Source organism: Methylobacterium sp. 001424705 (assembly GCF_059816145.1).
Map to the genome: position 1 here is coordinate 108921 of NZ_JCBANU010000004.1, position 56312 is coordinate 165232.

At 69.7% G+C, this 56312-nt stretch carries 51 protein-coding genes (2 of these 51 cut by a window edge); 26 read left to right on the forward strand and 25 right to left on the reverse strand.

The annotated features are described in order from the left end of the window. Positions 1-804 carry the 3' portion of a DUF6880 family protein gene (locus AC6EUL_RS05125; protein ID WP_499869208.1) on the forward strand. Its footprint begins 747 nt before the window's first position, so only the last 804 of its 1551 coding nucleotides appear in the window; the start codon falls outside the window, past its left edge; it ends in the stop codon at positions 802-804. Between the two features lie 13 nt (positions 805-817). On the opposite strand, the gene AC6EUL_RS05130 is transcribed toward AC6EUL_RS05125, so the two are convergent. Further along, positions 818-1177, reverse strand: coding sequence for a DUF427 domain-containing protein (locus tag AC6EUL_RS05130; protein WP_499869210.1), 360 nt, complete (start codon positions 1175-1177; stop codon positions 818-820). Then, positions 1174-2052, reverse strand: coding sequence for a methyltransferase domain-containing protein (locus tag AC6EUL_RS05135; RefSeq protein WP_499869212.1), 879 nt, complete (start codon positions 2050-2052; stop codon positions 1174-1176). The genes AC6EUL_RS05130 and AC6EUL_RS05135 overlap by 4 nt, the downstream gene beginning before the upstream one ends. A gap of 118 nt (positions 2053-2170) precedes the next feature. Here AC6EUL_RS05135 and AC6EUL_RS05140 point away from each other — a divergent pair, with 118 nt between their 5' ends. Both AC6EUL_RS05140 and AC6EUL_RS05145 read left to right on the forward strand, forming a co-directional pair. After that, positions 2171-2401: a hypothetical protein gene (locus AC6EUL_RS05140; RefSeq protein ID WP_499869214.1), complete on the forward strand. Its 231-nt coding sequence runs from the start codon at positions 2171-2173 to the stop codon at positions 2399-2401. A 49-nt stretch (positions 2402-2450) separates the two neighbouring features. Then, entirely contained in the window at positions 2451-3215 is a 765-nt protein-coding gene (locus tag AC6EUL_RS05145) for a ComF family protein (RefSeq protein ID WP_499869216.1), read from the forward strand. Between the two features lie 10 nt (positions 3216-3225). Here the strand turns inward: AC6EUL_RS05145 and AC6EUL_RS05150 are convergent, their stop codons facing one another. The 3 genes from AC6EUL_RS05150 to AC6EUL_RS05160 form a co-directional block, all read right to left on the reverse strand. Beyond that, positions 3226-4482, reverse strand: a complete 1257-nt coding sequence (locus AC6EUL_RS05150; protein ID WP_056275699.1) for an MFS transporter — start codon at positions 4480-4482, stop codon at positions 3226-3228. 381 nt (positions 4483-4863) lie between these two features. Beyond that, positions 4864-7614: a PAS domain S-box protein gene (locus tag AC6EUL_RS05155; protein WP_499869218.1), complete on the reverse strand. Its 2751-nt coding sequence runs from the start codon at positions 7612-7614 to the stop codon at positions 4864-4866. 212 nt (positions 7615-7826) lie between these two features. Then, positions 7827-8075: a hypothetical protein gene (locus tag AC6EUL_RS05160; RefSeq protein WP_056381334.1), complete on the reverse strand. Its 249-nt coding sequence runs from the start codon at positions 8073-8075 to the stop codon at positions 7827-7829. 334 nt (positions 8076-8409) lie between these two features. Between AC6EUL_RS05160 and AC6EUL_RS05165 the strand changes: the two genes are divergently transcribed. Continuing rightward, positions 8410-9330 (forward strand): L,D-transpeptidase, encoded by a 921-nt coding sequence (locus tag AC6EUL_RS05165; RefSeq protein ID WP_056214916.1) that lies wholly within the window; start codon positions 8410-8412, stop codon positions 9328-9330. Positions 9331-9428: 98 nt separating this feature from the next. Here AC6EUL_RS05165 and AC6EUL_RS05170 read toward each other — a convergent pair whose 3' ends face one another. From AC6EUL_RS05170 to AC6EUL_RS05180, 3 genes are all read right to left on the reverse strand, one after another. Further along, complete coding sequence (locus tag AC6EUL_RS05170; RefSeq protein WP_055947626.1) at positions 9429-9623, reverse strand: hypothetical protein; 195 nt, start codon at positions 9621-9623, stop codon at positions 9429-9431. A 174-nt stretch (positions 9624-9797) separates the two neighbouring features. Beyond that, positions 9798-10160, reverse strand: a complete 363-nt coding sequence (locus tag AC6EUL_RS05175; protein WP_274534727.1) for a DUF6481 family protein — start codon at positions 10158-10160, stop codon at positions 9798-9800. 134 nt (positions 10161-10294) lie between these two features. Continuing rightward, positions 10295-10504, reverse strand: a complete 210-nt coding sequence (locus tag AC6EUL_RS05180; RefSeq protein WP_055947623.1) for a cold-shock protein — start codon at positions 10502-10504, stop codon at positions 10295-10297. Positions 10505-11086: 582 nt separating this feature from the next. Here AC6EUL_RS05180 and AC6EUL_RS05185 point away from each other — a divergent pair. Next, a complete protein-coding gene (locus AC6EUL_RS05185; protein WP_499869222.1) occupies positions 11087-11983 on the forward strand; it encodes a helix-turn-helix domain-containing protein in 897 nt (298 codons plus the stop codon). A gap of 18 nt (positions 11984-12001) precedes the next feature. Here the strand turns inward: AC6EUL_RS05185 and AC6EUL_RS05190 are convergent, their stop codons facing one another. Then, positions 12002-14632 (reverse strand): bifunctional acetate--CoA ligase family protein/GNAT family N-acetyltransferase, encoded by a 2631-nt coding sequence (locus AC6EUL_RS05190; protein ID WP_499869224.1) that lies wholly within the window; start codon positions 14630-14632, stop codon positions 12002-12004. Positions 14633-14798: 166 nt separating this feature from the next. Here AC6EUL_RS05190 and AC6EUL_RS05195 point away from each other — a divergent pair, with 166 nt between their 5' ends. From AC6EUL_RS05195 to AC6EUL_RS05205, 3 genes are all read left to right on the forward strand, one after another. Further along, positions 14799-15482: a class II aldolase/adducin family protein gene (locus AC6EUL_RS05195; protein WP_056352583.1), complete on the forward strand. Its 684-nt coding sequence runs from the start codon at positions 14799-14801 to the stop codon at positions 15480-15482. A 583-nt stretch (positions 15483-16065) separates the two neighbouring features. Then, positions 16066-16560 carry a Ros/MucR family transcriptional regulator gene (locus AC6EUL_RS05200; RefSeq protein ID WP_056214905.1) on the forward strand — a complete coding sequence of 165 codons (495 nt, stop codon included), beginning with the start codon at positions 16066-16068 and terminating at the stop codon, positions 16558-16560. A 363-nt stretch (positions 16561-16923) separates the two neighbouring features. Next, on the forward strand, positions 16924-17742 hold the full coding sequence (locus tag AC6EUL_RS05205) for a restriction endonuclease (protein WP_499869227.1): 819 nt from the start codon (positions 16924-16926) through the stop codon (positions 17740-17742). On the opposite strand, the gene zwf is transcribed toward AC6EUL_RS05205, so the two are convergent. From zwf to AC6EUL_RS05230, 5 genes are all read right to left on the reverse strand, one after another. Continuing rightward, entirely contained in the window at positions 17722-19248 is a 1527-nt protein-coding gene (gene zwf / locus AC6EUL_RS05210; protein WP_499869229.1) for a glucose-6-phosphate dehydrogenase, read from the reverse strand. The genes AC6EUL_RS05205 and zwf overlap by 21 nt on opposite strands. A 137-nt stretch (positions 19249-19385) precedes the next feature. Next, on the reverse strand, positions 19386-20882 hold the full coding sequence (locus tag AC6EUL_RS05215; RefSeq protein WP_499869231.1) for an efflux transporter outer membrane subunit: 1497 nt from the start codon (positions 20880-20882) through the stop codon (positions 19386-19388). Next, the gene (locus AC6EUL_RS05220) at positions 20879-24184 is read right to left on the reverse strand and encodes an efflux RND transporter permease subunit (protein WP_056214902.1); all 3306 of its coding nucleotides are present in this window, start codon (positions 24182-24184) and stop codon (positions 20879-20881) included. The genes AC6EUL_RS05215 and AC6EUL_RS05220 overlap by 4 nt, the downstream gene beginning before the upstream one ends. After that, positions 24181-27306: an MdtB/MuxB family multidrug efflux RND transporter permease subunit gene (locus tag AC6EUL_RS05225; protein ID WP_056490767.1), complete on the reverse strand. Its 3126-nt coding sequence runs from the start codon at positions 27304-27306 to the stop codon at positions 24181-24183. The genes AC6EUL_RS05220 and AC6EUL_RS05225 overlap by 4 nt, the downstream gene beginning before the upstream one ends. Before the next feature lie 4 nt (positions 27307-27310). Next, complete coding sequence (locus AC6EUL_RS05230; protein WP_056352577.1) at positions 27311-28807, reverse strand: MdtA/MuxA family multidrug efflux RND transporter periplasmic adaptor subunit; 1497 nt, start codon at positions 28805-28807, stop codon at positions 27311-27313. A gap of 753 nt (positions 28808-29560) precedes the next feature. Here AC6EUL_RS05230 and AC6EUL_RS05235 point away from each other — a divergent pair. From AC6EUL_RS05235 to AC6EUL_RS05245, 3 genes are all read left to right on the forward strand, one after another. Then, a complete protein-coding gene (locus tag AC6EUL_RS05235; protein WP_056275414.1) occupies positions 29561-30715 on the forward strand; it encodes an aminotransferase in 1155 nt (384 codons plus the stop codon). A 111-nt stretch (positions 30716-30826) separates the two neighbouring features. Next, on the forward strand, positions 30827-31267 hold the full coding sequence (locus AC6EUL_RS05240) for a DUF4112 domain-containing protein (RefSeq protein WP_056214886.1): 441 nt from the start codon (positions 30827-30829) through the stop codon (positions 31265-31267). Between the two features lie 25 nt (positions 31268-31292). After that, positions 31293-32426, forward strand: a complete 1134-nt coding sequence (locus AC6EUL_RS05245; RefSeq protein ID WP_499869235.1) for an ABC transporter permease — start codon at positions 31293-31295, stop codon at positions 32424-32426. 40 nt (positions 32427-32466) lie between these two features. On the opposite strand, the gene AC6EUL_RS05250 is transcribed toward AC6EUL_RS05245, so the two are convergent. The 3 genes from AC6EUL_RS05250 to AC6EUL_RS05260 form a co-directional block, all read right to left on the reverse strand. Then, positions 32467-32805, reverse strand: a complete 339-nt coding sequence (locus tag AC6EUL_RS05250) for a hypothetical protein (RefSeq protein WP_056275408.1) — start codon at positions 32803-32805, stop codon at positions 32467-32469. Positions 32806-32899: 94 nt separating this feature from the next. Next, entirely contained in the window at positions 32900-33559 is a 660-nt protein-coding gene (locus tag AC6EUL_RS05255) for a transglutaminase-like cysteine peptidase (protein WP_056214877.1), read from the reverse strand. 82 nt (positions 33560-33641) lie between these two features. Beyond that, entirely contained in the window at positions 33642-33848 is a 207-nt protein-coding gene (locus AC6EUL_RS05260) for a hypothetical protein (RefSeq protein WP_499869237.1), read from the reverse strand. A gap of 130 nt (positions 33849-33978) precedes the next feature. On the opposite strand from AC6EUL_RS05260, the gene AC6EUL_RS05265 reads away from it, so the two are divergent. Then, on the forward strand, positions 33979-34365 hold the full coding sequence (locus AC6EUL_RS05265) for a phospholipase A2 family protein (protein WP_056214874.1): 387 nt from the start codon (positions 33979-33981) through the stop codon (positions 34363-34365). Positions 34366-34410: 45 nt separating this feature from the next. Here the strand turns inward: AC6EUL_RS05265 and AC6EUL_RS05270 are convergent, their stop codons facing one another. After that, positions 34411-34809, reverse strand: a complete 399-nt coding sequence (locus AC6EUL_RS05270) for a DUF3775 domain-containing protein (RefSeq protein WP_056214871.1) — start codon at positions 34807-34809, stop codon at positions 34411-34413. 102 nt (positions 34810-34911) lie between these two features. On the opposite strand from AC6EUL_RS05270, the gene AC6EUL_RS05275 reads away from it, so the two are divergent. Genes AC6EUL_RS05275 through AC6EUL_RS05285 form a run of 3 tightly spaced genes read left to right on the forward strand, consistent with a single transcriptional unit; the run spans position 34912 to position 36963 of the window. Beyond that, a complete protein-coding gene (locus AC6EUL_RS05275) occupies positions 34912-35694 on the forward strand; it encodes a DUF429 domain-containing protein (RefSeq protein ID WP_499869240.1) in 783 nt (260 codons plus the stop codon). 15 nt (positions 35695-35709) lie between these two features. Then, the gene (locus AC6EUL_RS05280; protein ID WP_499869242.1) at positions 35710-36231 is read left to right on the forward strand and encodes an NUDIX hydrolase; all 522 of its coding nucleotides are present in this window, start codon (positions 35710-35712) and stop codon (positions 36229-36231) included. Between the two features lie 60 nt (positions 36232-36291). Continuing rightward, positions 36292-36963 carry a carbonic anhydrase gene (locus tag AC6EUL_RS05285; RefSeq protein WP_056214861.1) on the forward strand — a complete coding sequence of 224 codons (672 nt, stop codon included), beginning with the start codon at positions 36292-36294 and terminating at the stop codon, positions 36961-36963. Between the two features lie 103 nt (positions 36964-37066). Here AC6EUL_RS05285 and AC6EUL_RS05290 read toward each other — a convergent pair whose 3' ends face one another. Then, entirely contained in the window at positions 37067-37774 is a 708-nt protein-coding gene (locus AC6EUL_RS05290; RefSeq protein ID WP_499869244.1) for a DUF4142 domain-containing protein, read from the reverse strand. Positions 37775-38100: 326 nt separating this feature from the next. Between AC6EUL_RS05290 and AC6EUL_RS05295 the strand changes: the two genes are divergently transcribed. From AC6EUL_RS05295 to nudC, 7 genes are all read left to right on the forward strand, one after another. Continuing rightward, entirely contained in the window at positions 38101-38958 is an 858-nt protein-coding gene (locus AC6EUL_RS05295; RefSeq protein WP_056214854.1) for a universal stress protein, read from the forward strand. Positions 38959-39052: 94 nt separating this feature from the next. Beyond that, positions 39053-39652: a hypothetical protein gene (locus tag AC6EUL_RS05300; RefSeq protein ID WP_056214851.1), complete on the forward strand. Its 600-nt coding sequence runs from the start codon at positions 39053-39055 to the stop codon at positions 39650-39652. A gap of 96 nt (positions 39653-39748) precedes the next feature. Next, positions 39749-40348, forward strand: a complete 600-nt coding sequence (locus tag AC6EUL_RS05305) for a hypothetical protein (RefSeq protein ID WP_056275389.1) — start codon at positions 39749-39751, stop codon at positions 40346-40348. Between the two features lie 74 nt (positions 40349-40422). After that, positions 40423-41055 carry a cytochrome b/b6 domain-containing protein gene (locus AC6EUL_RS05310; RefSeq protein ID WP_499869310.1) on the forward strand — a complete coding sequence of 211 codons (633 nt, stop codon included), beginning with the start codon at positions 40423-40425 and terminating at the stop codon, positions 41053-41055. After that, the gene (locus AC6EUL_RS05315; RefSeq protein WP_499869249.1) at positions 41055-41834 is read left to right on the forward strand and encodes a molybdopterin-dependent oxidoreductase; all 780 of its coding nucleotides are present in this window, start codon (positions 41055-41057) and stop codon (positions 41832-41834) included. The genes AC6EUL_RS05310 and AC6EUL_RS05315 overlap by 1 nt, the downstream gene beginning before the upstream one ends. Before the next feature lie 46 nt (positions 41835-41880). Next, positions 41881-42297 (forward strand): HIT domain-containing protein, encoded by a 417-nt coding sequence (locus AC6EUL_RS05320; protein ID WP_056214836.1) that lies wholly within the window; start codon positions 41881-41883, stop codon positions 42295-42297. A 4-nt stretch (positions 42298-42301) separates the two neighbouring features. Continuing rightward, positions 42302-43207 (forward strand): NAD(+) diphosphatase, encoded by a 906-nt coding sequence (gene nudC, locus AC6EUL_RS05325; RefSeq protein ID WP_499869251.1) that lies wholly within the window; start codon positions 42302-42304, stop codon positions 43205-43207. Positions 43208-43225: 18 nt separating this feature from the next. Here nudC and AC6EUL_RS05330 read toward each other — a convergent pair whose 3' ends face one another. Then, complete coding sequence (locus tag AC6EUL_RS05330; protein WP_056490807.1) at positions 43226-44182, reverse strand: D-2-hydroxyacid dehydrogenase family protein; 957 nt, start codon at positions 44180-44182, stop codon at positions 43226-43228. Positions 44183-44342: 160 nt separating this feature from the next. On the opposite strand from AC6EUL_RS05330, the gene AC6EUL_RS05335 reads away from it, so the two are divergent. The 3 genes from AC6EUL_RS05335 to AC6EUL_RS05345 all read left to right on the forward strand — a co-directional run bounded on the left by AC6EUL_RS05335 (position 44343) and on the right by AC6EUL_RS05345 (position 49274). Beyond that, positions 44343-47666, forward strand: coding sequence for an error-prone DNA polymerase (locus tag AC6EUL_RS05335; RefSeq protein WP_499869253.1), 3324 nt, complete (start codon positions 44343-44345; stop codon positions 47664-47666). Positions 47667-47802: 136 nt separating this feature from the next. Next, positions 47803-48789 carry a sensor histidine kinase gene (locus tag AC6EUL_RS05340; protein ID WP_056214823.1) on the forward strand — a complete coding sequence of 329 codons (987 nt, stop codon included), beginning with the start codon at positions 47803-47805 and terminating at the stop codon, positions 48787-48789. 29 nt (positions 48790-48818) lie between these two features. Further along, positions 48819-49274, forward strand: coding sequence for a hypothetical protein (locus tag AC6EUL_RS05345; RefSeq protein ID WP_056275370.1), 456 nt, complete (start codon positions 48819-48821; stop codon positions 49272-49274). Positions 49275-49337: 63 nt separating this feature from the next. Here the strand turns inward: AC6EUL_RS05345 and fae are convergent, their stop codons facing one another. Next, positions 49338-49877 carry a formaldehyde-activating enzyme gene (gene fae / locus AC6EUL_RS05350; protein WP_056214816.1) on the reverse strand — a complete coding sequence of 180 codons (540 nt, stop codon included), beginning with the start codon at positions 49875-49877 and terminating at the stop codon, positions 49338-49340. A gap of 231 nt (positions 49878-50108) precedes the next feature. Here fae and AC6EUL_RS05355 point away from each other — a divergent pair, with 231 nt between their 5' ends. Next, a complete protein-coding gene (locus tag AC6EUL_RS05355; protein WP_056215381.1) occupies positions 50109-50324 on the forward strand; it encodes a hypothetical protein in 216 nt (71 codons plus the stop codon). On the opposite strand, the gene AC6EUL_RS05360 is transcribed toward AC6EUL_RS05355, so the two are convergent. From AC6EUL_RS05360 to AC6EUL_RS05375, 4 genes are all read right to left on the reverse strand, one after another. Further along, positions 50321-50767: a hypothetical protein gene (locus AC6EUL_RS05360; RefSeq protein ID WP_056275367.1), complete on the reverse strand. Its 447-nt coding sequence runs from the start codon at positions 50765-50767 to the stop codon at positions 50321-50323. The two genes, AC6EUL_RS05355 and AC6EUL_RS05360, sit on opposite strands and share 4 nt — an antisense overlap. A gap of 143 nt (positions 50768-50910) precedes the next feature. After that, on the reverse strand, positions 50911-54663 hold the full coding sequence (gene metH, locus AC6EUL_RS05365) for a methionine synthase (protein ID WP_499869257.1): 3753 nt from the start codon (positions 54661-54663) through the stop codon (positions 50911-50913). A 137-nt stretch (positions 54664-54800) separates the two neighbouring features. After that, positions 54801-55718, reverse strand: a complete 918-nt coding sequence (gene metF, locus AC6EUL_RS05370; protein ID WP_056214808.1) for a methylenetetrahydrofolate reductase [NAD(P)H] — start codon at positions 55716-55718, stop codon at positions 54801-54803. 76 nt (positions 55719-55794) lie between these two features. After that, positions 55795-56312 carry the 3' portion of an ArsR/SmtB family transcription factor gene (locus AC6EUL_RS05375; RefSeq protein WP_056275360.1) on the reverse strand. It continues 508 nt past the right edge of the window, so only the last 518 of its 1026 coding nucleotides appear in the window; its start codon lies beyond the right edge, outside the window; it ends in the stop codon at positions 55795-55797.

Here is a 56312-nt window from a genome sequence, read left to right on the forward strand (position 1 = left end):
GAGAAGGCGTGGGCGTCTCAGCTCGCCCGCAGCCGCCTCGTGCGCATGCGCCAAGCCCTCGCCGACCGGGCCGGCGACGTCGATGCCTTCATCGCCTTCGAGCAGGCGGTGTCGCCCGAACAGCCGGACCGGGTGCGGATCGCCGAGCGTCTGCTGGCGGCGGGCCGGGCCCCGGAGGCCCTGGACTGGATTCGCCGTCCGCAGAAGCGGGGACCGGTGGTGGTCACCCGGGAGGCACTGCTCACCGGGCATTTCGACCCCGATGCCCCGGAACGCGCGCGACAGGCCGTGGAGATCCGCATTCTGGACAGCCTCGGCCAGACGCAGGCCGCGCAGGCCCTGCGTTGGGATGCCTTCGGGCGCAACCTCGACCCCGCGATGCTGCGGGCCTACCTCGCCAAGCTGCCCGACTTCGAGGACGACGCGGCGCTAGATCGGGCCTTCGATCAGGCGCAGGCTCATCCCGATCGCTACCGGGCGCTCGCCTTCCTAACCCACTGGCCGAATTCGACCCGCGCCGCTCGCCTGGTCATGGCCCATCGCGGCAGCTGGGACGGGAGCCGCTACGAGATCCTGGCGCCCGCCGCCGAGGCCCTGGAGCGGACGCAGCCGGAGGCGGCGGCCGAGCTCTACCGCCTGCTCATCGATTCCATCCTCGAGCACGGGCGCAGCGCCGCCTACGGCCACGCCGCCCGCTACCTCCAGGCCCTCGACGGCCTGACGGAGGATCCGGAGGCCTACCGCGGCACGCTGCGCCGGCTGCACGGGCGCAAGGCCGCGTTCTGGTCCCAGGTCCGGGACTGAGGGCCGGGCCTGCTCAGTCCTGCTCGATCGGGTCGATCTTGTCCGGATAGAACGCGAGATGCCCGGCGATGGCGGCCACCGCCGGATAGGGTGCCTCGTAGCTCCAGACCGCGTCCGGCCGGGTGGCGTCCGGCGTCGTCAGCGTGAAGTAGCGGGCGTCACCCTTGCAGGGGCAATGGCTGTGGCGGGCGCTCGGGGTGAAGTGCGCCCATCGGGCATCGGCCCGCGGAATGTAGAAGACCGGCGGATAGTTCGCCTCGGTGAGCACGAGAGCGGACTCGGTCTCCGCGATGAGCGTCCCCGCGAGCCGGAGACGCAACTTCCCCGGATGCGGCGCGACGGTGATCGGATGGTCGGGTCCGGGCTCTCTCATGATTCCTGTCCCTCGGTCTTGCGTTCGGTGGTGCCCAGGGCCTCGGCGAGGCGCGTCTGGGCGGTGCCCGGCTTCAGGGGTTTCTGCTGGCTCTCGTGCGGAGCCCAGCCGGAAAGCCACAGGATCTCGAAGCTGGCACGCAGGCGCCCGTCCGGATCGGCGAAGCGCTCGGCGTAGAGCGCGGCGGCCCGCAGAAGCGTTTCGCGGCGCAGGGGGGTCCGGCGGCGGTCGACCAGGACGTTGGTCAGCCCCATGGCACGCAGGTCGTGCATGAGCGCGATCGGATCGCGGTAGCGCACCGTGACGGTCTCGACGTCGGTGACCGGCAGGGCGAAACCGGCCCGCTGAAGCAGGCTGCCCATCTCGCGGACCTCGGCGAAGGGGGCCACGCGCGGGCTGACGCCGCCCTCCACCTCGCTCTCCGCCTGCCCGAACACCTGGCGCAGCTCGGTCAGGGTCCGGCCGCCGAGGAGGCAGCCGATGAACAGCCCGTCGGGGCGCAGAGCCCGGCGCAACTGCGCCAGGGCACCCGGCAGGTCGTTGACGTGCTGCAGGGCGAGGAGCGAGACGGCGAGGTCGAACCGGGCGGGGGCCAGCGGCAGGGCTTCGGGGTCGGCCAGCACCGCGCCGGCCTCCGCCCGGGGTGCCAGACGGGTGACGTGCCCGACCCGGCCGGAGGCGCGCAGGCGCTCGGCGGCGAGGGACGCGGGGGTGCCGAGGTCGACGGCCTCCGTGAAGGTCCGCAGCACCGCGCCGAGGCGGTCGTCGAGATCGTCGACGACCCGGCGCAGCAGGAAGTCGGCATAGCCGGCCCGGTGGGCACGGGCGAGGCGGCGGCGGGCGAGGCCCGTATCGAACAGCGGAGGCGCGGTCATCACGATCTAGATGGAGCGCCGACGGCGCGGGCGCCAGCCGCTACCGGGACGGAACGTGTCTCCGTCCCTCGCTGTTGAGGCCCAGCGATTCGACGACGAATCGAGGAGATCAGACGCCATGAAGTCCATCCTGTTCGGCGCGGCCCTCACCCTCGCGGGCATCAGCCTTGCCACCACCGGAGCCGAGGCCAAGGGTTGCATCAAGGGCGCCCTCGTGGGCGGCGTCGCCGGCCACGTGGCGGGTCATGGCGTCCTCGGCGCCGCGGCCGGCTGCGCCGTCGGCCGCCACCAGGCCAACAAGCGCGACCGCGAGCAGAACGCGGCCCAGCCGCAGCCGCAGGCCCGCTGAGAACAACCAGGGGTCGCATCCGCTTGGCGCGGGTGGTAGGATGGCCGTCATGGCTCCTGCCGCCCGCGCCGTCACCACGGGATTGCGGGCCGCCCTCCGCGGCGGCCTCGCCCTCGTCTATCCGCCGACCTGCCCCGGCTGCGGCGGCGCCATTGCCGACCCGCACGCCCTCTGCGCCCGCTGCTGGTCGGGGCTGCGCCTGATCGCGCCGCCTTGCTGCGATCGCTTCGGGACCCCCTTCGCCGTCGATCACGGAACCGGCGCCCTGCTGTCCCCCCGCGCGATCGCCGATCCCCCGGTCTTCGCACAGGCGCGGGCGGTGGCGCTCTACGAGGGCGTCGCCCGCGACCTCGTGCACCGGCTGAAATATGAGGACCGCCTGGATCTCGGCCCCGTCCTCGCCGGAATGATGGCGGGGGCCGGCGCGGCGCTCCTCGCCCGCGCGGATTGCCTCGTGCCGGTGCCGCTCCACCGCTGGCGCCTGTGGCGCCGCCGCTTCAATCAGGCCGCGCTCCTGGCGCGCCGGATCGGCCGGATCGCCGGGCGGCCTTTCGAGCCGGGCGCCCTCGCGCGCGTGAAGGCGACGCGCCCGCAGGTCGGCTTGAGCCGGGTGGCCCGGGCGACGAACCTCCAGGGCGCCTTCCGGGTGCCGGAGTCGATGCGCCCCCGGCTGCAGGGGCGGCGCATTCTCCTGATCGACGACGTGATGACCACCGGCGCGACGGCCAACGCCGCCGCGCGGGTGCTCCTGCGCGGCGGCGCGGCGGCGGTGGATGTCCTGACCTTCGCGCTGGTGGCGGAGGAGATCGGCTGAGGGGCGCGGTTCAGGCCGTCAGCGGGCCGAGACGGCCGGCCTCGGCGGGCTCCGGCGTGCCCGGCGTCAGCACCTTGCCGCGCGGGCCGACCCAGGTGCCGACCCATTTGCGCTGCCACACCAACAGGCAGACCAGCACGAGCGCGGCGAAGACGGCGTAGCCGACGAAGCCGAGGGCGAAGGAGCCGGTATACTGCTTCGACAGGCCCATCACGTTGGGCAGGATGGCGCCGCCGAGGGCTCCGACCTCGCCGATCATCGAGCCGGCCACCGCCGTGTTGGCGGGCCAGCGCAGGGGCACGAGCTGGAACAGGGCGCCGTTGCCGGCCCCGAGGGCGGCGAAGCACAGCATGAACAGGGCCGTGGTCAGCGCCAGGGAGGGCGACGCGGTCAGGAGCAGGAACGAGCCCACCGCGGCGATCAGCACGACGGACAGCACCAGGATGCCCCCGAGGCGGTCGGCGAAGTAGCCGCCGGCGACGCGGATGCCGGATCCCATCAGCGCCGCCAGCATGGTCAACCGGCCGGCCTCGACCTTGGTCACGGCGAACTGCTCGTAGAAGAAGGTCGGCAGGAAGTTCGACAGGCCGATGAAGCCGCCGAAGGTGATGATGTAGATCAGGTTGAAGGCCCAGCCGTCCTTCTGGAACAGGCAGGAGACGTGCTCCCGGAAGGACTGGTGCTCGGCGTCCGGCGGCTCCTTGGCGAAGACGATCATGACGATGAGCGGGATCGCCATGACGCAGCCGGCGAAGCCGTAGACGGTCTGCCAGCCATAGGCCTGGGCCAGGGGCGGCGCGAACAGCACGGCCAGCACGGTGCCGGAATTGCCCGCCCCGGCGATGCCCATGGCGAGGCCCTTGTGCTCCTTGGGGAACCAGCCCGAGCCGAGGGACAGGGCGACGCCGAAGGAGGCCCCGGCGATGCCGAGGAGCACGCCCATGGCGAGCACCTCGTCGTAGGTGTTCACGTAGAAGAAGCCGAAGGCCATCGCGAACATGATCACCGTCATTTCGGTGATGGCGGCGTTCTTGCGGCCGATATACTGGGCCAGCACCCCGAGCGGGAAGCGCATGATCGCACCGGCCAGGATCGGCAGCGAGATCATGAATCCGGTCTGGGCCGGGGTCAGCTTGTAGGTCTCGGTGATGAACGGACCCATGGCGCCGTTGAGCACCCAGATCGCGAAGCAGAAATCGAAGTAGAGGAAGGCGGCGAACAGGGTCGGAGGATGACCGGATTTCATCACGGTCTTGAAGCTGGCCATGGAGTGCGTCTCGAGGTTCGCGGCCGCAGGGCGGCCGCTCATGCCAAGGGATCCGGACTCACGCCGTCCGCATGCGGAGCGCCTTTGCTCCGCGCGTCGCCGACCGGCGACGGATCGAGCCAAGCACCGAACGTGCCAGTTTTTCGGAATGCCGTTCCTCGCCACGCCGACCCGATGCGCAGGCCTTCGCCTGCGGCGGTCCACGGCGCCGGATTGCCGCGCGAGACGGCACTGCCCAGGAAATGTCCAGGGTCGAGGCGCAGGCATGCGGCGACTCATACGAAAGTCGTTCGATCCCTTCCGGAGGGCGGATCCGGGCTTGGCTCGAGCGCCGCGCAGGCGTGCCGATCCGGGGACCGCTTCGATCGAGCGCAGCCCGTCTCAGCCGTCGGCCTGGAAGGCCGCCAGGGGCGCGGCGATGGCGCAGGTGACGCCGTCGGCGGGGAAATCGAGGGCGATGGTGCCGCCGACCTGGCCGGCGAGCCCACGCTCGATGAAGCGCGAGCCGAACCCCTTGCGGGTCGGCCGCGTCACCGGGGGGCCGCCGATCTCGGCCCAGGAGAAGGCGAGGGTCGGCTCGCCGGCCTCGTCGCGGACCTCCCAGCGGATCGCCACGTGGCCATCCTCATCCGAGAGCGCCCCGTACTTGGCCGCGTTGGTGGCGAGCTCGTGCAGCATCAGCGCCAGGGACAGGGCCGGCTTGGCACCGATCTCCAGGTCCGGCCCGTCGAGGCGGAAACGGCCCGCGCGATCCTCGTGCAGCTTCAAAGCGCCACGCACCACCGGGCCGATCAGGGTGCTGCCGAGGGCGCCGCCCATCAACAGGTCATGGGCTTGGCCCAGGGCGATGAGGCGGCCGGCGAGCACCTCCTTGGCCGTGTCCACATCGATGGCGCTGCGCATGGTCTGGGTCGCGATCGACTGCACCATCGCCAGCAGGTTCTTCATCCGATGGCTGAGTTCGCGGTTGACCAGCTCCTGCTGCTCCTCGGCCCGCAGGCGGGCCACGGCGGCGCGGGTGCGGTCGACGACGTTGCGCACGAAATCGAGGATGTCCGGCGTCCAGTCCCGCCGCTTCGAATCGTGCAGGCAGAACACCGCCACGAGCTGCCCGCGCTCCATCAGCGGCAGGTTGATGACGGTGCGCACGTCGAGGGCGCGGAAAGCCTCGAATCGGTCGGCGGTGCGGGGGTCGGTCTCCACGTCCGCGATGACGACGTCGCGCCCCTGGCGCAGCTCCGACAGGTAGGAGCCGTAATCGGCGTAGCGGTGGCGTCCGACGAGGGTGCTCGCCCCCGGCACGGTCCAGTCCCGGATGATGTCGAGATAGACGCCCGAATCGTCCAGGACACCGTAGGCGGCGCGGGTCAAGCCGAGGGTCCGACCCGCGATCTCGGCGGCCACGAACGCGATTTCGCCGGGATCCTGCAACTCCCGCAGGCGCTCACCGAGCTCGACCAGGGCCGCCTGACGCTCCTCGGCGCGCTTGCGCTCGGTGATGTCCACCGACGCCCCCGGAAACCGCAGCGGCGTCCCGTCGGCGGCGCGCACGAGGCTTCCGCGGGCGATCACCCAGCGATGGGAGCCATCCGGCTGGAGGATCCGATACTCGCAGGCAAATTCCTTGGCCCCCGCGAAGAGGCGGTCGAGCTCCTCCTGGAATCGCGGCAGGTCGTCCGGGTGGAAGTTCCGGATGTAGTCCGCCAGGGGCGCGCCCAGGGCGGCGCGCTCCGGATCCACGGTGTAGATCCGCGCGAAGTTCGGATCGGCGTAGACCACGTCGTCGCGCAGGTCCCAGTCCCAGGTGCCGATCATGCCGGACGCGTTGAGGGCGAGGCTCAGGCGCTCCTCGCTCCGGCGCAGCCGGGCATTGGCCGTTTTCCGTTCGGTGATGTCCGTCAGGGTCAGGACGGCGCCCTGCACCACCCCGTCCTCGACGATGGGGGCGTTGCTGGTGATGACGTCGATGGGTGATCCGTCCTGACGGAAGAACGTCGCCTCGCGGTCGCGCAGGGCGACGCCGCTGCGAAGGGAGCGGACGACCTCGCAGTCCTCGCGCGGGAACGGCCGCCCGTCGGGATGGTGGTGATGGGCCGTGTCGTGGAGGTTGCGGCCGATCAGGCTGCCGCGGGGCCAGCCGAGCATCGCCTCGGCGGCCGGATTGGCGAAAATGACGACGTCGTCCTCGTTCAGGCGGAACACCGCCTCGCTGAGGTGATCGGTGACGGTCTGCAGGAGGGCCGTCTGCTTGCGCAGGGCCTCGTCCGCCTGGCGCTGGGCCGTGCGGTCGCGCAGGATCTTGAGATAGCCGACCTGCCGGTCCGCCTCATCCATGAGGGGCATCATCTCGCCCATGCCCCAGAAGCGCGAGCCGTCCTTGCGGATGTGCCAGCGCTCGTCGTTGGCCCGGCCGAGATCGCGGGCGACGCGCATCTCGTGATCGGGTATTCCGCGCGTCCGGTCCTCCGGCGTGAAGAAGAAGTCGGCGGGCTGGCCCAGAATCTCGGCCTCGCTCCAGCCGAGGACGCATTCGGCGCCTGGATTCCAGCTCGTGACACGGCCGGCGAGATCCAGGGTGACGATGCCGTAATCGATGGCGCTCCCGATGATCGCCGCATTGTGTCGGTCGCTCGCGCGGCGCTCCTTCAGGGCGCGCCGCAGGTTGAGCTCCGTCATCACCTGGCCGGCGAGGGTGCGCAGGATGAAGCCCTGCGCCTCGGAGAGCTCGCGCGGCCGCGTGTCGAGGACGCAGAGGGTCCCCAGGGCCGTCCCCTCCGGCGTGCGCAGGGGCATGCCGGCGTAGAACCGGACGTGCGGTTCGCCGGTGACGAGGGGGTTTTCCGCGGTGCGCGAATCCCGCGTCGTGTCGGGGATGACGAAGAGCCCGTCCTGCCGCACCGCGTGAGCGCAGATCGACTCCGTGAGCGCGGTCTCGGGGCGCGCGAAGCCGACCCGGGCCTTGAACCATTGGCGATCGGTATCCATCAGGGAGACCAGCGAGACCGGCATCTCCAGCAGACGGGATGCGAGCGTCACGATGTCCTCGAACGCGTCCTCGGGCGCGGTATCCAGGATGTCGTAGCGCGCCAGAGCCTCGGGCCCCGTCTCGGGCGCATCGCCGGTCCTACTCAATCGTCCCTCCGGCCACGCTCCCCCCGATGCCCTTCGGCTCGGACGATCCTGCACCCTTGATCCTCGCACAGGACCGACGACGGTCGATCCGACGCGTGCCCCGCAAGCTTTAGCGAAGCGCGGGCGATTGTCCTACGTTCAACCGCCGGCGGATCATCAATTTCGCGCAAATGAATTTTGCACGGATGCATTCGGGCGGTGCGCGGGACGCCTTACCGGCAGACCGTGATGCTGCGCACCACCCAGCCCTCGTCGGCCTGCCAGAGCTTGCGCCGGGTGCGCTGGCAGGTGGGGTTCTCCGGCTCGCTGGAGGTCCAACTCGTCACCGGAGCGGCGGGCTCCGCGACGCGCGCGGTTCGGCTGCGGGCCGCCTGCCCGTCCGTGGGCACGAGGAAGACGAGCAGGAGGACCGCGAGCGCCGCAGGGCGCGCGCGGTGACGGGGACGCGGGGGGACCGGCACGGGTCGCGTTCCATGTATTCGAGAGGGGGCTTGGCGGAGGACCACCTATGTCGGCACGACGCGGCACATTGCAATCGATCGCCCATCCCGGCCGGGGGCTGATCACCGCTTTTTCATAGACATGGTGAAAGCACGATGCCGGCGTATTCGCGCGGGTCTTCGGAAGGTTTTCCGGATGGTTTCCAGACCCTATGATTGTGCCCGCACTGCATCGCCCCCGAACTTTGGTGCCCCTGCAGGGCTGCCCGTCGTTCAGATGACGTGACGGCTCTGCGTCGACTTGCTAGGCCCGGGCTCGAACGACCCATCTCCGACGACTTCCCGAGCAACCTCCATGCCTCAGACGACCCGCCGCACGCTTCTCACCGGGGCGACGACGAGCCTCGCGCTTCTCACGCCCGTCGGGTCCGCCCTCGCGCAGGGGCGCGGCCTCTTCGGCGGCGCCATCGATGGGAATGGCCCCTACGACGATGAGCGCCTCTATCGCGACGAGGAGGGACGGCTCTACCGTCGCCGGGGCGGCCAGTACGTGCCCTATTCGGAGCGTGGATCGGACCGCGGATTCGAACCGGCGCGCAGCCAGCGCGGCCGCGCCGTGGCGGACGATCCGGATGCGGATCTCTACGCCCCGCGGCAGGTGCCGCCCGCCTCGGTGCAGCAGGCCGCTCCGGCCAAGCCCGTCGACGATGGTCCCATCGACTTCAACCGCGCCTACGCGGCGGTCACCGACGAGCCCTTCCCCGTCTATGCCTTCAACTGGCGTAAGGCGAACCCGTCCTTCCTGCGCCAGGAGGTCGCCTATACGGGTTCGGAAACCCCGGGCACGATCGTGGTCGACCCGCGGGCCCATCACCTCTTCCTCGTCCAGCCCAATGGCCGGGCGCGTCGCTACGGCGTGGGCGTCGGCAAGCAGGGCTTCTCGTGGGCCGGCGCCTCGACGGTGAACTCCAAGCAGATGTGGCCGGACTGGTATCCGCCCAAGGAGATGATCGCCCGCACGCCGAAGCTGGCGCGCTCCGTCTCCCAGCTTCAGAGCGGTCTCGGCGTGCCCGGCGGTGCGCACAATCCCCTCGGGGCCCGGGCCCATTACCTGTGGCAGGGCAACAAGGACACGCTCTACCGCATTCACGGGACGCTGGAGCCGGAGTCGATCGGCAAGAGCGTGTCGTCGGGTTGCATCCGGATGATCAACCAGGACGTCATCGATCTCTACGGCCGCGTCGAGATCGGCTCACGCGTGGTGGTGCTGAGCTGACGGAAAACGGCCTCCCCCTCACGTCGTGAAGGGGAGGCCGCGGCCTGCATATTCGCCCTGACGGTGCGGGCTCCGCGCCGGGCGCGGAGGCGGGCCGCTCAGGCCTCGGTGATCTCGCCTTCGCGCACCGCGCGCTCGCTGCTCCCGGACTTGATCCGGTAGAACGGCTCGCCGGTCTGATCCTCGGGGACGAGGCGGACGATCTCGAAGACGTCGGAGATATCGCTCTTCGGGGCGGTGTAGCCGATCTGGGCGCGACGCACGCGCTGGCCGATCTTGAACTTGTGGGACATGGCGCTTGTCTCCTCGGTGGAGGTTCGGCGGACTGACGTCGCGCCTGAGGTGGGCCCGCCCGTCGCGGCGGCCCCGGTGATGCGGTCTCGTCCCGAGGGACGGAACCGTCGGGCGGATCCGCGCCGAATCCGCCTTGGGGTCGCGGGATCGAACGATCCCGGCGACGGAAACCGTCAGCGGCGCGCCTTGGCCTTGCGGGCGGCGTAGCGCGCATCGCGCTGAGCCTTCTGCTCCAGGCGTGCGGCAGCGGCCTGCGCCACCTTCTCCTCGGCGGCGCGAATTTCTTCGGCGGCCTGACGCTCGCGCTCGGCCTCGGCCTCCGCGGCGCGCTGCGCCTCGGCCTCGAGCCGGGCCTGCTCGCGGGCCGCGACGCGAATCTCGCGCTCCCGGGCGATCTGAGCCCGCTCGGCCTTGCGGGCGACCACGACCGGATCATCCGCGGCCGGGCGGTCACGGAAGCGGGCCAGCGCCGCAGCACGGGCTTCGGTCGCGGCCTTGAGGCGGTCGGTCATCGAGTTCGGGTTGAATTGGCTCACACAGGATCCTGTCATGCGGGAGGCCGCCGACGGCGCGCTCCCCTGGAATCGGGTCTCAGAACACAAGCAAGCCGCCTCCCATCCGGGAAGCGGCTCTCGAAACAGGTTGGGCTCCACACGGGAGCCGGCCGTGATCAGACGGTCTGGAGGCTGCCGGCGGACTGCTTGCCGCTGCGCTTGTCGGTTTCCATCTCGTAGGAGACCTTCTGGCCTTCCGCGAGGCCGCGCATGCCGGCACGCTCGACGGCCGAGATGTGCACGAACACGTCGCTTCCGCCGTTATCCGGCTGGATGAAACCGAAACCCTTTGTCTCGTTGAACCACTTAACAGTACCGACAGCCATCGTATTCCTTCGCCCTTGCGGGCTTCATCTACCGGAGGTCCACGCGATCATGCGCGGCCGTCTCCGTCATCAGTTCAAGACAGAGCTCTCTGGCACACGATTTCGTAACGAAACCGCGCCATCGAGGTTCAGCCGTTGAATTGATCGTTAATCTCTACGCGCTTCGCGGCCGATTAGCAAATCGAATTTCAAATCCCGCGGCACGGGACGCAAATCCCGCGGCCGAAATATCTGTGTCGGCCGGGTGTATCTCTCGCTTTCTTCGCGGAATATCCCCTCGAGATTCTGGTCCCGGGGCATCGTTCGCATGGGGTCCGTGCGGTCCAGATCCGTGGGCGCGGGTCGTGCCGACCGCAGCGCCTCCGGCAGGGCCGCGGCCCGCCGTACGATCCGGTCGCCGGGGCGGAACCAGATGACGCCATTCCTATTAACGACATCGATCCCGCGCCCAACAGTCGTGACCCGGCCTTGCACGCTTCGCCATCCGTCCAACACCCTCCAGACGGGACTTTCCCACTCCGGAGCGTGCAGTTCTCAAGCGGCGATTACCCTCAGGAAGACGCCGCTCAGATCTATCAATTGATGTTTGCCAGCTCTGCGCTGGTGACGCCCCTGGCGACGCCCTTCCACGTGGAAATCACCAGTTTCTGGTCGGAACACCTGCGGTTTCATTTCATGGATGGCGTTCCGTTCCTCTTTCACCGGACGGCGCAGAAGCTCGGCTTCGATGGCCTCGACGCGATCGTTCTCCAACATGTCGAGACCGGCGATATCGTTGCCAACTTCGATGGCCGTGACGTGCGCACCGGCGCCGGGTCCGTCTACGCCATCGACTTCTCCCGGCCCGTGCTCATCCGCGACGCTCCGGACATCCCCCGGCAACGCCGCAATTTCGTCGGTATGCCGCGCGCCTTCGCCCGCCGCTGGTTCGGCCCCCTGGATGCGATCCACGGCCTCGTCATTCCGCCGGACATCGCCGCGCCTTACACCGCCCATCTCCTGCGCTTGCGCGACCGCCTGCCGCACTGGACCGCCCTCGACGCCGAGGCCGTCGCCCAGACCGCGACCCTGATGGCCCAGGCCATCACCGCCGCCCTGGGTCACGGCACGTCCCTCAGCGATCCGGCGCGGCTGCACCAGAAGGCCCGTCTCTATATCGAGGCGAATCTGGGCAATCCCGACCTGAGCGCCGCGGAGGTCGCGCGCAGCATCGGCGCCTCGCGCTCCAGGCTCTTCGCGATGTTCCAGCCCGTCGGCGGCGTCGAGCGCTTCATCCGCTCCGCCCGGCTGGAGCGCATCAAGGCGGCGCTCAGCGCGCCGGCGCAACCGCACCCCATCGCCGTGCTGGCCGAGGCGGTCGGGTTTCGCAGCTCGGCCCAGCTCAGCCGGCTGTTCCGGCAGCATTACGGGATGACGCCGTCGCAGTTCAGCGCCAGGGCCGATCCCGGCGGCGTCCGGCGGATCAGCGAGCGGGCGTGAAGCGGATCGGCGGACGCGCTACAAGGCGAGGGCGACCTTGACCACGGCGCCATCCTCCGTATCGGGCCGGACCGTGAAGCCGAGCTGGCGACAGACCGCGAGCATGGGTCGGTTCTCGCGCAGGACCGTCCCCTCGACCCGGGAGAGCCCCTCGACCCGGGCCCAGTCGATCATCAGGCTCATCAGGGCGTGGCCGAGGCCTGTTCCCTTCCGGTCGCCGTGGATCAGGATGGCGTATTCGCCGCTCTCATGGTTGGCATCGGCGTGGAGACGGACGGCGCCGAGCATCATTCCGGTGGCCGCGTCGATCGCCACGAAGGCGATGGCGCGGGCGTAGTCGAGCTGCGTGAGCTTGGCGAGGAAGGCGTGGTTGAAGTCCCGCACCGGTGCGAAGAAGCGCAAGCGCAGGTCCTCGGCGCTGACCGACTGGAAGAAGGTGAGGAACAGCGCCTCGTCCTCCGGCCGCACCGGCCGCACCGTGACGGTCTCGCCCCGGAGGTGGAGGGTGCGCTCCCACTCCACCGGATAGGGTCGGATCGCGAAGCGCGGATGGTAGGCGCCCCGAGCGCGGCGGCCGGCCGCGGTCTCGGCCGCCACCATCACGCGGGCATCGAGGGCGAGGGCGCCGGTCTCATCGGCGAGGAGCGGATTGATGTCGAGCTCGCGCACCTCGGGACAGTCGGCCGCCAGTTGCGCCAGCTTCACCAGGACCAGCGCCACCGCGTGGCGGTTCACCGCCGGCACGTCGCGATAGGCGGCGAGACGCCGGGCGACGCGGGTCCGGTCGATCAGCTCCGAGGCGAGGCGCAGGTCGAGGGGGGGCAGGCCGAGGGCCCGGTCGTCGATGACCTCCACCGCCGTGCCGCCCCGCCCGAACACCACCACCGGCCCGAAGGTCGGGTCCTCGGCGAGCCCGGCGATCAACTCGCGCTGCTTGCCGCGCCGGATCATCGGCTGGACCGCGAAACCGGTGATCCGCGCCTCCGGCGCCAGCCGCCGGGCCCGGGCGAGGATGTCGGCGGCGGCCGCCCGCACGTCGGCCTCGCTGGTGAGATCGAGGCGCACGCCGCCGACGTCGGACTTGTGCACGATGTCGGGCGAGACGACCTTGAGCGCCACGGCGTCGCCCTGCGCGATGATGGGCCATGCGGCCGTCGCGGCCGCATCGATGTCGGGCGCCAGCGCCAGCGGCACACTGTCGATGCGGTAGGCGGCGAGGAGGTCGGCCACGGCGACGGGGTCGAGCCAGGTCTGCCCCTGGGCCACAGCGCGTGCGACGACGGCGCGGGCCGCCTCGACGTCCGGCGAGAAGTCGCGCGGCAGCGAATCCGGCGTGCGCATCAGGTCGTCCTGCGCCTCGCGATAGCGCACGAGGTGCAGGAAACCCTCGACGGCGGCGTCCTCGGTGGAGAAGCGTGGAATGCCCGCGGCGGCGAGGCGTCCGACCGCCTCGGCCTCCTCACCGATCGTCACGGCGAAGACCGGCTTCTTGCGTGCACCGTTCCGACGAATCCGGGTCACGGTGTCGGCGATCGCTCCGGCGACCTCCGTGCCGTCCGAGCGGGCCGTGGGCACGTGGACGGCGAGCACCGCGTCGTTGCCCGGATCCGCCAGCAGCGGCGCGAGGGCGTCGGCATAGGCCTCCGGTCCGGCGGCGACGCCGAGATCGACGGGATTGCCGAGCGTCCCGGCCGCCGCCAGGGTGCCGCCGCGATCCGCGAGCCGGTCAGCCGCCAGGGCACCGATCCCGCGTCCGTTGCCCAGGATCGCGAGGCGATGCCCCGGGAAGGGGCGCTGACGCCCGAGCGTCTCCACCGCGGAGAACATCGCATCCAGGCTCTCCACCGCGAGCAGTCCGGCGCGGCGGAAGGCCGCCTCGTAGACGGTGTCGGGCCGGGCGAGCGCGCCCGTATGGGTTGCGGCGTGCCGGGCCGGAGCCCGGTGGCGCCCCGCTCGGAGCACCACGACCGGCTTGGCGCGCGCGGCCGCCCGCGCCGCCGACATAAACTTGCGCGCATCCACGACCGCATCGAGGGAGAGCAGGATCGCCCGGGTGCGGATGTCGGCCGCGAAGTGGTCGAGGCAATCCGCGACGTCGATATCGCAGGCGATGCCGAGGGACAGCACCGCCGAGAAGCCCACGTCCCGGCGCGCCGCCCATTCGACGATGCCGGCGGCGACGGTGCCCGACTGCGAGACCAGCGCCAGGTCGCCGGCCTTGGGGGGCCGGGCCAGGAGACTCGCATCGAGGTGGGCGCCGGGAACGGAGAGGCCGATGCTGCCGGGCCCGAGGAGGCGCAGGCCGTGGCGGCGCGCCTCCGCGCGAGCCGCCTCGCAGATCGCATCGCCGACATCCGGCGTCAGGATGACGGCACCGGCCGCACCGCGCAGCCCGGCCTCCGCGATCTGCTCGGGAATCGCTTCGGCCGGGGTCGCCAGGATGACGAGGTCCGGCGCAACGGGAAGGTCGGCGAAGCGTGGAATCTGACCGGCGGCCGCATCGGAGCCGAGGCAATGGATCGGCCCCGGAAAGCCGCCGCGACGGAGATTGGCCAGGGCCGCCTCGGCCAGCCCATCCGGCCCGGCCTGGAGGCCGACCAGGGCGATCGCGCGCGGGGCAACCAACGCCTCGAAGCGGTACGTACTCATCGGCCGACCTGCCTCTGCTCGGGTGACGGGGCGGTCGCTCCTGAACCGTCCCGGCAGCAGGAGCGTCGCCGGCTTGGTAACCGGGTCGGATCGCGAACGCGTCCGGCAGGCGGTGTTATAGACCGCCTGCGCCCGACCGGTAGGGCGTTCGCGTCCGGAGACCCGCATGCCGTCCCAGCCTCCCTCTCCCGCCACCGAATCGACGGACGGAGCGATCCGTGCCGACATCGTCGCCGCGATGCGCGACCTTCTCACGCTCGGTCTGAGCCAGGGCACTTCCGGCAACGTGTCGGTGCGGGCGGGCGACGGCTTCCTCGTCACGCCGTCCGGCATTCCGGCCGAGACGCTGCGGCCGGAGGATCTCGTGGCGATGCGGTTCGACGGCGGTTTCGCGCACCCGCTCGCCCCCTCCTCCGAGTGGCGCTTCCACCGCGACATCCTCGCGGCACGTCCGGAGGTGAACGCGGTGGTCCACGCGCATCCGACCCACTGCACCGCCTTCGCGATCTGCGGGCAGGACATTCCGGCGGTGCACTACATGATCGCGGCGGCCGGCGGACCGACCGTGCGCTGTGCCCCCTACGCGCCCTACGGCACCGAAGCCCTGTCGGCGGCGGCCCTCAACGCCCTGGAGGGACGGATGGCCTGCCTCCTGGCCAATCACGGCATGATTGCCGTCGGAACCGATCTTCGAAAGGCCCTCTGGCTCGCGGTGGAGGTGGAAGCGCTCTGCCGCCAATATGCGGTGGCGCTTCAGGTCGGAAATCCCGTGGTGCTGCCAGACGACGAGATCTGGAGAACGGTGGAACGGTTCAAATCTTACGGTCCGCGCAGCCGAACGGACGGGTGATCAGGTCTCGCACGGCCCGGGACAGGTGTCGAAATCGTCCGTTCCGGACCTTTTCGGGCGGACCTGCGTAAATTTTTACGCAGGTCCGTGCGTGGCCGCGGATAAAAACACGCGGCCTCCACAGTCTGTAAGAGCCGGTTCGCGTCTAGATTTTGTATTCAAGAGCCATTTTAGCGCTCCGGCCGACTCTGCCGGTAATCGGCCCTAGAGGTCCGCTTTAGCTCAAATTTCGATGCAGACCTGGTCTGTAAGGGATCATATTTCCTCCCGTAGAAAATTATTTTTCCGGTTCCCCGATCTGAACCGTGAGGCATTAGGGCGCCCCGTCGCCCAGTCCGTGCAGGAACAGGCAAAATCGCGCAAATTTAGTCCAGTTCGTCGGAATGGCAGTGGTTGCTGGTCTATTCCAGTTCACCAGACATCGACCGGATGCGACCTATACGAGACCTGATGAGGCTCTTGCCTTTTGCTTTGCTTCATCATAGCAAGCAGCAAGTCACAACCATGACGCGGCAGCCAAACCTCCCAACCGGCACGACGCCCTCGGGGTGGGTGGTATTCAGAACGCAACGAGAGATTCAGAATGAGCACCGAGAACGGAATCCTGCCGGACTACATCGAACTCGCGGCCGACATCGTGTCCGCATTCGTGAGCAACAACTCGGTTCCGATCGCTGACCTGCCGGCGCTGATCGGCTCGGTGCACGCCACCCTGAGCAAGCTCAACCAGGTCGGGACCGAGGAGAAGGCGGAGCCTCTGACTCCGGCCGTGTCCATCAAGCGCTCGATCACGCCGGACTACGTCGTCTGCCTCGAGGATGGAAAGAAGTTCAAGTCTCTCAAGCGTCACCTGCGGACGCGCTACGAGATGACGCCCGAGCAGTATCGCACCAAGTGGAACCTCCCGAGCGACTATCCGATGGTCGCCCCGAACTACGCGGCCGCCCGTTCGGAGCTGGCCAAGAACATGGGTCTCGGCCAGCAGCGTCGGAAGCAGGAGAGCGTGGCCGTCGAGACCGAGGCCAAGGCGGAGTCGGCTCCGCGCGGGCGTCGGCCCAAGGTGGCGGCACAGGCCTGACGCCAGGACGCGCAGGCTTGGCGCCGGAACGCGATTGACGCCGGAGGGATGACGAACGAGGCCGAGGCGCATCGCCTCGGCCTCGTTCGTCTTGTCCACAGCTTGTCGACTGCTCCTGCACTGATCTTGGCAGATCCGGTGAAACGACGCGTTTTACAGATCGGGTCGGTATTCGAACCGGCACGATGCCGCGTGAAGGTCGATCCGGCGCGCTAACCCGCAAGATCTCCGGGCATCCGGAGCACTTTCTCCCCTCCGCGACCCGGACGGCGTTAGAGAACGCGCAACCCTCCGCTGCCACGGTCGGGTCCACCGCGGTCGAGGGTCGAACGATCCCGGCCCTCTTCCGGTTGGGACCACCACATGTCGGGTCGATCACAGCTCGTGGCGCGCCTGTTCTGGACGTCCGTGCTCGGAGGGGGCTGCGCCCTCTGGTTCGGGCAGCCCGGCGCCATCGGAGCCGGACTGGCATGGGCCGGTGTCGTCCTTCACCATCTCGACCGGCCGCGGCGCCTGCGCCGGCTGATCCGGAGGATCGCACGCCCCCATGCGCCGACCCTGGCCCTGCGGCGGCGACAGGAATGCTTCGTCGATGCCTACGGCAACCTGATCAGCGACGGCTGGGAGCGCGAGCGAACCTACTTCGCCGAGCGCACGGTGGTGCCGCAGTTGGAGGCCCATGGCCGCGGCGACGAGATCGACGGAGCCTGGGACGACATCCTCGCCATCATCGAACGGGTGGCGGATGGAGTGCAATTGCCGGACGAGAGCGAGGCGCCCGAGGAGGGCATCGCCTACGAGCGTTACTGCGCGGGACGTCTGCGCGAGGCAGGCTGGAACGCGCGCGCCACCCAGGCCAGCGGCGATCAGGGCGCAGACATCGTCGCGGAGCAGGCCGGGACGCGTCTCGTGGTCCAGTGCAAGCGCTACGGGCGTCCGGTGGGCAACGGCGCCGTGCAGGAGATCGCTGCGGCGATGCGCTACTGGTCCGCCGACATGGCGGCGGTCGTCTCGAATGCCGGGTTCACCCCAGCGGCGCGCAAGCTCGCCGCCGCCACCGGCGTCCGGCTGCTGCACCACGACGCCCTCGCCGAATTGCAGCCCGCGCCGCCGGTCGCCCCGCCGCCCGGCGCCAAGCGGCGCGCGGTTCGTCCCCCGCGATCATCCCTCGCCGAGCGGTAGCCAGCGATGGCCCTGCGCGGCCAGGAGCGCGGTGGCGCCCTCCGGCCCGTCGCTTCCGGCGGCGTAGGGCTCCACCGGCGCATCGGTCCAGGCCTTGAGCAGCGGATCCACCACCGCCCAGGCTGCCTCGATGCTGTCGGCCCGCTGGAACAGGGTCGCGTCGCCGATGAGGCAATCGTAGAGCAGCGTCTCGTAACCGACGCTCGGCGTCTCGCGGAAGAAATCCCCGTAGTCGAAGGCGGCGGTGACCCGGCCGAGATCCAGGCGTGGCCCGGGCCGCTTCGCGTTCATCTCGATGTCCATCCCCTGCTCGGGGTCGATGCGAAAGCGCAGGACGTCGGGGGTTACGGGCGCATCCGGCGTCGCGAAGGGCGAGTGCGCCGGCGGCCGGAAATGAAGGGCGATCTCGGTGACGCGGTCGGTCATCCGCTTGCCGGTGCGCAGGTAGAACGGAACGTCCTTCCAGCGCGGGTTGTCGATGGCGAGCTTCAGGGCGACGTAGGTCTCGGTGTGGGAATCGCGGGCGACGTCGGGCTCATTGCGATAGGCCGGCACCGCGTGCCCGTGCTCCTGACCCGCCCCGTATTGGCCGCGAACCGCCTGCGCGGGCTGGACCGGTTGCACCGCCTGGATGAGCCGGGCCTTCTCGTCGCGGACATCCTCGGCGTCGAGACTCCTGGGCGGCTCCATCGCGACCATGCAGAGCAGCTGGAACAGGTGGTTCGGCACCATGTCGCGCAAGGCGCCCGTGGGCTCGTAGAAGGCGCCGCGCGCCTCGACCCCGATGGTCTCCGCCGCGGTGATCTCCACGTGATCGACGTGGTCGCGATGCCAGACCGGCCCCAGCAGGCCATTGCCGAACCGGATCGCCAGGATGCTCTGAACCGTCTCCTTTCCGAGGAAGTGGTCGATGCGGAAGAACTGGCTTTCGGTGCCCTGCTCAAGGATGCGTGCGTTCAGGGCGCGGGCCGATTCAAGGTCGCTGCCGAACGGCTTCTCGATGACGACGCGGCGGAAGACGCCCGCCTGCTCCTTCAGCAGGCCCGCCTCCCCCAGGGCATCGACGATCGGGCCGAAGAAGCGGGCCGAGACCGCGAGATAGAAGATGACGTTGCCGGACAGCGCCTGAGCGAGGCCCGTGAAGGTCTCGGCGGCGGTGAAGTCCCCTTGGCGGAAGCTGAGGCGTTCGCTGACGAAGCCCCAGGCCTTGGGATCGATGTGGTCGGGGTGGAATTCCGACGTCCGGTCCGTAGTGAAGGACTGCATCGTCTCGGAGAGGGCATCGCGCCAACCCTCGTCGGTGTTGGCGTTGTGGTCGACACCGAGGATGCGGAACGCCGGGTCGAGCAGGCCGCCGGCCGCGAGGTTGTAGAGCGCCGGCATCAGCAGCCGCTTCGTGAGGTCGCCGGCGGCCCCGAAGATCACCAGCGTGCAGGGGGGGGCCGCCGGAACGGGCTGATGCTCGGGTGTCGCGGCGGGTGCTTTGGCGGGGGGTGTCTGGTCCATGGCCCACGGCCTCCACTCACGGTTGCGGCGCGGCGCGCCGGCAAAATCCGCTCGTCAACCTGCGGCGCCCGGCGACGTTCCGGCCAAGGTCGTGCCGGATCGCATGGGCTGACCCGACCGGGACGCGGGGCCGGTCCCTATTCGTCGGTGCGGACGGCCTGGCCCGAATCCACCGGCAGGCGGGCTTCCTTGAGGTCCTCCCCGCTCGGCAGGCTGCGCACGTCCCAGCCGCCGCCCAGCGCGCGGATCAGCGAGACCGCGGTGGTGAAACGGTTGAGGCGGATCTGCAGGGCGGCGACCTCGTTGTTCAGGGCGAGCGCCTGGGCCGTGACCACGGTGGTGAAGTTCTGCGTTCCGGCCCGGTACTCGTTCAGGGTGATCTCCACGGCGCGGCGAGCCGAGGCCACGGCCTCGTCCTGGGCCACCTGCTGCCGGGCAAGGATGCGCACGCCGGCAAGGCCGTTCTCGACCTCCGAGAAGGCGGTGAGCACGGTCTGGCGGTAATTGGCCACGCTGGCGTCATAGGCCGCGCGGGTGATGCGCAGGGCCGCCGCGCGGGCGCCCCCGTCGTAGAACACCTCCGTGCCGGCGGCCGCCACCGACCAGACCTGGTTGACGGCGGAGAGCAGGCCGTTGGCCGGGTTGCCCGAGATGCCGCCGGAGGCCGAGAGCGTCACGGTGGGGTAGAAAGCCGCCACGGCGACGCCGATCTGCTCGCTCTGGGCCTGGACGTTGCGCTCGGCCTGCGCGACGTCGGGGCGCCGCTCGAGAAGCGTCGAGGGAATGCCGACCGGCACGGCGGGCGGGCGCGCGGCGAGCGGCGCCACCGGCAGGCTCAGCTCCGACGGCGGCCGACCCACGAGGAGCGCGATGGCGTGTTCGAAGGTGGCGCGCTGCAGGCCGATGGCGATGGCCTGGGCCTGCGTGGTCTGGAGCTGCGTCTGGGCCGTGATCACGTCCGAGCGTGCGGCGACGCCGGCATTGTACTGGTTCTCGGTGATCGCGAGGCTCTTCTTGTAGCCTTCGATGTTCTCGTTGAGCACGCGCTGGAGCGAATCCTGGTAGCGCAGCGTCAGGTAATTGGTCGCAACTTCGGACTGGAGCGTCAGGCGCACCAGGGCGAGTTCGGCGGCGCTGGCCTGGGCCGTGGCGACCTCGCTCTCGATGTTGCGGCGGATGCGGCCGAACAGGTCGAGTTCCCAGCTGGCCTGACCCTGGAGCGAGACGTTGGTGCGCTCGATCCCGAGGGAGCGGGACCGCGAGACACTGGGGGCGCCGGTGACCGTGGGGAACAGGGCGGCGCGGGCCTGGGCGACGAAGGCGCGCGCCTGCTCGTAGGCGGCCACCTGGACCCGAAGGCTCTGGTTGTCGACATCCACGAGGCGGATCAGGCGGTCGAGGGTGGGGTCGCGGAACACCCGCCACCAGTCGCCGCGCTCGGCCCCGTCATTGGGCGCGGCCGGACGCCAGCCCTTGCGGCTCGCCACGTAGGCGGCGCTGTCCTCGCGGGTGCCCCCCTGCTTGAACGCCAGGGGCGTCTCCGCCGAAGGACGCGCGTAGTCCGGCCCGACCATGCAGCCGGACACGAGCCCGGGCAGGCCCAAGAGGGCGAAGAGTCCGGGGCGCAGCCTCATTCGGCCGGGCTCAGGGCCGCGCCGGCCGCCGGCGCGCGGCGGCGCAGCCGGTCGAGATACAGGTACACGACGGGGGTGGTGTAGAGGGTCAGGATCTGGCTCACGATCAGGCCGCCGACGATGGCGATGCCGAGGGGCCGCCGCAGTTCGGAGCCCTCCCCGCCGGCGAGGATGAGGGGCAAGGCGCCGAGCATCGCGGCGAGCGTTGTCATCATGATCGGGCGGAAGCGCAAGAGGCAGGCCTCGAAGATCGCCTCCTTCGGGGAGGCTCCGCGCGTGCGCTCGGCATCCAGGGCGAAGTCGATCATCATGATGGCGTTCTTCTTGACGATGCCGATGAGCAGGAAGACCGCGATCAGCGCGATGACGGTGAATTCGGTGCCGGACACGAGAAGCGCCAGCAGCGCGCCGATGCCGGCCGAGGGCAGCGTCGAGAGGATCGTGACGGGGTGGATGAAGCTCTCGTAGAGGATGCCGAGGATCGTGTAGACCGCCAGCAGCGCGGCCAGGATCAGCAAGGGCTGGCGTGAGGACGATTCCTGGAAACTCTTGGCCGAACCCGCGAATTCACCGTGGATGGTGGCGGGCAGGCGCAGGTCGGTGATGGCTTGTTCGATGGCGGCGGTGGCATCGGACAGGCTCTTGCCGGGCACGAGATTGAACGAGATCGTGGTGGCGACGAACAGGCCCTGGTGACTCACCTGCACGGGCGCGTTGCCGGTCTCCAGGCGGGCGAAGGCCGAGAGCGGAATCATCGTCTCCTTGGCGCTCGACACCGGCGCGCTCGACGAGGCGCCGCCCTTGCCGCCCGCGATGGCGTTGGCGGCGGCGTTGCGGGCAGAATCGGTGGCGATGGAGGCGGCACTGGCGTCGGCGGCCGCCGTCGCGCCGACGGCTCCGGTCGCCGCGGCTCCGGTCGGGGCGCCCGCCACCGTGCCGGCCACCGCGTTGGTGGTGGCCGAGCCCCGCGCCTTGCCGCCCGAGGTCGAGACGTAGAGCATCTTCAGGGTGTCGGGGCTCTGGAGGTAGCGCGGCGCGATCTCCATCACGACGTGATACTGATTCAGAGGGTTGTAGATTGTCGAGACCTGGCGCTGGCCGAAGGCGTCGTAGAGCGTGTTGTCGATCTTGTCCGGGGTCAGGCCGTAGCGGAAGGCGCTGGCCCGGTCGATCACGAGGCGGCTCTCGAGGCCGCCCTCCTGCTGGTCGGAGGTGACGTCGGCGAAGATCGGGTTCTTCTGCAGCGCCTGCACCAGCTTCGGCGCGGCGGCGTAGAGTTCCTCCGCCGTGTCGCCCTGGAGGGTGTACTGATACTGGGCAAAGCTCTGGCGGCCGCCCATGCGCAGGTCCTGGCGCGGGAACAGGTAGAGGCGGGCGCCGGCGACCTGCGACAGCTTCGGGCGCAGGCGTGCCATCACGGCGGTGATCGACTCACGCTCGCCCCGGGGCTTGAGGCCCACGAAGACGTTGGCCGAGTTGGTGCCGCGCCCGCCCGTGAAGCCCACGACGCTGTCGACGGCGGGGTCGGCCTGCACGATGGCGGTGGCCTGTTCCAGCTTCTGCTTCATCGACTGGAACGAGATGCGCTGGTCGGCCTGGATGCCGCCCATCATCTGTCCCGTATCCTGCTCGGGAAAGAAGCCCTTCGGCACGATGACGTAGAGGTAGACGTTCAGGCCCACGGTTGCGAGCAGCGAGAGGGCGACCAGCCGACGATGGCGCAGGGCGATGCGCAGGGTGCGCTCGTAGCCCCTCAGCATCCCGTCGAACCCGGCCTCCAGGACGCGCACGAACCCGTTCGGCCGCACGGTCTCGTGGGGGGCCTCGCGCCGCAGGAGCAGTGCGCACATCATCGGCGTGGTGGTGAGCGAGAGCACCAGCGAGATCAGGATCGCCAGCGAGAGCGTGACGGCGAATTCCTGGAACAGGCGCCCGACGATGCCGCCCATCAGGAGGATCGGCAGGAACACCGCCACGAGCGACAGGCTCATGGAGATGACGGTGAAGCCGACCTCGCGCGAGCCGAGGAGCGCCGCCTCGACCCGGGGCCTGCCCTTCTCAATGTGGCGCTGGATGTTCTCCAGGACCACGATGGCGTCGTCCACGACGAAGCCCGTGGCGATGATGAGCGCCATCAGCGACAGGATGTTGAGGCTGTAATCGAGCAGGTACATCGCCGAGTAGGTCCCGACGATGGAGATCGGCACCGCGACGGCCGGGATCAGCGTGGCCCGCCCCGAGCGCAGGAACAGGAACACCACGAAGACGACGAGCACGACGGCGATGAGCAGCGTCTCCTCGGTCTCGGCCAGGGAGGCCCGGATGGTGGCGCTGCGGTCGCCCGTGACCATGAGGTCGATGTCGCCCGGGAGCGCCGCCGTCACCTGCGGAATCGCCGCCTTCAGCCCCCGGATCGTGTCGACGACGTTGGAGCCGGGCTGCTTGTAGATGAACAGGATCACGCCCGGCTTGCCGTTCACCAGGCCGAGGTTGCGCCGGTCCTCCACCGAATCCTCGATCGCGCCCACATCGGTCAGGCGTACGGCGGCGCCGTTGCGATAGGCCACCACGAGGTCGCGGTAATCGGCCGCCACCCGGCCCTGGTCGTTGGCGTAGAGCTGGTAGTGGCGCGTCTCCGTCTCGATGGCGCCCTTCGGCGAGTTGGCGTTGGCCGACGCGAGCGCCGCACGGATGCCCTCGAGGCCGATGCCGTAGTTGAAGAGCGCCGTGGGATCGAGTTCGACCCGCACGGCCGGCAGCGACGAGCCGCCGATGTCGACGTTCCCGACCCCGGGGAGCTGGGACATCTTCTGCTGCACCACCGTGGCGGCGGAATCGTAGAGCTGGCCCGGCGTCAGGGTGTTCGAGGTGAGGCCCAGGATGAGGATCGGCGCGTCGGCCGGGTTGAACTTCCGGTAGGTGGGATTCGACCGGAGGGCCGTCGGCAGATCGGCCCGGGCGGCGTTGATCGCGGCCTGGACGTCGCGGGCCGCACCGTCGATGTCGCGGTTGAGCCCGAACATCAGCACGAGGCGGACCGAGCCGAGCGAACTCGTCGAGGTCATCTCGGTGACGTCCGCGATGGCGCCGAGGCGGCGCTCCAGGGGCGCCGCCACCGTGGTGGCCATGGTCTCCGGCGAGGCGCCGGCCATCTGCGCCTGAACCAGGATGACGGGGAAATCCACCTGCGGCAGCGGCGCCACCGGCAGCTTCAGGAAGGCGAAGATGCCCGCGAGCAGCACGCCGATGGTCAGCAGCGTGGTGGCGACGGGCCGCCGGATGAACGGCTCGGAGACGTTCACGGCAGCGCCTCGACGCTGTCGGCGCCGCCGGCGCGGCGGCCGGAGAGGCGGCGCTCCAGGCGATCGAAGGCGAGGTAGATCACCGGGGTGGTGAACAGGGTCAGCACCTGGCTGACGATGAGGCCGCCCGCGATGACGATGCCAAGCGGCTGGCGCAGTTCGGAGCCGACGCCGGTGCCGACGATGAGCGGCACCGCCGCGAACAGGGCCGCCAGCGTGGTCATCAGGATCGGCCGGAAGCGCAGGATGCAGGCCTCGTAGATCGCGTCGCGCGGGCTCATGCCCTCCTCGCGCTCCGCCTGGAGCGCGAAGTCGATCATCATGATCGCGTTCTTCTTCACGATGCCGATGAGCAGCACGATGCCGATGATCGCGATGATGTCGAGGGAGAGCCCGAACAGCATCAGCCCGATCAGCGCCCCGATGCCGGCCGAGGGCAGCGTCGACAGGATGGTGATCGGGTGGATGAAGCTTTCGTAGAGCACGCCGAGGACGATGTAGACGGTGACGATGGCGGCCAGCACCAGGAAGAGCTGGTTCGAGAGCGCCGACTGGAAGGCGAAGACCGAGCCCTGCGGCACCACGCGGAAGCTCGGCGGCAGATCGATCGACCGGCGTGCCGCCTCCACCGCCCCCACCGCATCGCCGAGCGCCACGCCGGGCGCGAGATTGAACGACACGGTGGTGGCGGGGAACTGACCGAGATGGCTGATCAGCAGCGGCGCCCGCCGCTCGCTCACCTGGGCCACGGCCGAGAGCGGAACCTGGCCGGAGGCGACGGTGGAGGACGGCAGGTAGATGTGGTCCAGGCTCTCGATGGTCTTGTGCAGGTCCGGGTCGGCCTCGAGGATGACCCGGTACTGGTTCGACTGGGTGAAGATCGTCGAGATGATGCGCTGACCGAAGGCGTCGTAGAGGGCGTTGTCGACGGTGGCCGGCGTGATGCCGTAGCGCCCGGCGGTCGGACGGTCGATGGTGATGTAGGCGGCCAGACCGCTCGCCTGAAGGTCGCTCGCCACGTCCATCAGCAGCGGAGAGGCCTGCAGCGCCCGCACGAAGCGCGGCACCCAGGTCTCGAACTCGGTCAGGTTCGGGTTCTCCAGGATGACCTGGTACTGGGTCGCGCCCACCGCCGTATCGATGGTGAGGTCCTGCACCGACTGCAGGTAGAGGCGGATGCCCGCGACATCGGTGGTGGCCGCTTTGAGCCGTTCGATGATCTCGGGCGCGCGGGCGATGCGCTGATCCTGCGGCTTCAGGTTGATGAGGAAGCGGCCGGAATTCAGGGTGACGTTCTGGCCGTCGACCCCGATGAAGGAGGACAGGCTCTGCACGTCCGGGTCCTTGAGCACGACGGCGGCGAGCTTCTGCTGGCGCTCGGCCATGGCGGCGTAGGAGACGGTCTGGTCGGCCTGGGTGACGCCCTGGATGACGCCGGTATCCTGCACCGGGAAGAACCCCTTCGGGATCACCACGAACAGGTAGGCGGTGAGCGCGATCGTGCCGAGGGTCACGATCAGGGTCAGCGTCTGGTGGCGAAGCACCACCCGCAGCATGCGGCCGTAGCCGGCGATGATGCCGTCCATGCCCCGGCGCGCGGTGCGGGCGACGATCCCCTCGCGCCGGTCCGGGGCACCGGGCACGTGCGCCTTCAGCAGGCGGGCGCACAGCATCGGCACGAGGGTGAGCGAGACCACCGCCGAGATGATGATGGTGGCCGCCAGCGTGATCGCGAATTCGTGGAACAGGCGCCCCACCACGTCCCCCATGAACAGCAGCGGGATCAGCACGGCGATCAGCGAGACGGTGAGCGAGATGATGGTGAAGCCGATCTCGCGGCTGCCCTTCAGCGCGGCCTCGAGGGGGGAATCGCCCTCCTCCACGTGGCGGGCGATGTTCTCGATCACCACGATGGCATCGTCGACCACGAAGCCGGTGGCGATGGTGAGCGCCATCAGCGACAGGTTGTCGAGGGAGAAGCCGTAGAGGTCCATGACCGCCAGGGCGCCGATCAGGGAGAGCGGCACCGACAGGCTCGGGATCAGGGTCGCGGAGACGCTGCGCAGGAACAGGAAGATCACCAGCACCACGAGGCCGATGGCCAGCGCCAGCTCCACCTGCACGTCGTGCACCGAGGCGCGGATGGTGGTGGTGCGGTCGGTGAGCACGGTGACGCCGATGGCGGCGGGCAGGGTCGCCTGGAGCTGGGGCAGCAGCGCCTTGATCTTGTCGACGGTGCTGATGACGTTGGCGCCGGGCTGGCGCTGGATGTTCAGGATGACGGCGGGCGTCTCGTCCATCCAGGCGCCGAGCTTGGTGTTCTCGGGACCGTTGACCACGTCGGCCACGTCCGAGAGCCGGACCGGCGCGCCGTTCTTGTAGGCGATGATCGCGTCGTCATAGGCCTTCGGGTCGCGGATCTGATCGTTGGCGTTGATGGAATAGGACTGCGTCGGCCCGTCGATGGTGCCCTTCGGCGTGTTGACGTTGAGGTTGGTGACCGTGGTGCGCAGGTCGTCGATGTTGAGGCCGTAGGCGGCCAGGGCGCGGGCGTTGAAGCGGATGCGCACGGCGGGGCGCTGTCCGCCGCCGGTGCTGACGAGGCCGACGCCGGCCACCTGGGAGATCTTCTGGGCCAGTCGCGTCTCGGCCAGATCGCGCACTTCGGTGAGCGGCAGGGTCTTCGACGTCAGAGCCAGGGTCAGGATCGGCGCATCGGCCGGGTTCACCTTGGCATAGATCGGCGGCGCCGGCAGGTCCGAGGGCAAGAGGTTGCCCGCCGCGTTGATCGCGGCCTGGACCTGCTGCTCGGCGATGTCGAGGGCGAGATCCAGGCTGAACTGCAGGGTGATGACGGAGGCGCCGGCCGAGCTCTGCGACGTCATCTGGTTGAGGTTGGCGAGTTGTCCGAACTGCCGCTCCAGCGGCGCCGTCACCGCCGAGGTCATCACCTCGGGGCTGGCGCCCGGATAGAAGGTCTGGATCTGGATCGTCGGGTAGTCGACCGACGGCAGGGCCGAGACCGGCAGGTTCAGGTACGACACCATCCCGACGAGCAGGATCGCCAGCATGAACAGCGTGGTGGCGACGGGCCGCAGGATGAAGAGGCGGGACGGATTCATCGGCTCATTGCGCCTCGGCCGGCCGCTGCCGGCGGCGCTCGCGCTTCTGGCTCTCGGGCGCGACGGCATCCGCCTTGGCGGCGTCGGGCTTGGCCCCCTCCGTCACCGGCGCGGCGGCCGGCGTGCTCTGAGCCTCCGCCGGCGCGCCCCGACCACCGGCCGGCTTGCCCTGCACATCGGCCGCATGATCGCGGTGCGGGGCGCTCCGGGCCTTGCCGGCCTCCTCGGTGATGCGCACCGGTGCGCCGTCGCGCAGGCGGTCGGTCCCGTCCACGACCACGCGGTCGCCGATGTTCAGTCCCTCGGTCACCACCGTACGGGGGCCATCCGCCTCGCCGAGCTTGATCGGGCGGACGACGACCTTGTCGTCGCCCTGCAGCAGGTAGACGTAGGTGCCCGGCGTCCCGCGCAGGATCGCCGCCGTGGGGACGATCGGGGCGTCGCGCACGGTATCGACGACGAGCTTGGCGTTGACGAACTGGTTCGGAAACAGGGCGTCGTCCTGGTTCTCGAAGATCGCGCGCAGCTTCACCGTTCCGGTGGTGGTGTCGATCTGGTTGTCCACCGTGTCGAGGACGCCGGTGGCGATCACGTTGGTGTCGCCCCGGTCGTAGGCCGTGACGATGAGCTTGGCGCCCGACCGCACGCGGCGCATCACCCGCGCGACGTCGTCCTCCGGCAGGGTGAAGACCACCGAGATCGGATGCAGTTGGGTCACAACCACGATGCTGGTCGAGGCCGCCGTGATGTAGTTGCCCTGGTCGATCTGCCGCAGGCCGACGCGGCCTTCCACCGGCGAGACGATGCGGGTGTAGGTGATGTTGAGCTTCTGCTGGTCGACCAGGGCCTGGTCGGCCGCCACCGTGCCCTCGTTCTGCTTCACGAGGGCCCCTTGCGTGTCGACGTTCTGCTTCGAAATCGAATCCTGCTGGGAAAGCCGCTGAAAACGGGCGAGATCGAGCTTCGAGTTCTGCAGCAGGGCCTGATCGCGCATCAACTGGCCCTGATACTGGGCGAGCTGGGCCTCGTAGGGGCGCGAATCGATCTGGGCGAGGAAATCGCCTTTCTTCACGGTCTGGCCCTCGCGAAAGCCGATCTCCGTGAGGTAGCCGCTGATCTGCGAGCGCACCGTGACGGTGGCGAGGGGCGTGACCGTGCCGAGGCCGGCCAGCACGATCGGGACGTCGCCCGCCGCGACCGTGGCGATGCCCACCGCCTGAGCCGGCTCGCCATGGCCGCCGCGTCCACCCGCTCCCTTGCCGCGCCCGGACGTGGCGGCGACCTGGGTCTCCGTTTTCGGCGCGAGGTAGAAGCGGTATCCGGCGTATCCGCCCCCCGCCAGGATCAGGAGAAGGACGAACCAGAGCCCCGCCCGGCTGCGACGGGCCGGTGGTGCGGTGCGCGACTCGCGCGGCAGCACATCGCCCGGGCGCGCGTCGTCCCGGAGCGTCCCGGGGTATTCGCGCGCTGTCTCGGTGCGGATGGGAGAGGTTTCGTTCATGGCCTGACGATCATGGCGTGTTGCGGACGGCGTTGCGAGCGGAAGAACCGGCAGGCTCTCACGAGACCAACGGCCGCCGGCGCAACGCAATCCCGGTCCCCATGCCCGGTCGGCGCATGTCCGATCGACGCTTGGCCAGCCGGTGCTCGGCCAGTCGATGCTTGGCCGGATCGGCAGGAGCTGCCGATGGGGAGGACATAAGGTCCATGGGCGCTCCGGGACAGGATCGAGCGACGCCGCACCCTGCGCCCCGCATCGGCGGGTCTCGCCCGACCCTGGATCTGCTCCAAGCGAAACTCGACCCCGGCCGGTCCCAGGTCTCGAAGGCGGTCGCGGCACGGCATGGAAGACGCTCTAGGGAACCAATGCGACTCCAGTGCGGCCTTCGCGTTTCCACCGTATTGCTGTCACGCCGGCACCCGGAAATCCCTGCCGAGACGCGCCCGGTTACGCGGCCAGCCCTCCGACAGACGAGAAAAGGCCGCCGCTGGGGGAAGCGACGACCTCTTCTTGGGAAGGACCGGAGCGGCGACGACACGTGCACGGAACGAGGGGGCGAAGTCCCGCGCTGGCAATCACCGCTCCAGCCGTGAGTCGAGAGTTACGTGATGGCTGATGAAAGTCAACAATCGTCAGGCCACCCGCCCGGAGGTGGTTCGGGCCGCGTGCGAGGACGCACATTTCACCGGGGCGAAGGGGCGTGCTACGCCACGGCTTGCCGCGCCGTTCCCCTTCCCCGAACCCCCGCTCTCCATGAATCCCGTCCTCGCCGATCTGCCGACGACCATCTTCACGGTGATGTCGGGCCTCGCCCGCGACCTCGGCGCGATCAATCTGGGTCAGGGCTTCCCGGACGATCCGGGACCGGAGGATGTCCGGCGCAGGGCCGCCGAGGCCGTGCTGCACGGCGACAATCAATACCCGCCGATGATGGGCTTGCCCAACCTGCGCCGGGCGATCGCGGCGCATTACGCGCACCACCAGGGGCTGGATCTCGAGCCGATGGCGGAGGTGATGGTAACGTCGGGGGCCACCGAGGCCATCGCCGCCGCCCTGTTCGCCCTGATCGCGCCGGGTGACGAGGTCGTGCTGTTCGCCCCCCTCTACGACGCCTACCTGCCGCTGGTGCGCCGGGCCGGCGGCGTCGCGCGTATCGTGCCGCTCCAGCCCCCGCAGTTCCGCCTCGACGCGGACGCCCTGGCGGACGCCTTCTCGGATCGGACGAAGCTCGTCGTCCTGAACAATCCGCTCAATCCCAGCGCCACGGTCTTCGGACGGGAGGATCTGGCGCTCCTCGCCTCCTTCTGCACTCGGCACGACGTGGTGGCGGTCTGCGACGAGGTCTGGGAGCATATCGTCTTCGACGGCGCACGACATTGCCCGCTGATGGCGCTCCCGGGCATGCGCGACCGGACCGTGAAGATCGGCTCGGCCGGCAAGATCTTCGGCCTGACCGGCTGGAAGGTCGGCTTCGTGATGGCGGCGCCGGCCCTGCTGCGGGTGGTGGCCAACGCCCACCAGTTCCTCACCTTCACGACGCCGCCCGCCCTGCAGGAGGCGGTGGCCTACGGGCTCGCCAAGGACGACGCCTACTTCACCGGCATGCGCGCGCGCTTCGCCGCCTCCCGCGACCGCCTGTCGGCGGGCCTCGCCGAACGCGGCTTCCGGGTGCTGCCTTCCCACGGCACCTACTTCCTTACCGTCGACCTCGCGCCCCTCGGCTGCGACGACGACGTCGCGTTCTGCGACGACCTGGTGCGCCGGCACGGCGTCGCCGCGATTCCGATCAGCGCCTTCTATCCGGATGCGTCCGTGCGCCACCTCGTGCGGCTCTGTTTCGCCAAGGCCGACGACGTCCTCGACCGGGCCCTCGACCGGCTCTCCACCGTCGCGCGGCAGGCGGCCTGATGGGCGGGTTCGCAGGGGCGGCGCTTGCGGGCGCACGGGACCGGGGCCACATCCCGACGCATGACCACGCCGCGCCCTTCCCCCAGGCTGGACTTGCCCCGGAGCCCGACCATGGACTTCACCCAGACCGCCGGTGCCACGACCCGCTTCCGACCCAAGGCGGACGACCGCGAGGCGACGCTGCTGCGCCTGGAGGCGTTCGCACACCTCATGGATTCGGCCTTCGTGATCCCCGGCATCAACCGGCGGGTGGGCCTCGACGCCCTGGTGGGTCTCGTCCCGGTGGTGGGCGACGTCGCCGGCATGCTGCTGGCCTCCTACATCGTGGTGGAGGCGCGCCGGCTCGGGGCGCCGCGCTGGCTCATCGCCCGGATGGCCTTGAACATCGCGGCCGACGGGGCGCTCGGTGCCGTGCCCCTGGCAGGCGACCTGTTCGATGCGGCGTTCAAGGCCAACCGCCGCAACGTGCGCCTGCTGCGGCGTCACCTCGAGCGGCATGGCGGCTTGCGCCCGAACGAGATCGAAGGCACGGCGACGCACATCGACGGCTGAGATCCGACGCACAGGGGGGCGCCCGATGAACGAGGTCGCGCGTCCCGACAGCGCCCGGGCAGTCGCCCTGCCCCAGCCGGGTCGGGGCCTCTCGCCCTTGAACCGGCGGCGGCTCGCCAATTTCCGGCGCAATCGACTGGGCTACTGGTCGTTCCTGATCTTCACGGCCCTGTTCGTCACGAGCCTGTTCGCCGAGTTCATCGCCAACGACCGGCCGCTGGTGGTCTCGTACAAGGGCGAGATCCTGTTCCCGGTGGTCATCGACTACCCGGACGAGAAGTTCGGCGGCTTCTATGCCCGGCCCAACTACCGCTCGGCGGAGACGCGCAAGGAGATCGCCGACAACGGCTGGGCGATCTGGCCGCCGATCCCCTATTCCTACGACACGATCATCGATGGCCTGCCGACCCCCTCCCCCTCGCCCCCGACCTGGATGCTGACGGAGGCCCAGTGCCAGAACGTCGGCAAGTCCTGCTCCGAACTCGAGACGCACTGGCTCGGGACCGACAACACCACCCGCGACGTGCTGGCGCGCATCATCTACGGCTTCCGCATCTCGGTGCTGTTCGGGCTGATCCTCGCCCTGATCTCCTCGGTGATCGGGGTGATCGCCGGGGCGGTGCAGGGCTATTTCGGTGGCTGGGTCGACCTCGCCCTGCAGCGCTTCATCGAGGTCTGGAGCGGCATCCCGACCCTCTACCTGATCATCATCATCTCGGCCTTCATCGAGCCGGGCTTCTTCGTGCTGCTGGGCATCCTGCTGCTGTTCTCGTGGGTGTCCCTCGTCGGAGTCGTGCGCGCGGAGTTCCTGCGGGCCCGCAACTTCGAGTACGTGCGCGCCGCCCGGGCGCTGGGCCTCTCGAACATCCGCATCATGAGCCGCCACCTCCTGCCCAACGCGATGGTGGCGACGCTGACCTTCCTGCCCTTCATCCTCAACGGATCGATCGGGACGCTGACCTCCCTCGACTTCCTCGGCTTCGGCCTGCCCCCCGGCTCGGCCTCGCTGGGCGAATTGCTGGCCCAGGGCAAGGACAACATCCAGGCCCCCTGGCTCGGACTGAGCGGCTTCTTCGTGGTGGCGGTGATGCTGAGCCTGCTGGTCTTCGCCGGCGAGGCCGTGCGCGATGCCTTCGACCCGCGAAAATCCTTCGCCTGACAGCCGTTTGCCGCCGCGGCGGGGAGCCTGAGAGAGCTCTTCAGAGCGGGCGCTGGCGACCGCCGTCGAGCAGCCAGCCCCTGGCACGGAGGAGCAGGGCCGGCCGGACCCGGGCGACGTCGTCGCCATCGACAAGGGGGGAGGCCGCGAGGGCGGTGAGGTAGGCCTGTTCGCTGGGCCGGCAGGTGCGCAGGGCCGCGTCGGCGGCGATGACCCGGCTGGAGAGGACGACCTCAAGGGCGAAGTTGCGGTTGAGGCAGGCGCGCCAGGAGGCGTGGCGCTCGGCCACGCTCGGAGCCTCCTGCGCCGCCGCGGACGCGACGAGCAGCATCAGCAAAGCGGGCGCAGCGGCGGTGCGGAGGTGATGGTGGAACGTCATGGCGGGGTATCCCGGAGCGGGATCACCCTTGCGCCGCCACGCTTAACCGCCCCTTAAAGGATCGGATTGTCCACGATCCCACACGGGGACAGCGTCAGCGGTTGGCGGTGGTGACGGGCGAGGCGGCCCGGCCCAGGGACACCCAGGCGACGGCATCCTGGCTCTCGCGCTTGATGAAGGTGTAGCCGGTCTGACGCCAGGGCAGGATCGTGCTGGTCTTGTTGTCGAGGATGAGGTCGCCGCGATCCGTGATCAGGGTCAGAACGGCGTGTCCCTCGCCCTTCTCGTCGATCACGACCGTCATCCGCATCGCGCGGCGCGGCAGCCCGGCCTCGGCCAGGAGCTTGCGCTTTAGGAGCTGGAAATCCTCGCAATCGCCCGAGCCGTCCTCGGCGAGGTCCCAGCGGTCCGCGACGCGCAGGTGGTCCATGTCGGTGACGGCGACGAGGGACTTGTTTACCCGGCGGTTGACCGAGACGATGGTGTTCCAGATCGTCGGCGTCAGGGTGATCTGAGCCGGCTCGGCGCCGTTCACCGCACACTCCGTCGCGTAGGCGGCGCAGAAATCGACCCAGGCGGCGATCGGGCGGGTCTGGGCGCCGGCGCTGATGGCGCTCGGGACGGTGGGCAGGGCTGCCAAGGTCTGCGCCTCCGCCCCCGACAGGGCGGCGAGGCCCGCGAACAGCGTCGCGGCGCCGAAGGCGGCGAAGCGGGTCGTCAGAGCCGAGAACCGCTGGGAAAACCCGTACCGCATGACCGCCCTTGGCCCCGTTAAGCTTCTGTTAACGAATGTCCCACGGCCGGCGTTGCACCACAATCGGCGGGTTAAGAAAAGGTTAACGGTGTGGATGGCGGCGCTTCGGTTCGTCGTCATGGCGTTCGGTCGACGCACCGATCCACCGCGACACGCCCGAGATCGGCGGCGGGAACGACGCCGTCCCCGTACGGCCGCGCAGCATTGCCGGACTGAATTTCATCGCGTGTCCGTGTTGCGGTCGAGGATTGTTTTTCCGGACGCCGAACAATCTCTGGTCGATCTGCATGCGACGGAGTCTCGGCTGGTCTCGCACGCCTCAACTGTCCCGGGGTCGGGCGGAGGGACGCTTGTCACCGGATGAGGAGGCCCCATTTCCACCCGCGAGGGCGCAATCAGACCGAGACGACGAGACTTCGATGATTGAGGCAGATCGACCCTTCCGGACCGCCCGGCTGGCCACGGCGCGGCTGGCGCTCGCCGCAGCCCTGGCGGCCGTGATGATCCCCGCCGCTCGGGCGCAGGAGATGCCCTACGTGAACCCGGAGAGCGGGACGTTCCTGATCCATGGCAATTACTGCGGACCGGGCAATCGCAGCCCGCGCCCGCCCATCGATGCCCTCGACCTCGCCTGCATGCATCATGACATCTGCTCGCCACCACGTGGGCAGATTGCCACCTGTGCCTGCAACGACCGCCTGCACGCGGAGGCCGAGGCGGTGTCGGCGGATTCGCGTCAGCCGCAGGGCCTGCGCGACACGGCCGGCTTCGTCGCCGACACCGCCCTCGCCCTGCCCTGCCGCTGACGCCATGCCCCGAGGCGCACCGCCCGCCTCGGGTTCCTGTTGGCCTTAGGCCTGGGGCAGGTCCGGCGTGATGCCGAGGTTGGACAGGCCCTCTTCGAGAAGGTCGCCCGCATTGGGGATGCCGAGGATCTCGTGGGCGGCCCCTTCGCCGACCGCCTCGCGCTCGCGGGCGAAGCGTACCGCCTCGGACCATTCCTCGGGCTCCATGTCGCCGCGCCCGATATAGAGGAGCGCCAGGAGGTCGGCGCGCTCGTCGTCGTTGAGGGCGCCGATCATCGACCGCAATTCTTCCTCAGTGGCGTCGTCCGTGCCCGAGACGAGCACGTCGGTGGCCCCGTCATCGGTGGGGTTGGAGCCGGAATCGGGGTCGGTCGCCCCTTCCTTCACATCGACGGCGCGCACGCGCAGGATGATCTCGGTGACCTTGTCGACGGCGATGTCCATGAACGCATTCCCGCTTCGGCGGCCGCCGGCAGCGGCGGTCCTGAGCAGCGACAACGGGCCAAGCCCGATCCGGTTCGCGCCGACCGCGTCCGGCCGACACCGATGACGCGCTGGATCGGGGGTCTCGACGGGTGCCGTGGGGCCTGGGCCGGGGTCCTTCTCGACCTCGACGACCCCGCCCGCTTCCGCGCCGTACGCGTCGCTCGGCCGGTCGACCTCCTCGACGGTCCCGAGGCGCCGATCCGCGTGGGGATCGACTGTCCCATCGGTCTGGAGGCACACGTGACCGGCGGTGGACGAAGTGCCGATCGGGCAGCACGCGCCGTCCTGGGTGCCGGACGGGCCAGCGTGTTTCCGGTGCCGGCTCGCGCAGCGGTCTATGCGGCGACCTACGAGGACGCGAAGGCGCTGTCGCGGGCGCGCAGCACGCCGCCCTTCGCGCCCTCGATCCAGTGCTGGAACATCCTGCCTGCCATCCGGGCGGTCGATGGGCTGCTGCGCGCCCGCCCGGATCTCATGGCGCGCCTTCACGAGGTCCATCCCGAGATCGTGTTCCGCTGCCTCAACGGCGGACGTCCCCTGGCGGCGGGCAAGAAGGGCCCGGCACGCCAGGCGGGCCTTTCCGAACGCCGCGCCCTGCTCGGACGCGCCGGCCTGCCCGAGGGCCTGATCACGGGACGGCCATCCGGGGTCGGTGCCGACGACCACCTCGATGCGCTGGCCGCCCTCGTGGTCGCCCGCGATCTCGCCGAGGGCCGTGCCCGCCCCCTGCCCGATCCGCCCGACCGGGACGGCGAGGGCCTTCCCGTCGCGATCTGGATGCCGGCCGATCCGCCGGGCCACCCCCTGGCCGCCAGCGAAATCCCTGCTAGATCGGGGAGCTGAAGCGGGGCGGCGGGAATGGACATGAGGCAGGATCTGACCGTTCGCGACATCGCCCGGGCGCTGGTGTTCGATCCCGATCACCGCCTGTTGCTCATCGCCTACGAGTCCGTGCGCCCGATCGATCCGAACAAGCCGGAAGACCGCACCTTCTGGTTCATGCCCGGGGGCGGGCTGGAGGCCGGCGAGACGCATGTGGAGGCCTGCCGGCGCGAACTGTCCGAGGAAATCGGCGTGGCGGATGCCGAAATCGGGCCGCAGGTCGCGTCCTGCGACGGCCCCTTCCACCTGTTCCGGACCTCCCGCTACGCCCGCGAGCGCTACTTCGTCGTCCGCCTGCCCAACGCGACCGTGGACACGAGCCGCCTGGCCGAGACCGAGGACAACCCCGTCCTCGGCACCCGCTGGTGGACGCTGGCCGAACTCGCGTCCACCTCCGAGCGCATCGAGCCGAGGGGGCTGGTCGAGGTCGCCCGCGACATCGTTGCCGGGACGATACCGGCGGCGCCAGTCGTCCTAAACTGGCGGGAGCAACCGTAGCCATCCGGCGCGCCACGCGTTGGCGCGCCTTCCACGACACCCATGAGCGAGGATCAACCCATGTTTCCAGAGACGCTGAAGGCCGGCTACCGCTCCTTCATCGACGGACGCCTGACCGACGAGGCCAAGCGCTACGCCAAGCTCGCCGAGGGCCAGAGCCCCGAGGTCCTGATGATCAGCTGCTGCGACAGCCGCGTCTCGCCGGAGGTGATCTTCGATACCGGACCGGGTGAACTCTTCGTGATCCGCAACGTCGCCAACATCGTCCCCCCGCACGAGACCGGCGGCGATTATCACGGCACTTCGGCGGCGATCGAGTTCGCGGTGGAGGGCCTGGAGGTCAAGCACATCGTGGTGCTGGGGCACGCCACCTGCGGCGGCATCAAGGCCTACGCCAACCCCGCCAAGCCCCTCTCGAAGGGTGACTTCATCGGCAAGTGGGTCTCCCTGGTCGAGCCCGCCGCCAGCAAGGCCGGCGACACGGAGGCCCCGGACTACCTGACCCGCCTCGAATACGCGATGGTCGCGCAGAGCCTCGAGAACCTGATGACATTCCCGTTCGTGCGCAAGCGAGTGGAAGGCGGGCAGCTGACCCTGCACGGGGCCCACTTCGGCATCGCGCGCGGTGAATTGCTCCTGCGCGACCCCGAGACCGGCGCGTTCAAACCCGCCATCGACCAGGCGGGACGCAGCCTGAGCCCGGCTTCAATGATCGGCTGCGCCGAGGCGTAAGCCCGCCCTGGAACGAAAAAGGACGCCAAGCCCCGAGGCTTGGCGTCCTTCTCGATCGTTGCACCACGCCGGGCGATGAAGCCCGACGTGGTACTGGTACGGTTCAGCGGGCGCCCGGAAGGCTCTGCGCCATCTGGTAATGGGCCTGCAGGACCGGCAGGGCCTGCTCCGCATGGGCGCGCAGGGCCGGGTTCGGGCCCGAAGCGGCGTAGGAGCGGAACATGCCAATGGTCATTTCGTGCGACTGGACCTGCATGCGGCCGTAGAGACGGTCGAAGCGCGGACCGGCGGGCGTCTGCGACAGCTCAGCGAGCATGGCCTGCTGCTGCGGGTTCGGCTGGATGATGGTGGTGCCGGCCGTGGTGTCCACGTCGCCGCGCAGGGCCTGGTTGCCCGTCGCCGCGCCGCGGGCCGCGCCCGAACCGATCCCCTCGACGCCCCCGATGGGACCGCCGCTCAGGGTGCCGCCCACTGCGCCGGCGGCGGCGCCCGTGGCCGCACCGACCGCACCTCCCGCGACCGCGAGCGGGGCGGTGATCAGGCCGCCGAGACCCTCGTTGCCGCGCACCGCGGCGTAGTTGTTCTCGCCACCGGCCAGCGCGACGTTGGCGGCGCGGTGGTCACGGATTGCATCGCGGGCGAAACGCAGCACCTGCGGGTTGCGGCTCTTGTTGATCGCAATCTGGCTCGACTGAATCTCGAAGGCGTTGGCCTGCATGGCGTCCATGCGGAAATCGCCCATGCTCTGCGCGAAGGCGGGAGCGGACAGGGCGGTCATCAGGGCGGTGAGAGCGAGAGTTTTCTTGATCATGTGTTCCTCAAATCCGGCGAGACAGTGCAGCTCGAACGCGCAAAGCTATTTCTTGTCGACGCGAAGCCCGCCTGTCACGGTTGGGGGGCCAACGAGAAAGTTCCGAATGGGTTCCCAACTTGGACAAAGTCTTTTCTGAGCTTTTCCCGAAAGCGACTGACCTTTGAAATGGCCAAGCTTATCGATCGATTAGTCGGTGTGCCGTGCCTCTTGGTTTGGCGACGCAGAGGCCTCGGGAAAACTTCAGGCGGCCTCGGCCATCCTGTTTTCCGGGACCGCGTTTCGCACTAGCTTGGCCCATCGTGCCGCTGCGAGGAAGGCTCCCGATGAAGACCCTGCTCGTTCCCGTCGCGTCCCACGACGCCCTGCCCTCGGTCTTCGAGACCGCGATCCTCACCGCCCGCCGGTTCGGCAGCCTCATCGAGGGCGTCTCCCTGCGGCCGGCCCTGGCCGAGTACGTTCCCGTCGACATGGTCGGCGGCATGACCTGGCTCCGTGACGAGGAGGCCGACAAGGTCGAGGCCGAGCGCGCCGGGCGGCAGTTCATCGACTTCATGACCCGGGCAGGCCTGCCGCTCGCGGCCGAGGGCCCGTGCAACCCGGAGGCCCTGGCCGCCGGTCCGCGCTACCGCTGGCGGGCCGACGTGCCGGCCGGCGACGGCTTCCTGGGCCAGTACGCGCGCCTGTTCACCGCCACGGTGGTGGGCCGGCCCGGCACGGAGGACGGCGCCCCGCGTATGACCACCTTCGAGACTGCCCTGTTCGAGAGCGGCCGTCCGATCCTGTTGGCGCCGCCGATCGCCCCGGCCACCCTGGGCGAGGCGATCCTGATCGCCTGGAACGGCTCCACCGAGACCGCCCGCGCCGTGGCCTTCGCAATGCCGTTCCTGCGGCAAGCCAAACGGATCCGCGTCATCAGCGTCGAGGGTGGGACGGTGCCGGGCCCGACCGCCGAGGAACTGGCCCGCGCCCTGGCCTGCGAGGGCATCGGCGCCGACTTCCGGGCCCATTCGGCCGGCCGGCGGACCCCGGGAGAGGTCTACCTCGCCGAGGCCGAAACCTTCGGGTGCGACCTCCTGATCAAGGGCGCCTACACCCAGAGCCGCCTGCGCCAGATGATCTTCGGCGGCCCGACGAGTCACCTCCTCGCCCATGCGGCGATCCCGATGCTGATGGCCCACTGATCGATCCGCATCGCGCGCAATTGACTTGCGCACGTAGAAGATCGGGAGCACCGTTCCGGCGGCCGGTTCGAACCGGTCGCCAGGAATCCTCTGCATGAAGTCGCTGACCCTTGTCCTCGCCCTGTCCGGCCTCGCTCTCGGCCTGCCGGCCATGGCCGACTCCCCCGTCGTCCGCATCCGAGGCACGATCGAGGCGGTGGACGGCACCAGCGTCACCATCAAGCCGCGCCTCGGCGCCCCGGTGCAGGTGAAGCTGGGCGACTCCGTCCGGGTCGCCACCGCCAACAGCGCCAAGATCAGCGACATCCAGCCCGACAGCTACATCGGGACCGCGGCCACGCCGCAGCCGGACGGAACCCTGAAGGCTCTCGAGGTCGCGGTGTTCGCGCCGAGCATGCGCGGGACCGGCGACGGCCACTATCCGTGGGATCTCGAGAAGGAAAACACCATGACCAACGGCGCGGTGGGGGCCCTCTCGGGGACCACCGACCGAACGATCCGGGTGACCTACAAGGGCGGCGAGAAGACCATCACGGTGCCGGAGGGCGTGCCGGTCGTGGCCCTCGCCCCCGGAGACGCCAGCAAGATCAAGCCGGGCGCCCGCGTGGTCGCCTTCACCAAGGCGGATGCCGGCGGCGTCGCGGTGGCCGACCGGATGATCGTGGGCGAGAACGGCACCGTCCCGCCGATGTGAGCGAAGGCGCAGCCAGCCCCATCGCCTGAAGACGCCCGGAACACCGGGTGGGGCGGCCGCTCCGCGCCCGTCCCCCAACACCCCAGGGAGAACGCCATGATGAAGACGCTGCTCACCGGCCTCACCGTCGGCCTCGCGCTCGCCACCGCGCCGGCGCGTGCCGCCGACGTGGTGCGCTACCGCGGCACCATCGAGTCGGTCGATGGTTCGACCGTCACGATCAAGCCCCGCATGGGCGAGACCAAGACCGTGGTCTTCGGGGACGACACCAAGATCCTGGCCGCCAGCACGGGCCAGCTCTCCGACATCAAGTCCGAGAGCTACATCGGCACCGCCGCGATCCCCCAGCCCGACGGCACCCAGAAGGCCCTGCAGGTGACGGTGTTCGCCTCCTCCCTGCGCGGCACCGCCGACGGCCACTATCCGTGGGATCTCGGCTCCAACTCCACCATGACAAACGGTGCCATCGGCAGCCTGTCCGGCACCGAGGGCCGGACCCTGCTGGTCAAGTATCAGGGCGGCGAGAAGAAGGTCGTGGTGCCGCAGGACGTGCCCGTGACCCTGGTCGATCCGGGCGAGAAGAGCATCGTGGTTCCGGGCGCCAAGGTGGTGGCCTTCACCAAGGCGGGCGCGGACGGCAAGCTCAACGCCGCCGTCCTGATCGTCGGCCGCAACGGCACCGTCCCGTCGATGTGATCCCCTCCCCGGCCCCTCCGCGATCGCGGATGGGGCCGGGATTTCCATCCCCAAATCTCGAGGTCCCGTTGGCGATCGTCCCCGAAACACCGTCGCGCCTCGTGGTGATCCACCCGCTCGTGGTGCGGATCACCCACTGGATCAACGCCGTCGCGGTGTTCTGCATGCTGTTCAGCGGCTGGGCGATCTACAATGCCTCGCCGCTCTTTCCCTTCGTGTTTCCCAAATGGGCCACTCTCGGCGGCTGGCTCGGCGGCGCCCTCGCCTGGCACTTCGCCGCGATGTGGCTCTTCGCCCTCAACGGCCTCGCCTACCTCGCCTACGGACTCCTGGCCCGGCACTTCGCCACCAGCTTCCTGCCCCTGAGCCCGGGCGCGATCTGGCGCGACGCCCGCGCGGCCTTGCGACTGCGGCTGAGCCACCGGATCGGGCGCTACAACGCCGTCCAGCGCCTCGCCTACCTGATCGCCATCCTGCTCGGCCTCCTCCTCGTCGCCTCCGGCTGCGCCCTGTGGAAGCCCGTGCAGTGGCAGACCCTGGCCAACCTGTTCGGTGGGTATGAATGGGCGCGGCGGGTCCATTTCGGCGCCATGGCGGGTCTCGCCGGCTTCATCCTCCTGCACCTCGCCCTCGTGGTCATCGTGCCGAGCACGCTGCTGGCGATGATCACCGGGCGTGCCCGCATCACCGAGGAGACCTCCGCCTGATGTCCCGCGATCCCGAAACCGCCGCCCGCCTGAAGGCCCTGCGCAGGGACATCGCCCCGGACCTCGCCAGCCTGGAACGACGCATGCTCCTGCGGGGCGGCCTCTCGGTCGGCGCCCTGACGCTCCTGTCCGGCTGCGATCTCTCCACGGGGAGCAACGGCACCCTGGCCGACCGGGTGCTCTGGGCGATGTCGCGGGCCAACGACCAGGTCCAGCAATGGCTGTTCGACCCCACGACCCTGGCCCCCACCTACCCGGCCTCGATGATCGATACGCCGTTCCGCTTCAACGCCTTCTACCCGCCGGACAACATCCCGGAGATCGACGAGTCGACTTGGACGCTCGAGGTCTCCGGCCGGGTCGCCGACAAGACGCCCTGGACGCTGGCGAAGCTGCGCGCCCTGCCGCAGGAGAGCCAGATCACCCGGCACATCTGCATCGAGGGCTGGAGCCAGATCGGGCAGTGGAGCGGCGTGCCGCTGCGGACCTTCCTGGAACGGAGCGGCGCCGACCTGACCGCCAAGTATGTCGGCTTCAAATGTGCCGACCGCTATTACGGCAGCCTCGACATGCCGAGCGCCCTGCATCCCCAGACGATCCTGGCCCTCGATTTTGCCGGCCAGCCTCTCTCGCCCGAGTACGGCTATCCGCTCCGCGTACGGGTGCCGACGAAGCTCGGCTTCAAGAGCCCGAAGCACATCGCGGCGATCTTCGTGACCAACGATTATCCAGGCGGCTACTGGGAGGACCAGGGCTACAATTGGTTCAGCGGGATCTGAAGCAGGCCCTCGCATCGGCCACGGTTGCGCGCTACATCGCAGCGGCATGGAACCCGACTTCGCCCTCGACCCGCAGCTCGCCGCCGACACCGTGCACGTGGGCGACCTCGCCCTCTGCAGCGTCCTCCTCATGGACGATGCCCGCTTCCCCTGGCTGATCCTGGTGCCGCGCCGGGCCGGCGCCAGCGAGATCACGGACCTCGCGCCGGAGGATGCCCGAAGCCTGATGGATGAGATGCGGATCGCCACCGGGGTGATGCTGGCGCTGGCCAAGCCCGACAAGGTCAATGTCGCGGCCCTCGGCAACGTGGTGGCCCAGCTCCATGTCCACGTGATCGGGCGCTTCCACTCCGATCCGGCCTGGCCGAAGCCCATTTGGGGCATCGGCACCGCGACCCCCTACCCGCACCATGCCCGCGCCCAGATGATCGAGCGCATCGGCGCCCTGTTCGCGGCGGCCTGAGGCGATGGTCGATGCCTCGGGCCAGCTCGGCTACGTCCACAGCCGCCTCGTGCGCCACTCCGCCGAGAGCGCGTCCGCGATCCCCGACCTCGACGCGCCCGGCGCGCGGATCCTCGTCCTGGCCGGCGACCGCGTCGTACTGGCCGGCGACACGGCACTCCTGACGCCGGAGGCGGCCGCCCGGACGGGCCCGCGCAGCCTGACGCTCTATCTCGGCCGCCTGGACGGCGACCCGGTCTTCGCCGCCGCCGTTCCGGCGGAGCTGGCCGAGGGCCTCGAGGCCGATCCGGGATTCCGGACCAACGACCTGCGCAGCCTCGCCGGCGAGGGCCGGATCGCGCCCCATGAACTCGGGCTCCTCGCCACGGCGAAGTCGCTGCTCGGCTGGCATGCGCGCCACGGCTTCTGCGCCCAGTGCGGAGCGCCGACGACCCTCGCGGCCGGCGGCTACCGCCGCGAATGCACGGCCTGCGGGACGCATCACTTTCCCCGCACCGACCCCGTGGTGATCATGCTGATCACCCGGGGCGATGCCTGCCTGCTCGGGCGCTCGCCGCGTTTCCATGAGGGCATGTATTCCTGCCTCGCCGGCTTCCTGGAGCCCGGCGAGACCGTCGAGGACGCCGTGCGGCGCGAGACCTTCGAGGAGGTCGGCCTGACCATCGGCGCGGTGCGCTACCACGCCTCGCAGCCCTGGCCATTCCCGTCCTCGCTGATGATCGGCTGCGTGGCCGAGAGCCTCGACGCGACCATCACCCTCGATCCGGAGGAACTCGCCGACGCGCAATGGTTCTCGCGGGACACCGTCGCGGCGATGCTCGAGGGCCGCCATCCCGACGGCCTGACCACGCCGCCCCCCCTGGCGATCGCCAACCTCTTGATGCGGGCCTTCGTCGAAGGGCGGGCCTGAGGCCCCGCCCCGGCCGGCTCATCCCAGGACGCGGATCGGCGCCCCATCGAGGAAAGCACGGATGTCCTCCACGATCTCGGGGAAATAGGTGCGGTAGTTCCGCTCGGTCACGTAGCCGAGATGCGGCGTCGCCAGCACGTTGGGCAGGGTGCGCCAGGGCGAATCCGGCGGCAGCGGTTCAGTCTCGAAGACGTCGAGGCCGGCACCGGCGATCCGGTTCTCGGTGAGGGCGGCCAGGAGGGCGGCCTCGTCCACGATCGCGGCGCGGGAGGTGTTGATCAGGAACGCCTCGGGCCGCATCCGGCGCAGGGCCGCGTCGTCGACGAGGCCGCGGGTGCGCGCGCCGAGGACGAGGTGGATCGAGACCACGTCGCTCGCCGCCAGCAGCGCCGCCAGCGAGGGCGCGAGGGCGACGCCCTCGGCCGCGGCCCGCTCGGCCGTGAGATGGGGACTCCAGGCGCTGACCTCCATGCCGAAGGCCTGGCCGATCCGGGCGACCCGGGCACCCGTCTTGCCGAGACCGACGAGGCCGAGACGGCGGCCGGCCAGGTCGCTGCCGACGCTCGACTGCCAGGGTCCGCCCGTCCGCAGGGCCTGCACCTCCGGCACGAGGTGGCGGGCGAGCCCGAGGATCAGCGCCCAGGTCAGCTCCACCGGCGGCTCGGGGTGGCTGGCGGTGCCGCAGACCGTGACGCCGTGCGCCCGCGCGGCGGCCAGATCGATCGAGGCGTTGCGCATGCCGCTGGTGAGGAGGAGCTTCAGCTTCGGCAGCTGCGCGAAGAGGTCGGCCGGGAACGGCGTGCGCTCGCGCATCATCACGACGATCTCGCAGTCCCGGATCGCGTCGACCAGCGCCTCCCGCGACGCGAAGGTGGTCCGCAGGTCGCGCAGGGTTAGGCGGTCCGACAGCCCAGACCAGTCGGCCATGGTGGGGCCGACGCCCTGGTAATCGTCGAGGATCGCACAAGTGAGCATGGGACATCCTGTCAGGGGAGGACCGGGCTAACGCACAGCGAACAGCTTGGCCAGCCGCCCTCGAGACTTTGACTCCGCGACGCGAAACCGGCACCCCGGGATCCGAAACGATCACGATTCGTTCTCGACTGCAGACGGATGCAGCGGAGCCGGGAGGAAGATGGCGTCGATATCCGAACCGCCCGCCTATGCCGAGCTCGCCGTCACCACGAACTTCTCCTTCCTGCGCGGGGCCTCGCATCCCGGCGAGATGGTGGGGCAGGCCGCCGAGCTCGGGCTCCACGCCATCGGCATCGCCGACCGCAACACCCTGGCGGGCGTGGTACGGGGCCATGCCGAGGCGAAGCGGCGCGCCGCTGCCGGCGAGCCCGGCATCCGCTTCCTGCCCGGCGTGCGCCTCGTGACGCGAGAGGGCTTCGAAGCCGTGGCCTACCCGATGGACCGGGCCGCCTATGGCCGCCTGTGCCGGCTCCTCACCCTCGGCAACCGCCGCTCCGAGAAGGGCCAGTGCCGGTTCGATTTTTCGGAGCTCCTGGCTGCCAGCGAAGGCCAGATGCTCATCGCGGTTCCGCCGGAGCGGCTGGGCGAGGACGACCCCTTCCTCGGCCATGTCCGCCAGCTCGCCGCCGAGGCCCCCGGCCGGGTCACCCTGGCGGGGAGCCACCGCCGGCGCGGCGACGAGCGTCGCCGCCTCGGCCGCCTGGCCGCCTGGGGCGAACGCCTGGGCGCCCCCCTGGTGGCGGTCTCGGACGCGCTCTACCACCACCCGGACCGGCGTCCCCTGCAGGACATCGTCGCCTGCATCCGCGAGGGCTGCACCCTGGCGGCTGCGGGCTATCGCCTGGAGGCCAATGCGGAGCGCCACCTGCGGCCGGCGGCCGAGATGGCGCGCCTCTTCGCCGAGCATCCCGAGGCCCTGGCCCGCACGATCGAGATCGCGGAGACCTGCAGCTTCTCCCTCGACGAACTGACCTACGAATACCCCGACGAGCCGGTGCCGCCGGGTTTCACCGCACAGGGCTATCTGACCGACCAGGTGATGAAGCGCGCCCAATGGCGCTATCCCGACGGCATTCCCGAACAAATCGTGAACACGATCCAGGATGAGCTGCGGCTCATCGAGAAGATGAACTATGCGCGCTACTTCCTCACCCTGTTCGACATCGTCGAGTTCGCGCGCAAGCGGGGCATCCTGTGCCAGGGGCGCGGCTCGGCGGCCAATTCCGTGGTCTGCTACTGCCTCGGCATCACGGCGGTCGACCCCACCGAGATCCGGCTGCTGTTCGCCCGCTTCATCTCGGAGAACCGGGCCGAGCCCCCCGACATCGACGTCGACTTCGAGCACGAGCGTCGCGAGGAGGTGATCCAGTACCTCTACGACCGCTACGGCCGCGACAGGGCTGCGATCTGCGCCACGGTGATCCACTACCGCCCGCGCAGTGCCATCCGGGAGGTCGGCAAGGTCCTCGGGCTGCCCCCCGACATCACCGGTGTGATGGCCGACACGGTCTGGGGCTCCTGGGGCAAGGACCTGCCCGACGCGCATATCCGGCAGGCCGGGCTCGACCCGGACAATCCGCGTATCCGGCAGGCGCTGGAACTCGCCCACGCGCTGATCGGCTTCCCGCGCCACCTGTCGCAGCATGTGGGCGGCTTCGTACTGACGCGCGGACGCCTCGACGAGACCGTGCCGGTGGGCAACGCCGCCATGGCGGACCGCACCTTCATCGAATGGGACAAGGACGACATCGACGTCCTCGGCCTGATGAAGGTCGACGTGCTGGCGCTCGGCATGCTGAGCTGCCTGCGCCGGGGCGTGGATTTCCTGGCACGCGATTACGGGCACGACTATCCGACGCTGGCCGACCTGCCGCGCGCGGACGAAGCCACCTACGCGATGCTGGCCAGGGCCGATTCGGTGGGCGTGTTCCAGGTCGAGAGCCGGGCGCAGATGTCGATGCTCCCGCGCCTGAAGCCGCGGGAATTCTACGACCTCGTGGTGCAGGTGGCGATCGTCCGGCCGGGGCCGATCCAGGGCGACATGGTCCACCCGTACCTGCGCCGCCGCCAGGGGATCGAACCGGTCGAATACCCCTCCCCCCATCCCGATCACGGGCCGGCGAACGAACTCGAGAGCGTGCTCAAGCGGACCTATGGCGTGCCCCTGTTCCAAGAGCACGCCATGCAGATCGCCATCACCGCCGCCGGCTTCGAGCCGCACGAGGCCGACGGCCTGCGCCGAGCCATGGCCACCTTCCGGCACAACGGCCAAATCGTGAACTTCCGCACCAAGTTCGTCGAGGGCATGGTGACGCGCGGATACCCGCGCGACTTCACCGAACGCTGCTTCAAGCAGATCGAGGGCTTCTCCACCTACGGCTTCCCCGAGAGCCATGCGGCGAGCTTCGCCCTGCTGGTCTACGCCTCGGCCTGGATGAAGTGCCGGCATCCCGACGTCTTCCTCGCCGCGATCCTCAACTCCCAGCCGATGGGCTTCTACCAGCCGGCGCAGCTCGTGCGCGACGCTCGCGCCCACGGGGTCGAGGTGCGCGGCGTCGACGTCAATGCGAGCGATTGGGACTGCACCCTCGAACCGGCCCTGGAGCCCCCGCCCCTCGGCGTCCCGCGGCGCTTCGCCGTGCGCCTCGGCCTGCGCCAGGTGAGCGGGGTGCCGCAGGCCGCCATGCACCGCCTCGTGGCTTTGCGGGGCAACGGCTATGCCAGCATCGAGGGCCTGCAGGCGGCCCTCGCCCTGCCCCGCAATGCCCTGGAGCGGCTGGCGGAGGCGGATGCGTTCCGCTCCCTCGATCTCGACCGGCGGGCCGCCCTCTGGGCGGTGCGGACCCTGGAGGGCACCTCCGCCCGCAAGGCGGCCCTGCGGACCGACGGCGACCGGCGGGCGCATCTCCTCGACACGCCGATGCCGCTCTTCGCCTTCCATGCCGATGACGGGCTGTTCCGGGCCGAACCCGCCGTGGCCCTGCCCGCCCTGGCGGCCTCGGAGCACGTGGCGGAGGACTACGCCGCCACCGGCCTCTCCCTGAAGGGCCACCCGGTGGCGTTCTTCCGGACGCGGCTCGCCCGGATCGGCGCGATCCCGGCTCGCGACCACCACGACGGGTCCCGCGTGGCGAACAATGCCCGCGTCACCGTGGCGGGGCTCGTCCTCACCCGGCAGCGGCCGGGCACGGCGCGCGGGACGGTGTTCCTGACCCTGGAGGACGAGACCGGGATCGCCAACGTCATCGTCTGGCGCGACGTGTTCGAGGCCAACCGCGCGACCGCCATGGGTGCCCGCTTCCTGGCGGTGCGCGGCCGGGTGCAGCGCCAGGGCCTCGTGGTGCACCTCCTGGCCGAACAGTTCCGCGACCTCTCGTCCGCCTTGCGCGACCTGCGCGCCGGCGGCCTGCGGCTACCGCCCGAGACCACCGATTTCGGCGCCCCGGAGGATCGACGAATTTACCGCAGCCGCGATTTTCATTGAGGCCGAATCGCGACTACGGGCCGAACCCGCTGGCCACTCGGCCTGCCCAAGACTAGAGCTGTTCCAAACCTCGACGAGACCCACGACGCTGCCCCACTCATCGACACACGCCCCCTGGTGGAAAGGCTGGCAGGTCGTGCATGCGACCGAGCGCCTGCGCGCGCGCGCGTGGCTGGGCGAGGGGGCCGCCCTGACCGCTTCGGCCCTCGCCCTCGGCCTGCGCTTCGCCCTCGACGACATCCTGCCGCCGGGCTTTCCCTACCTGACGTTCTTCCCGGCCGTGATCCTCACGACCTTCTTCTTCGGCCTGCGGCCCGGCATCACCTGCGCGGCCCTGAGCGGCTTCGCCGCCTGGTACTTCTTCATCCCGCCCGCCAGCACCTTCCTCATCGACGGGCCGACCGCCCTGGCCTTGTGCTTCTACGTGTTCATCGTCGCGGTCGACATCGCGCTGATCCACGTCATGCACCGGGCGGGCGAGCGGCTGCGCACCGAACGGCAGGTCTCGGCGGGGCTCTACGAGCAGCAGCGCACGATGTTCCAAGAGCTGCAGCACCGGGTCGCCAACAACATGCAATTCGTGGCCGCCCTGCTGACCCTGCAGAAGCGCAAGGTCGGCAACGATCCGAAGGCGGCGCTCACCGCCCTCGACGAGGCCCGGGTGCGGCTGGAGACGATCTCGCGGATCCATCGGCGCCTGTACGACCCGAGCAGCATCGAGCGCCCGGTGGGGCAATACCTCAAGGAGCTCTGCACCGATCTCCTCGACGCCACGGGCGCCCAGAACATCGTCTGCCTCGTCGACACGCCGCCCCTGCGGTTCGATCTCACCCAGCTCACCACCCTGTCGCTCCTCGTGGTCGAGGTGGTGACCAACGCCCTGAAGCACGCCTTCCCGGACGGGCGGCGGGGCACCATCACGATCCAGCTCGAGCAGCTCGATGCGGAGCGCCTGCAGCTCGTCATCGCCGATGACGGGCGCGGCATGCCGGCGGATTTCGACCCGGACGCCACGCGCAGCCTCGGCTTCCGCATCGCACAGGGCCTCGCCGGACAGCTCGGCGGCCAGCTCACCTACAGCAACGAGGGCGGCACGGTGGTCCGCCTCGCCTTCACGCCCTGAGGGGCCTCACCTCCCCGGACAGCCCGACCATGCGATTGCGCAGCGCCCTCCTCCCCCTCCTCCTCGGCGCGAGCCTGCTCGGACCCGGCCTCGCATGGGCCGACGCGTGCGACGACCTCGCCGCCCGGATCGCCAGCGCCATGGGTGGAAAGGTCGGCCGGCGCACCGGCCCCAGCATCGACCTGCGGGTCCCCGGCGGCCTGAAGCTCGACCTGACCTGCCGGGCGGAGCCCATCGTGCAGGCCGCCTCCTCCGACCCGACGCCCTCGGCCGCCTACTTCGCCGATCTCGCCCTGGCGGCCGAGATCGTGGTCGGCGAGGGTGCCGGTGCGGTCCAGGCCGCCATCGCCACGGCGCACGCCACCGCCCTGAAGGAGCGGCGCAAATCCTTCATCCAGCAGAACGGCTGGTCGGCGAGCTGCTACACCGACGCCAGCGGCTCGATCCGCACCCTGTGCTCGGTGGGACGGATCCCGCCGGGTTAGGAGGCTCCTTCTCCGGATGCGCGGATCACCCTGGATCCGCGCCCCGTCGCAGCTCCGAAAGGATCAGTACTCGATCACGTCTTCCAGGGCGTAGTGCTTCACCGTCTTCCGGTTGGCGATGAGCTCGTCGATGGTCGGCTCGCCCTTCATGGCGCGGCTGATCGCGAGCTTCGTCGCCTCGTAATTCGTCCGGTAGAGATCCTTGCGGTCGACGTCCGGGTCGGATCCGCAGCGCTCGTCCAGCCAGATCATGATGATCATGCAAAGCTCGTCGAGCCCGTCCTTGGGCAGGACGCCCTCGATCACGCAGTCGATGATGGCGTCCCCCGTGGCGGCCTGGACGACACCGCCGAGCAATTCGGCATACTCGGCCGTATGAATCGTGACCTTCGTGGTCATCATCGTGGCCGGGCGTACGAGCTGGTTGAGATCGCGCACCACGAACATCCGGGTGTGGCCCTGGACCTGGCCCATCATGCCGGCGAAGGCCTGGCCCACCGGGCCGCGGGTGGAACCGATCAGCACCTCCGGCATCGCGTCGGTGTACTGCCCTTCCGCCGCGAGCACGGTCGCCTCGCCGGTACGGAACCAGATCTCGGACATGGGGTCTTCCTTCCCTGAATGATCGCCGTGCCCGGGGGCCGGGATGGGTCGGGGCGCACAAACACCAGAGGGCGGCACGGCGTCAATCGCGGGGCGGATCTTCCGGCCCCTGGCCTCACGCCATCGGATCGGTCATGCAGGATCAGTCATGCAGGATCGGTTATGCAAGATCGGCTATGCAGGACCGCCGGCGACCGGGAGGGTCGAGGGCACGGGAGAGGCGCAAAGCCCATGAGCGGAGAACGGGACTGGAGCATCGCGGTGGCGGCCGCGCCTGACGGGGTCCGGGTCGAGATCGGCCTGCCCGGTACGAACGGCGCCCCGGTCACGGCGATCCTCGCCCTCGACCGCGAGGAGGCCCGAACCCTGGCGCGGGCGCTGCTGGCGGCATCGGGCGACGCGATGGAGCGGACGTTTCCCCGCGCCTCGGGCTCCGGCGAACGCTAGAGACCGACGCGGTTGCTGCGGCCCGGCAGGGTCTGCACCTTGGCGTCGCGGGACTCGATCGGCGCCGCGCAGGTGTAGGTGAACTCGGTCTGCAGGTCGGTGAACACGGTCTCGCCGCGGACCCGGCAATCCTCGCGCCCCGTCTCGTTCAGGTAGGTGCGCGCCGCTTCGCGGAAGCGCTTGACCCGGGTCAGGGCCGGATCGCCACCGGCGAACGCATCGTCGATGCCGCAGCCGGTGGTCTCGCGCAGGGCGTTGGAGACGATCAGCATCTTGCGGACCCGGCGCTGGTCGTAGACCTCGTAGGGGTCCTTGCAACCGATGGTGACGACCTGGGGCGTCAGGCTGACATAGGTCTTGGAGATGTAGGCGAAGCCGGTGCAGCCCGAGGCGATCAGCCCGAGCGCGACGGTGGCGACGAGGGAGCCGGTGAGCCGGTACACGATTCAGACGCCCTTCGCTGGTCTCGGGCCATGGTCGGTCCGGATCGGCATTGAAGCGCAGGCGCGCCCACGGTCAAGCCTCCGCCGGCCACATCCCGGTGTGATTCGATCCCGCCCCGGCTTCCGGGACGGGATCGCGCATCCTACTCGGCAGCGGCCGCGAGGTAGCGGCCTGGATCGTAGTTCAGGATGGGGCCGAGCCAGCGCTCGACCTCGCGCACATCCATGTCCTTGCGGACGGCATAGTCCTCGACCTGGTCGCGCTCCACCTTGGCGACGCCGAAGTAATGCGCCTCCGGATGGGCGATGTAGAGGCCCGAGACCGAGGAGCCCGGCCACATGGCGTACGACTCGGTGAGCTTCACGCCGATGCGCGATTCCGCCTTGAGGAGATCGAACAGCGTGACCTTCTCGGTGTGGTCGGGCTGCGAGGGATAGCCGGGCGCGGGACGGATACCGGCATATTCCTCGCGCACGAGGTCTGCCGGCGTGAAGGTCTCGTCGGCGGCGTAGCCCCAGAACTCGCGGCGGACCCGCTCGTGCATGCGCTCGGCCAACGCCTCGGCGATGCGGTCGGCGAGCGCCTTGACCAGGATCGAGCGATAATCGTCGTTGGCCCGCTCGAAGCGCTCGGCGATGCGCACCTCCTCCAGGCCCGCCGTGACGACGAAGCCGCCGACATAGTCGGCGATCCCCGTCTCGGCCGGCGCGACGAAGTCGGACAGGCAGGTGTTGGCGCGCCCGTCGCGCTTCGTCAGCTGCTGGCGCAGGCCGAAGAAGGTCGCGAGGGTCTCCGAGCGGCTCTCGCCGGTGAAGAGCGTGATGTCGTCGCCCAGGCTGTTCGCCGGCCAGAAGCCGATGATCGCCTTCGGGTTGAACCAGCGCTCGGAGACGATCTGGGCCAGCATCTCCTGGGCGTCGTCGAACAGGGCCTTGGCGGCCGGCCCCTGGTTGGGATCCTCGAAGATCGCCGGGTAGCGGCCCTTGAACTCGTAGGTCTGCAGGAACGGCGTCCAGTCGATGTAGGGCACGAGGTCCGCGACCTCGTAGGAGCTGTAGACCCGCACGCCGGTGAAGCTCGGCTTCTTCGGCTGGTAGCCCGACCAGTCGATCCGGAACGGGTTGGCGCGGGCTTTCGCCAGCGGTAGGCGCTGCTTGTCGAGCTCCGAGCGGGCATGGGCGTCCGAGACCTTGCGGTACTCGGCGCGGATGTTGGCGATGGTCGAATCCCGCGTCTCCTTCGAGAGCAGGCTGGAGACCACGCCGACGGCGCGGCTCGCATCGGTGACGTAGACGGTCTGGCCGCGGTTGTAGGAGGGATGGATCTTCACCGCCGTGTGGACGCGGCTCGTGGTGGCGCCGCCGATGAGGAGCGGCACGTCGAAGCCCTCGCGCTCCATCTCGGCCGCGACGTGCACCATCTCGTCCAGCGACGGGGTGATGAGGCCGGACAGGCCGACGATGTCGACGTTCTCGCGCTTGGCGACGTCGAGGATCTTGGCCGCCGGCACCATCACGCCGAGGTCGATGATCTCGTAGTTGTTGCAGGCGAGCACGACGCCGACGATGTTCTTGCCGATGTCGTGGACATCGCCCTTCACGGTCGCCATCAGGATCTTGCCGGCGGCCTGGCGCTTGCCGTCGCCGCCGTTGGCGAGCTTCTCCGCCTCCATGAAGGGCTCGAGATAGGCGACCGCCTGCTTCATCACGCGGGCCGACTTCACCACCTGCGGCAGGAACATCTTGCCCGAGCCGAACAGGTCGCCCACCACGTTCATGCCGGCCATGAGCGGGCCCTCGATGACGTGGAGCGGACGCTCCACCCCGAGGCGGGCCTCCTCCGTGTCGGCGACGATGTATTCGGTGATCCCGTTGACGAGCGCGTGCTCGATGCGCTTCTCGACAGGCGCCTCGCGCCAGGACAGGTCGGCGGTCTTGACCTGGACGCCGCCGCCGGACTTGAAGCGTTCGGCCGCCTCCAGCAGGCGATCGGTGGCATCGTCGCGCCGGTTGAGGACGACGTCCTCGCAGAGTTCGCGCAGCTCGGGCGGCAGCTCGTCGTAGATCGCGAGCTGGCCGGCATTCACGATGCCCATGTCCATGCCGACCTGGATCGCATGGTAAAGGAACACCGCGTGCATGGCCTCGCGCACCGGCTCGTTGCCGCGGAAGGCGAAGCTGAGGTTCGAGATGCCGCCCGAGATGTGGGCGTGGGGCAGGGTCTCGCGGATGGTCTTGGTCGCCTCGATGAAGGCGACGCCGTAGCCGTTGTGCTCCTCGATGCCGGTGGCGACGGCGAACACGTTCGGGTCGAAGATGATGTCTTCCGGCGGGAAGCCGACCTCTTCGGTCAGGACCCTGTAGGCCTTGGTGCAGATCTCGACCTTGCGCTCCAGCGTGTCGGCCTGGCCCTGCTCGTCGAAGGCCATCACCACGATCGCCGCGCCGTAGGAGCGGCACACCCGGGCGTCGTGGACGAACTTCTCGACGCCCTCCTTCATGGAGATCGAGTTCACGATCGCCTTGCCCTGGACGCACTTGAGCCCGGCCTCGATGACGTGGAACTTCGAGGAATCGATCATCACCGGCACGCGGGCGATGTCGGGCTCGGCGGCGACGAGGTTGAGAAACTCCACCATCGCCTTCTCGGAATCCAGCAGACCCTCGTCCATGTTGACGTCGATGATGCTGGCGCCCGCCGCCACCTGGTCGCGGGCGACGTCGAGGGCGGCGGCGTAGTCGCCGGCGGTGATGAGCTTCCTGAACTTGGCCGAACCGGTGACGTTGGTGCGCTCGCCCACGTTCACGAAGGGAATCTCCTTCGTCAGCGTGAACGGCTCCAGGCCCGACAGGCGCATCAGGCGCGGCACTTCGGGAATGGCGCGGGGCTTCACGCCCTCTACGGCCCGCGCGATGGCGCGGATGTGGTCCGGCGTGGTGCCGCAGCAGCCGCCGACCATGTTGACGAGGCCGGCGGTGGCGAACTCGCCCACCAGCTTGCCCATGGCCTCGGGGCTCTCGTCGTAGAGGCCGAACTCGTTGGGCAGGCCGGCATTCGGGTAGGCGCAGACCAGGGTGTCGGCGATGCGCGACAGCTCCGAGATGTGTCCGCGCATCTCCTTGGCGCCCAGCGCGCAGTTCAGCCCGATGGTGAGCGGGCCGGCGTGGCGCAGGGCGTTCCAGAACGCCTCCGGGGTCTGGCCCGAGAGGGTGCGGCCGGAGAGGTCGGTGATCGTGCCCGAGATCATGATCGGCAGGACCATGCCCCGTTCCTCGAACACCGCCCAGGCGGCGGCGACCGCCGCTTTGGCGTTCAGCGTGTCGAAGATGGTCTCGATCAGGATGAGCTCGGCGCCGCCATCCATCAGGCCGCGCACCTGCTCCTCGTAGGCCTGTTTGACTTGGTCGAAGGTCACGGCCCGGTAGCCGGGATTGTTGACGTCCGGCGAGATCGACAGGGTGCGGTTGGTCGGGCCGATGGCGCCGGCCACGAAGCGGCGGCGGCCGTCTTGGCGCTCGGCGAGCTGGGCGGCCTCGCGGGCAAGGCGCGCGCCTTGCGCGTTCAGCTCGTGGATGATCGATTCCATGCCGTAATCGGCCTGGGCGATCGTGGTGCCCGAGAAGGTGTTGGTCTCGCAGACGTCGGCCCCGGCCAGGAAGTAATCGAGGTGGATCTGCCGGATCGCGTCGGGCTGGGTGAGGATCAGGAGGTCGTTGTTGCCCTTCTGGTCGTGCGCATGGTCGCCGAAGCGGTCACCGCGGAAGTCCGCCTCACCGTAGCCCAGGCGCTGGATCACAGTTCCCATCGCCCCGTCGAGGACGAGGATTTTCTCGCCCGCGCGCTGGCGCAGGGCGGCTTCGATCTCTTTTCCGTCGACGGGGCGCAGTTCGGTCATGGGTTTCTCACGCGTCGTTCCGGGACCGCGGCGCGGCACCCGGAACCCGGAACCGCGACGGGTCCGGACAGTGAAGTTCGACAGGGTCGGCGTGTCGGATCCCGGACTCGCCTTCGGCGCCCCGGGATGACGTTTGCTTATGCCGCCTTGGCGGCGACCTTGGGTGCCTGCGCCCGCAGGCCGAGCACGTGACAGATGGCGTAGACGAGGTCGGACCGGTTCATCGAGTAGAAGTGGAAGTCGTTGACGCCGTGGTCGACGAGGTCGAGCACCTGCTCGGCCGCCACCGCCGCCGCCACGAGGCGCCGGGTCTCGACGTCGTTGTCCAGCCCCTCGAACCGGGCCGCGAGCCAGTACGGCACCGAGGCGCCGGTCCGGCGGGCGAAGTTCGCCGCCTGCTTGAAGTTCTGCACCGGCAGGATGCCGGGGATGATCGGGATGTCGATGCCGGCGGCGCGCACCTTGTCGACGTAGCGCAGGTAGATGTCGTTCTCGAAGAAGAACTGCGTGATCGCCTGGTCGGCGCCGGCATCGACCTTGGCCTTCAGGGCGTCGATGTCGGCATCGAGAGAGGAGGCCTCCGGGTGCTTCTCCGGATAGGCCGAGACCGAGACCTTGAAGTCGCCGATGCGCTTGATGCCGGCGACGAGATCGGAGGTCTGGGCGTAGCCGCCCGGATGCGGCCGGTAGGCCGTCCCGATCCCGTCCTGCGGGTCGCCGCGTAGGGCCACGATGTGGCGCACGCCGGCATCCCAGTAGGATTGCACGACGGCGTCGATCTCCTCGCGGGTGGCGTCGACGCAGGTGAGGTGGGCGGCCGGCTGGAGGCTCGTCTCCTTGACCATCCGCGCGACGGTGTTGTGGGTGCGCTCGCGGGTGGAGCCGCCCGCACCGTAGGTCACCGAGACGAATTTCGGCTGCAGCGGCGCGAGGCGCTCGATCGAGGACCAGAGGATCTTCTCCATCTCCTCGGTCTTCGGGGGGAAGAACTCGATGGAGACACGGATCGGACGATAGCTGTCGCGGCTGGCGCGATGGTGGGAGGCGGAAGGCATCGGGTCGTCCTCTCTGTCGATCGGTTCAGACGGTCGTCGATCAGGTTCGGGTGCAGGTGGAAACGGGCCGTCGCCCTCAGGCGACGGCCCGCTCCGGGATCATCTCGGGCGCGGGGGCCGCCCTCTCGGCCGCATCGGTGGCCAGCCAGAGGGTCACGGTCAACTGGTCCTCGACCTCGCTGGTGGGGGCGAGGTCCCGGGTGGTGACGGTGGGCAGGCCCGCATCGTTGAGCCAGCCCGTCACCTGCTCGGGCGCGAAGCCGAGACGGCGATGGGCCTGGGCCTCGCGCAGGAACTCGAGGTCGTGGGGGGCGAAGTCCACCACCAGCAGGCGCCCGCCGGGGGCGACGAGACGCGCGGCCTCGCGCAGGGCCCGGGTCGGATCGTCGAGGTAGTGCAGCACCTGATGGACGACGACGAGGTCGAACCCGCCGCGCCCGAAGGGCGGCGCGTGGATGTCGCCCTGGCGCAGGTCGACCCGCGACAGGCCGAGGCGTTCCAGGTTCGCCCGCGCCACCGAGAGCATCGCGTGGTTGGAATCGAGCCCGACCGCCCGGGCGGCGCGGCCCGCCAGGAGCCCGAGCATGCGCCCGG

Coding starts and splice junctions, on each gene's coding strand:
- AC6EUL_RS05130 (WP_499869210.1), bottom strand. CDS start 1,177: ATGAGAGAGCCCGGACCCGACCATCCGATCACCGTCGCGCCGCATCCG.
- AC6EUL_RS05135 (WP_499869212.1), bottom strand. CDS start 2,052: ATGACCGCGCCTCCGCTGTTCGATACGGGCCTCGCCCGCCGCCGCCTC.
- AC6EUL_RS05140 (WP_499869214.1), top strand. CDS start 2,171: ATGAAGTCCATCCTGTTCGGCGCGGCCCTCACCCTCGCGGGCATCAGC.
- AC6EUL_RS05145 (WP_499869216.1), top strand. CDS start 2,451: ATGGCTCCTGCCGCCCGCGCCGTCACCACGGGATTGCGGGCCGCCCTC.
- AC6EUL_RS05150 (WP_056275699.1), bottom strand. CDS start 4,482: ATGGCCAGCTTCAAGACCGTGATGAAATCCGGTCATCCTCCGACCCTG.
- AC6EUL_RS05165 (WP_056214916.1), top strand. CDS start 8,410: ATGCCTCAGACGACCCGCCGCACGCTTCTCACCGGGGCGACGACGAGC.
- AC6EUL_RS05170 (WP_055947626.1), bottom strand. CDS start 9,623: ATGTCCCACAAGTTCAAGATCGGCCAGCGCGTGCGTCGCGCCCAGATC.
- AC6EUL_RS05180 (WP_055947623.1), bottom strand. CDS start 10,504: ATGGCTGTCGGTACTGTTAAGTGGTTCAACGAGACAAAGGGTTTCGGT.
- AC6EUL_RS05185 (WP_499869222.1), top strand. CDS start 11,087: ATGTTTGCCAGCTCTGCGCTGGTGACGCCCCTGGCGACGCCCTTCCAC.
- AC6EUL_RS05190 (WP_499869224.1), bottom strand. CDS start 14,632: ATGAGTACGTACCGCTTCGAGGCGTTGGTTGCCCCGCGCGCGATCGCC.
- AC6EUL_RS05195 (WP_056352583.1), top strand. CDS start 14,799: ATGCCGTCCCAGCCTCCCTCTCCCGCCACCGAATCGACGGACGGAGCG.
- AC6EUL_RS05200 (WP_056214905.1), top strand. CDS start 16,066: ATGAGCACCGAGAACGGAATCCTGCCGGACTACATCGAACTCGCGGCC.
- AC6EUL_RS05205 (WP_499869227.1), top strand. CDS start 16,924: ATGTCGGGTCGATCACAGCTCGTGGCGCGCCTGTTCTGGACGTCCGTG.
- zwf (WP_499869229.1), bottom strand. CDS start 19,248: ATGGACCAGACACCCCCCGCCAAAGCACCCGCCGCGACACCCGAGCAT.
- AC6EUL_RS05215 (WP_499869231.1), bottom strand. CDS start 20,882: ATGAGGCTGCGCCCCGGACTCTTCGCCCTCTTGGGCCTGCCCGGGCTC.
- AC6EUL_RS05225 (WP_056490767.1), bottom strand. CDS start 27,306: ATGAATCCGTCCCGCCTCTTCATCCTGCGGCCCGTCGCCACCACGCTG.
- AC6EUL_RS05230 (WP_056352577.1), bottom strand. CDS start 28,807: ATGAACGAAACCTCTCCCATCCGCACCGAGACAGCGCGCGAATACCCC.
- AC6EUL_RS05235 (WP_056275414.1), top strand. CDS start 29,561: ATGAATCCCGTCCTCGCCGATCTGCCGACGACCATCTTCACGGTGATG.
- AC6EUL_RS05240 (WP_056214886.1), top strand. CDS start 30,827: ATGGACTTCACCCAGACCGCCGGTGCCACGACCCGCTTCCGACCCAAG.
- AC6EUL_RS05245 (WP_499869235.1), top strand. CDS start 31,293: ATGAACGAGGTCGCGCGTCCCGACAGCGCCCGGGCAGTCGCCCTGCCC.
- AC6EUL_RS05250 (WP_056275408.1), bottom strand. CDS start 32,805: ATGACGTTCCACCATCACCTCCGCACCGCCGCTGCGCCCGCTTTGCTG.
- AC6EUL_RS05255 (WP_056214877.1), bottom strand. CDS start 33,559: ATGCGGTACGGGTTTTCCCAGCGGTTCTCGGCTCTGACGACCCGCTTC.
- AC6EUL_RS05260 (WP_499869237.1), bottom strand. CDS start 33,848: ATGCAGATCGACCAGAGATTGTTCGGCGTCCGGAAAAACAATCCTCGA.
- AC6EUL_RS05265 (WP_056214874.1), top strand. CDS start 33,979: ATGATTGAGGCAGATCGACCCTTCCGGACCGCCCGGCTGGCCACGGCG.
- AC6EUL_RS05270 (WP_056214871.1), bottom strand. CDS start 34,809: ATGGACATCGCCGTCGACAAGGTCACCGAGATCATCCTGCGCGTGCGC.
- AC6EUL_RS05275 (WP_499869240.1), top strand. CDS start 34,912: ATGACGCGCTGGATCGGGGGTCTCGACGGGTGCCGTGGGGCCTGGGCC.
- AC6EUL_RS05280 (WP_499869242.1), top strand. CDS start 35,710: ATGGACATGAGGCAGGATCTGACCGTTCGCGACATCGCCCGGGCGCTG.
- AC6EUL_RS05285 (WP_056214861.1), top strand. CDS start 36,292: ATGTTTCCAGAGACGCTGAAGGCCGGCTACCGCTCCTTCATCGACGGA.
- AC6EUL_RS05290 (WP_499869244.1), bottom strand. CDS start 37,774: ATGATCAAGAAAACTCTCGCTCTCACCGCCCTGATGACCGCCCTGTCC.
- AC6EUL_RS05295 (WP_056214854.1), top strand. CDS start 38,101: ATGAAGACCCTGCTCGTTCCCGTCGCGTCCCACGACGCCCTGCCCTCG.
- AC6EUL_RS05300 (WP_056214851.1), top strand. CDS start 39,053: ATGAAGTCGCTGACCCTTGTCCTCGCCCTGTCCGGCCTCGCTCTCGGC.
- AC6EUL_RS05305 (WP_056275389.1), top strand. CDS start 39,749: ATGATGAAGACGCTGCTCACCGGCCTCACCGTCGGCCTCGCGCTCGCC.
- AC6EUL_RS05315 (WP_499869249.1), top strand. CDS start 41,055: ATGTCCCGCGATCCCGAAACCGCCGCCCGCCTGAAGGCCCTGCGCAGG.
- AC6EUL_RS05320 (WP_056214836.1), top strand. CDS start 41,881: ATGGAACCCGACTTCGCCCTCGACCCGCAGCTCGCCGCCGACACCGTG.
- nudC (WP_499869251.1), top strand. CDS start 42,302: ATGGTCGATGCCTCGGGCCAGCTCGGCTACGTCCACAGCCGCCTCGTG.
- AC6EUL_RS05330 (WP_056490807.1), bottom strand. CDS start 44,182: ATGCTCACTTGTGCGATCCTCGACGATTACCAGGGCGTCGGCCCCACC.
- AC6EUL_RS05335 (WP_499869253.1), top strand. CDS start 44,343: ATGGCGTCGATATCCGAACCGCCCGCCTATGCCGAGCTCGCCGTCACC.
- AC6EUL_RS05345 (WP_056275370.1), top strand. CDS start 48,819: ATGCGATTGCGCAGCGCCCTCCTCCCCCTCCTCCTCGGCGCGAGCCTG.
- fae (WP_056214816.1), bottom strand. CDS start 49,877: ATGTCCGAGATCTGGTTCCGTACCGGCGAGGCGACCGTGCTCGCGGCG.
- AC6EUL_RS05355 (WP_056215381.1), top strand. CDS start 50,109: ATGAGCGGAGAACGGGACTGGAGCATCGCGGTGGCGGCCGCGCCTGAC.
- metH (WP_499869257.1), bottom strand. CDS start 54,663: ATGACCGAACTGCGCCCCGTCGACGGAAAAGAGATCGAAGCCGCCCTG.
- metF (WP_056214808.1), bottom strand. CDS start 55,718: ATGCCTTCCGCCTCCCACCATCGCGCCAGCCGCGACAGCTATCGTCCG.